Genomic DNA, 57,671 nt, shown 5'->3' with positions numbered 1-57,671 from the left:
ATTTAGTATTGGTTGTAGGCGATGTAACCTCAACCATGGCTTGTACCATTGTGGGAAAAAAAGCAGGCATAGATGTGGCGCATGTTGAAGCGGGAATTCGCTCTGGCGACATGCGTATGCCCGAAGAAATTAATCGTATTGTAACCGATAGTTTAACCGATTATTTTTTTACAACATCAACCATTGCGAACAAAAACTTACAGGATTTAGGTGTAAAACCTGAGCAAATTTATTTTGTGGGGAATGTGATGATTGACACCTTAAGAAAAAATGAACCAAGACTAAAACAACCAAAAATTTGGAAAACTTTAAATCTAAAACAAAAGCACTATTTAGTAATAACTTTGCATAGACCAAGTAATGTAGATGAAGAACAGCAACTCAAATCGCTAATTACTAAAATTGTTACTTTGGGTAAAGATTTACCCATTATTTTCCCAGTGCATCCACGCACAAAAAAACTGCTTGAAGGGCTGGATTTAAGTTTTGAAAATTTACATTATACCAATCCGCTAGGGTATTTAGAGTTTAATTATTTAGTAAAACATGCGCTTGGTGTTTTAACAGATTCTGGTGGCATCACTGAAGAAACCACGGTTATGAACGTGCCTTGTATTACACTTCGCGAAAACACCGAACGCCCTGAAACCTGCGATATTGGGACAAATATTTTAGTAGGAAGCGATAGCAAAAAAATTGAATCTGCCTTTAAAAATTTATTGGCAAACAACTGGAAACAAGGTCATATTCCAGAATTATGGGACGGACATGCCGCAGAACGAATTGCTAATCACCTAGTTGAAATTTACGAGTTATAGTGAACGATATTTTAATAATAACCAACTACTTTCCTCCTGAAACAGGAGCTGCATCGAACCGTATTTTTCATTTAGCTGAAGGTTTACAAAAACACAACTTTAAGGTTTCGGTTATCACACCTTTACCTAACTATCCAAAAGGTAAAATTTTTGATGGTTACCGTGGTACTTTCAAAAAAACATCAATCGAAAACAATATCACTATTCACCGTTTATGGATTTACGCGAGCAACTCTAAAAATAGACTGAAACGCCTTATCGCTATGTTATCCTATAGCTTTAGTTTGATTTGGTTTTTCATGTGGAACAAACTTCCTGAGAAAGTTATCGTGCAATCGCCACCGCTTTTAGTAGCTTTTACTTGTATGTTTTTTATAAGAAATAAGAAACGTAAACTTATTTTAAATGTAAGCGACTTATGGCCTATTGCGGGTTTAGAGCTTGGTGCATTTAAAAAGAATTTTAGCTACAAACTTTTAGAACGCATAGAGCGATTTAATTACAAAAAAGCCGATTTAGTATTAGGACAAAGTGAAGAAATTTTAACGCATATAACATCCCTTTTCCCTAAAAAAGAAACTTTTTTATATCGAAATTTTCCCGATTTCGAGCCGCCAAAACTCATTGAAAAACCTAATGAAACCGGTAAAATTAAAATGGTATATGCTGGTTTATTAGGCATTGCGCAAGGCATTTACAAGCTTTGTACAGAGCTAGATTATAACAAGGTTCAATTTCATATTTATGGGGCTGGCGCCGAAAAAGATAAAATTGAAAACCTAATTAATACAAATTCCGACTTTGACATTGTTTATCATGGTGAAATTGCTCGTTCAGAACTTCATAAAGCACTCTTACAATACGATTTAACGATAATTCCACTACTTAATAGAATTTATGGTTCTGTACCTTCAAAAATATTTGAATACGGTAAATTAGGGTTTCCAATGTTATATTTTGGCGGTGGTGAAGGCGAAAACATTATTGAAACTTATAATTTAGGATGGGTTGCACCTCCTACCAATTATGAAGCTTTGAACCTTCAGCTTTCAAAGCTAAATAACGCAGATTTAAGTTTTGAATTTAAAACGCAGATACAAAAAACTGCCTTACTAAATTTTAATTTTGAAAGGCAGTTGAAAGATTTAATAGAATATCTTTAATATGCTTTTTCTTCTCCTTTTATAATATTAAAAAGTGTTTGAAAAATAATATTTATATCTAATACCAACGACCAGTTTTCAATATAAAAATTATCATATTTAATTCGATTTATAATATCGGTGTCAAGTTCAACTTCCCCTCTATAACCGCTCACTTGAGCCAAACCTGTAATTCCAGGTTTTATATGATGCCTGTAAATAAAATTGTACTTATCTACTTTTTTAGAATATTCATCGGTATAAGTTAACATATGTGGTCTTGGGCCAACAACACTCATATCTCCACGTAATACATTAATAAATTGCGGTAATTCATCAAGGTTTGTTCGTCTTAAAAACTTTCCGACTTTTGTTAATCTGTCATCATTTTGTTTTACATAGGTTCCTTTAACTTCCTGTGTTGTTTTTAACGATCTAAACTTATAACAATAAAATTCTTTATAATTAATACCATTACGCTTATGCCTGTAAAACAATGGTCCTTTTGAGTCTATTTTTATAATAATAAATAAAATTATTGACACCCAAGAAAACAAAAAAACTAACACAAAAATAGAGAAAACAACATCGAAAGTTCGTTTTAAAAATTTATTAAATCCATTATTAAGTGGGCCTTCCTGAATTGAGAATACAGGGAGAAAAGCATAATAATCTGCTCTGAGGCGCTTTTTAAATAATTTGGAGGTTTTAGGAATAAACTTTATATTACTTTTATTAATATTTGCGAGTTTAACTAATTCGTTTACCTCTTTTTCTGCTAATTCATCAATGGCGCAAAAAATTTCATCGACAACTATATTATTAATTAAATACTCTAGTCCTTCTTTAATTGTGCCTGTTCTATTTAAATAATTTTTATCACTAAAAAAGGCATTAATATTATATCCTAATTCCTTTTGTTTTGTGAAAATTGAAATTAATTCATCGATATTTTCACCTTCACCAAAAACAACAATATTTCTAATATTTCCTTTAAAGTATACGCGAAAAGCTTTTAAAATTAAATACGATACTATTTTTAACGTACCAATTGCTAAAAAAACAACACTTACATACTTTATTACAATAAAAGCTTGAATGTTAACACTTCTAAAAAAACCAATAAATGCAAAAACACCAATTAAAAAAACAACATATTGCTTAATAAGTAATATTGTTATTTTTAAAAAAGACGAATACCTATAAACCTCGTAAAATCTAATTAATGATGCAGAAAACAACCAAAATAAAGAAGAGTAAACGATAAAAAAATACTGCTGATTATTTATTCTATCGAATGCAAAAAAATATAAATCTTGCTCATTAAATTGTAAAAAATAATGAGCAAGAATATTTATGAATAATAAATCTAATGCAATTAGTATAGGTCGTAATAACCACGAAAATCTTCCGCGTTTATATTCCATACACTAATTATTTAATAAAACCTGTAAAGTCTTTATGTTCACTCTTATAAAGTTCTTCTTCGGTTAAGCTTTTAAAATAATCGAAGGTAATTTTCATACCTTCCGCACGATCTACTTTTGGTTCCCAACCTAAAATTTTCTTTGCTAACGTAATATCTGGTTGTCTTTGCATAGGGTCGTTTACAGGCAAATCTTTGTATATTATTTTTTGAGTTGTTCCTGTAAGTTTTATAATTTCTTCTGCAAAATCTTTAATCGTAATTTCATGCGGATTTCCAATATTTATAGGATGTGCATAATCGCTTAAAAGTAAACGATAAACACCCTCAACTTGGTCTTCTACATAACAGAATGAACGTGTTTGAGAACCATCGCCAAAAACCGTTAAATCTTCACCGCGTAAAGCTTGCCCCATAAAAGCAGGTATTACGCGTCCGTCATTTAGTCGCATTCTTGGACCATAAGTATTAAATATACGCACAATTCTAGTTTCTACACCATGAAACGTATGATAAGCCATGGTTATAGATTCTTGGAAACGCTTAGCTTCATCGTAAACTCCACGAGGTCCAATGGTATTTACATTTCCATAATAATCTTCGGTTTGTGGGTGCACTAAAGGATCACCATAAATTTCAGAAGTTGATGCTATTAAAATTCTCGCTTTTTTGGCTTTTGCTAAACCCAATAAATTATGGGTTCCTAAAGAGCCTACTTTTAAGGTTTGAATAGGAATTTTTAAATAATCGATAGGACTTGCTGGCGATGCAAAATGAAGAATGTAATCTAAATCACCTTCAAAATCGATATATTTGGTAACGTCATGATCAATAAACTCGAAATCAGGGTTATTAGCTAAATGGCTTATGTTTTTAGAATCGCCAGTAATAAAATTATCCATTCCAAAAACCTTATATCCTTCTTTAAGAAAGCGATCGCATAAATGAGAGCCTAAAAAACCTGCCGCTCCAGTAATTAATATTTTTTTCATGAGTGTTATTGTTGTGTTTAAACCTATGTATTTGTTTAATAGCGATTAAATCTAAAACTTAAATCCCAAACTAGTACTTTAATTTTTAAACAAATTTTTATTTTTTAGATATAAAGTCAATTATTACAGATTTTATGTAATCTTTATCTTTGTTTGATAAATTTGAACCTGATGGTAAACACAAACCTGATTTAAATAATTGCTCGCTAATCGCGTTTCCATAATAAGGATAATTACTAAAAACCGGTTGTAAATGTAACGGTTTCCATAAAAATCGGGTTTCTATATGGTGTTTTTCTAATTCCTTTTTAAACGCCTCGTTGGTAAAGCCCGTTTTTTCTGAATCGATTAAAATACAGGTTAACCAATGGTTGGAATAAAAACTATTATTTGGTTCCTTAAAAACAGTTATACCTTCTATATTTTTAAAAGTTTCAGTGTAAAACTTATGCATTTCTCGTCGGGACAAAATACGCTCATCTAACACTTCCATTTGGGCTCTACCAATACCTGCAACAATATTACTCATACTATAATTGTACCCTAATTCTTCGTGATGGTAATATGGTTTATTCGCTTTAGCTTGAGTTGCTAATACATTAGCACGGTGTTGTTGCTCTTCCATCTTGCAAATTAAAGCACCTCCACCCGATGTTGTAATAATTTTATTTCCATTGAATGAAATAACACCAAATTCGTCAAATGTACCACAGTGTTTATTGTTAAAAGTGCTTCCAAACGCCCCTGCAGCATCTTCAATAATAGGAATGCTATATTTTTCTGAAATTTTAACTATTTCATCCATTTTAGCCGGCATGCCATAACTATGTACTACAATTATTGCTTTGGGTTTGTGTCCTAATTTAAGTCTATTATCTATGGCCCTTTCAAGATGAGCGGGACATATATTCCATGTTTCTGGTTCACTATCAATAAATATTGGAATCGCTTTTTGATAACATATTGGGTTCGCTGAGGCAGAAAAAGTAAAACTTTGGCATAATACCTCATCGTTTTCATTTATACCTAACTGAATTAATGCTAAGTGTATTGCCGCTGTACCAGAATTTGTTAAAACAATTTTATTGGGTTTAGAAAAGTACGTTTCTAATTGTTGTTTAAATATATTTAAATTGTTGCCGTAATTTGAAATCTCGTTATTTTTAATAGCCTCCTTAACGTAAGTTAATTCGTTAATTGCTTTTTGAGCTTCTGATAGCTTAATTATTTTCAATTCCAGCAATTTTAATAGGCTTTGTCTTCTCCTTTAAATACGTTAACCACAGTTTGAATTATGATGTTTATATCTAAAAGTATTGACCAGTTTTCAACATAAAAAATATCGTACTTAGTTCGGTTAATGATATCTTCTTTAGTTTCAATTTCACCTCGATATCCTCTTACTTGAGCTAAACCAGTTACGCCTGGTTTTACATAATGCCTTACCATATATTTTGGTACCTTGGTTCCGTACATTTCGTTTTGGCGCCATAAATGGGGACGCGGACCAACAACAGACATGGATCCAAACAATACATTGAAAAATTGCGGTAATTCGTCGATACTGGTTCTTCTAATAAATTTTCCCACTTTTGTAACTCTTGCATCGTTTCTGGTTGCAGAAACTTCAGAAGTTGTATTTACCGCCATAGACCTAAACTTATAACAACCAAAACCTTCTTCTTTTATACCTGGACGATCTTGCCTAAAGAATATAGGACCTTTACTTTCTAAAACTATTATTATACCTAGAATAGGAATTAACCAAGACAATACAAAAATTATAATTAAGGATGAAAAAATGATATCGAATAAGCGTTTTACTAAACTATTAATTGAATCTTCTAAAGGAATTTTTCTTAAAGATAAAATGGGGGTTATATCTAAATAATTAAGATATAAATTCTTTGTAAATAACTCTTTATTATCAGGAATAAACTTTAAAGATTTCATGTTTACGTCACAAAAATCAATAAACTCTTTTATTTGTTTGTTAGAGAGTTCTTTTACAGAACAGTAAATTTCTTCAATTTCATTTTTTATAATAAATTCTAAGCTTTCTGAAATACTTCCTCTTTTTACGATATTTTTATCATCGGAAAAAAAACCAAAAAATTTATATCCAAATTCTGGATTATTATTAAAAAAATATTCAAGTTTTATGGTGGCGTTGTTTATACCTATAATAATTACTTTTTTGTAATTACTTCCTGTTACTATTCTATACTTTCTTAAAAGATAAAAAAGAACCACTCTAAATATACCCATTAACGCATACAACATTAAAAAAAAGCGTATCCCTGAGAGCGCCTTGATATCTGAATTTTTTAAGAACAAAATAGCAAATACCACAATTATAAATAAAAACACGTGTTTACTTAACAAAGATATTACCTCGGTAATTTTTGTAAATCTATAAACTTTGTAAAACGAAGTAAAAAAAGAAAGAACATACCATATTACAACAAATAGCACTATATTATTTACTTTTTGAGTTAATAAATAATACGACATTGTAGCTATTATTAGTAAATCTACAATATAAATAAATGGTTTTATAATTATTGAATATCCTCCTTTTCCCATTTAAAAAATCTTATTGTTTGTCCTTCCATTTTTTATAGAGCTTTTCAACTGTTTCTTTAAATTCGTTTTCAAAACGCTCTACACTAAATTTTTCAACATTTTCTCTTATAATTCTTTTATCGAATAACCCCTCGTTATTTTCAAAAAATTCAATAGCTTCTTGAATAGAACTAACTGATTGTTCTTTAAAAAAAACACCTGTATGTTTATTACTAATATTATCATTAGAAAAAACACCATTTACTGTTTCTAAAGCGCCTCCCTTGCCATATGCTATTACTGGAATTCCACTAGCTTGAGCTTCTACAGGAGAAATACCAAAATCCTCCTCGGCCGCAAAAATAAATGCCTTAGCTTTTCTTAACAATTCAATTTTTTTAGAATTACTAACATGACCTAACATTTCAACATTTGATGTTTTTATTTTTTTTATTTTTTTAAAATCTGGTCCATCTCCTATTACAATCAATTTTTTGTTAGAATTAGAAAAAGCCTTAACTATTAAATCAATTTTTTTATAAGGAACCATTCTAGAAAACGTTATAAAATAGTTTTCTTTTTCTTCAGCTAAGATAAAAGATTTTGTATTAACAGGTGGATATATAACAAGCGCTTCTTTATTGTAAATTTTTTTAATCCGGGCAGCTACGTATTTAGAATTCGCAATATAAAAATCTGGTCTATTAAGCGTTGAAAAATCCCATTGTCTGATTTTATATAAAAAATATCTTGCCAATATGCCTTTAAAGCCCTTGTTTAGCCCACTCTCTTCTAAATATTCAAAATATAAATCCCAAGCATACCTTATTGGTGAGTGTACATAAGATATATGTAATTGATTGGGTTTAGTTAAAACACCTTTTGCTATTGAAGATGACGACGAAATTATTAATTCGTACTTACGTAAATCAAATTGCTCTATAGCCAGAGGAAACAAAGGCAATAGCGATCTATATTTTTTTTTACCAAAAGGCAACTTTTGTATAAATGAAGTTTTGGTTTGTTTTCCTTTTAAAACTATCTGTCGTTGCTCATCTGTTAAGTTGTCTACAAGCGTAAAATGATCAAAATCATCCCATACATTTGTTAGGCTTTCAATACACCTTTCTGCACCGCCATATTGTGTATACCAATCGTGAATTAAAGCTTTTTTCATAATTTCACCTAAAATTTTACTTATCCTTTATTTCGTAACTAGAAAAACCAAATTTAACTAGCTTGCTGTCTTCTAAACTCCTCGTTAAAACAACGTTTGGCCCAACAACAGAATTGTTACCAATATGTATGTCGCCAAAAAGTTTAGCCCCACTCCCTAAAATAACATTATTCCCTATTTGCGGGTAACCATCATTAACTCCAGATCCTTTCTCTCCTAGAGTTACTTGATGATATATTATTGTTCCTTTTTTTACTTCTACACCCTTACCTATTACTAAACCAACACCATGAATTATAATTACACCTCCTTCAATTTTACACTTAAAGTCTATATCTATAGCATAAATCACATGTATTATTCTAGTTAAAATCATTGATATTATTGGAATTTTTATTTTCCAAAAAAAATGACTTAACCTATATACAAATAAGGCGTGCCAACCCCTATTAGACAAAATAGCTACAATAAATGGGATATTGTAAACTGTCTTTAATGCAATTAAATCTTCTTTACTTTTTCTAAACATTTTTATTTAATTCTTCCTTTAAAACTTCTAAAATAATATTTGAAGAATTTTTCCAATTATATTTCATTAAAATTTTAGATTTAATATCTATTAATTCCTTTTCACTTTTTGGATTTTCTAATTGATAATCTATACTATCTACTATCGACGAAATAGATTCTGGATTAAAGTATGAAGCATTATCTTTAAATAACTCCCTAAAAACAGGAATATCAGAAATAGCACATTGTGTTTTTAAACTCATTGCTTCAATTATTGGAATTCCGAAACCTTCATACAGGCTTGGATAAACAAATAACTCGGCATTTTCATAATAATTTAATAAATCATCATCACTTACACCCTTCAACAAAACAATTCTGTTATTTAATTCTTCATTTAATATTTGATCATTTTTTGAGAAATGAGATACAACATTACCAACAACATATAATTTTATATTAGTGTTCTTTATTTTTTTAAAAGCTTTTATTAAATTTTTGAAATTTTTCCTTGGGTGATGTGAAGAAACAGTCAATATGTATTTCTCTTTATTTTTATTTATTGATGTGTTGTCCTTAAAAAATGATTTTCCAATTGCATTATGAGTTACTTTTATTTTTTCTGAAATCACATTAAAGTCTGAAATAATTTCAGATTTTGAAACTTCGCTAACAGTAAAAATGCAAATAGAATTTTTAATTATTTTGGGTATTAAAAACCCATAAACAATTCTAAAAGACTTGGAAAACCACTTTGGATATTTTAGATAACTTAAATCATGGATAGTAACAAATTGTTTTTTGTAAAATATAGGAGCCGTATTACAAAATGAAAGTAGAACACTTTGTTTTCTTAAAACGTAAATAAACAAGACTATTTGCTCCCAAAAGTGCCCTTTAAAAAAACCATTACCTATAACGCTCACATTAAATTCTTTAGCCAAATCTTTATGAATTATATTTTTTGGGGCCACAAATACAATATTTAAATCAGACTTTAACAGCTCTCTAGAAATTTCAATTGCATAACGCTGTACACCAGTAATTGGCTGAGTTAAAAACCTACTATTAATAACAATATTATTTTTACTATTCATAGGTTTCTTTTAAAATTAACACTCGATACCCCATTAAACAATTAAATAAATTAAACAAAATAATACCTGTATTTCTTGCTAAAATATTTTCAGTTAAAAATGCAATGTAAAAAAATATTAAAAAATTTAAATAAAATCTATTATTAGCTTTTAAAGCTATTTTCAAATATTGAAAATATACAAAAAGCATAATAAACAAGCCTACAAATCCAAATGAAAGTAAATAATCAAGGTATTGATTATGTGTATTATAAGATTTTTTCTGAAATGCTACAGTATCGAATTGTTTGTAACATTCATTTAATTTTACTTGTGTATCTCCTGGTGAAAACCCAAAAAGCCCAGCATCATCAATTAATGAAAATGAACAACTATAAATAGCATTACGAATATTAACTGAATTATAATGTATTCCTGTAGGATAAAAATGTTTGTTTTTAAAAAACGATTCGATTCGAACTTTTAATGGTGAAAAATAACCTAAAAGGGAAATTCCGACAAGGAAAACAACTGTAACTAAACTAGATCTTTTGACATTTTTATTCTTTTGAAAAATAACACAAATTGACACCAAAATAAGTGCTAATATTACGCCTTTTGAGCTTGCCAATAATAACCCTAGTACAAAAAAAACGTAAAGCAATATATTTAATATAATACTCTTAAATCTATTGTAATAAAGAAGCAATAAACCAACCCCAACTAATAAGGAATAATAAATTGTATGTTCCCCAATTATAGGTACAAGATCTAAAGACTCTCTAAGTTTAACGACTGATTGGTAATTGTTATTATTAGTATTATTTACAACAATATTTGAAACATTAACAAGAACGTAAATAATTGAAAATACAACCATTGCAAAACACGACAGAATATACACCTGTATAAATCGAATAAATTGACTATTCCTATAAAAAGGCTTAAGAAAAAAAAATACTACAGGAAAAATTATTATCGCTAAATTTTTTTCGAGAATTTTTAAAGAAATTTGATAATTATTAGTGTATAATAAAGCTAAAATATTTAAGAAAAAAGGTGCAGCAAAAAGAAGAATATATTTATAGTTGATCGACTCCAATTTTTCTTTTCTATGAAAAAAATTAAATAACGCAGTAACTAAAAAAATTATTATAGAAATACTCACCATTTTTAAAGAAAACAGAGGTAACATAGCTACTAGGTAAAGTAAACTATTAATGTGTTGTAACTTAATTTGAGTTTTATTTAACATCATATTAACTCATTATTCTTAGTGGCTTGCATAGCGATAGGAATGGCAAAAAACACCCAAACAAACAACATTATAAAAGAAGGGAATGCATTAAACGAAATAAAAATGCCTATTAAACTTCCTGTTATCAAATCAGATTTATTTTTGAATGCAACCTGTAAAATTTTAAGTAAAATACAAACAAATATTATAAACCCAACTATGCCATATTCGGCCAAAACTTCAATGTAAACATTATTTGGTATGGCACGTTTATTTTTTCTTTGGTAAAACTCTAATGACCATTCATTATTATTTAAAAAATATTCTTCAAAATCGTTATATTCATCATAGTGCAATCCATAATTATAGGGTCCAACTCCAAAAAAAGGATTATTAATACCTTGAAAATAACCAATTCTAGCTGTAAGTGTTCTATCGTTTTTAGAAAAACTTTCGGATGTTAAAACATTTGATGGAGAACTTAACTTCGAGTCTATGTATTTTTCATAGTACGATGAATTAATAAATACTAGAAAACAAATGAAAACTATGGGTATAAGAAGTAATATTTTATAAAAAACAGACTTTCTAAAAAACTTCCTTCGTTGCGTAAAAATTAAAAAAACAAAAGCACTAAATATACTTATAGTAGAAAAAGTTGTTATAATTGTGAGTAATAGAAAAATGCCTGTTTTGTTCTTTTTTAAATAAAAAGAAATAGCCCCAGAAAGCAATAAAAATAACCCAAAATAATTCCCTTCTCTAAATGTTCCACATCGTATTATTCCATTTAAATTTTGAGGTGATTCTTGCATTCCATAAAGCTTAAAATAAGGTAAGTTTAAACTGGAAGATATAAATAAATACCATGCATAAATACTTGCTAAAATCGCACCATAAACCCAATATTTTAGCAAATATGACCTGTTTTTAAAAAAATGAACACTTATAAAAAAAGCTAAAAAATTTAAAACAATGTAAAACACCCTTAATAAACTGTCTCCAAGAGCATTAATTCTAAAAGGAAACTCCTTTAAAGGATAATCATACTTCCAGGCTATATTAATTACAAAAGAAAGAATAGCCCAAATCAAAAATAAAACAATTAATAAACTTATTCTATTAACATTTTTAAAGGCAGATAATTTTACTTTTTTACCTAAAAAAATAAAAATCAAACCAAATAAAAATAATTCTGACATCTTTAAAGGAAAACCAACATTCAACGTAAGTGCCTGAGTAAATGGAAGGAAAAAAATAAACAAGGAGAAAATTACTATAACCTTAATTTTCATTTTTAATTGATTTTATTTGACACTATCCGGTAAAACGTGTAAGTTATAAATCGTGGGTTTAGCTTTTTTAAAGTTGAAACTTTTTTCAAATATAGTTAAAAACTAGTTTAAAATAATACCCCAATTCCTAATAGGCATCGACCATTTTTTGGTAGCCTCTCTAAGGGCTAAAAAAGTGGTCTTCATAACAGATTCATATATTGGAAATTAGAGCTTGTTTTTAGTGTGTTTTCTAATTTTCCATTAAGGTTATTAATAAGATTCTTAGTGTAAATGATTTTTCTAATTTCAACAGGAAATTCATAAAAAGCGATAAGCTCCTCCAGTTGTCTCTCCTGCTTTTAATAGCCTAAGAGTACTTTGTTTCCATTTCTGAGCAAAGTCTTCTAGAGCGGCTTATGCTGCGCTTTTGGTGGGTACATCAAAATCGCAGACTCACGGATTTGTTCTTTGATATCAGCGTTACTCTTGCCCTTGGCATAAAGGCTGATAATGACGTTATACCAACAACCATGTTTTTTGGAACCAATATAGGGCTAAAAGAAACTTCTCGGTCTCTGGGACCTTTAATATTAGTCTCTCACAATGCTGTTTTTATCTTTTATACCCATAGCCGTTACAGGTATTGCTTTTATCGAATTATTGGTGCTTCTCATAGTCTAAATGAGCGTCAAGTTTCCCTTGCAGTCTTCTCAATACCTCGCTTTTAAATGGGTTTTAAAAAGGAGGTCCGTTCGTTCCCTGTTTTGAACTGTTTTAAAAAATCGTCGTTTAGAAAATCTTCTTTCTTCAGAAGTGTACGAATTTTAAAATTAAACAAAAAATACCGAGGGTTACACCCCTTGGTATTTATACTTTACACTCTTTGTGAGATACTGCCTTCTACAAATATTTTATTATAAATAGCACTGTTTTTTATTATAGTTTTTTATTTTAGCTGACCTATTTTAATTTAATGATTAGCATGACAAAAAATTCAGATTATATTGAGCATATTGATTTTTTAAGAGCAATCTCAGTAATTTTTGTGATATTATTTCACCTAGGGAATCCTTTAATACCTGGAGGCTTTCTAGGAGTCGATGTGTTTTTTGTAATTAGTGGTTTTTTAATAACCCGAAATATAAATAAAGAACTTTTACATACAGGTAAATTCAATTTAAAAAACTTCTACATAAGAAGGATAAGAAGATTAATTCCTTCATTGTTTTTAATGTTTTTGTTTACATTCATTCTTGGGTTTTTAATTTTTCCCCCTTCATTGTTTACCGGACTTATAGAGTCAATGTTTTTTTCATCTTTTGCGGCTTCTAATTTCTATTTTTTAAGCCAAACTAATTATTTTGATGTTAGTGCAAATCTAAAACCATTATTACATACTTGGTCTTTAGCAATAGAAGAACAATTCTATTTGTTTTATCCACTAACGTTTTTGTTATTATTTAAAATATTAAAGAAAGCTAAATACATTATTTTCGCTTTAGTTACAATATTTTTATTGAGCTTAATTTTTAATTTTATTTCTTCTGAAGGCTATATTTCCGAAAAATTTATAGGTTATTTTATAAGTGACCCCAATTTTTCTGATAGCTTAATATCTCTACAATTTTTTTTCTTACCTTTTAGAGTTTTTGAGTTTGTAATAGGTGGTTTATTAGTTTTCATATCCTTTAAAGGAAAAATTTTAAAAAATTATTTAAACTTATTAGGGTTAGTTATTATAATAATATCTGTATTTTGTTTTAGTTCTGAGACAGAGTATATGAGTACTCTTAATTTATTTCCTTGTATAGGCGCTGCACTTTTTATATGCAATGAGCCAAATGAGTTTATTTCTAAAATTTATAATTTAAATATATTTAAAATTACAGGAAAAATAAGTTATACACTCTATTTGTTTCATTGGCCAATAATAGTCTTCTATTCCTTTATTTATGGTTTTGAATTCACGGTAATAGAAAATATTCTATTATTGTTAGCTATGTTTCTAATTTCTTACATTGTTTATAATTATTTTGAGACTCCATTAAGAGCATATAAAAATAAACCTTTACTAATTTCTAATCATGGATTAATAAGTTTAATACTCTTATGTATCATAATCATTTCTAATATTAAAACTAGTGTAATTAATAGTGATGGATGGGTTTGGAGAGTTGATAATAAAAAAATCGAAAATTTAAAATTGTTTGAAGACCCTAAAAAATATCAAATAAAAAATTGGGGAGCAGCGGGTTATGAAAAATATGGTTTTTTAGGGAAATTAGAAAAAAGAAATTCTATAGATATGATATGGATGGGAGATAGTCACGCTGGTCATTATAGCTTTGGATTAGATTCTATTATGGTTAAAAAACATAAAAAGAAGACCTTTATGAGTTATAAAATATCTACTCTACACTTACCAGATATAATTCATAAACGGATCGATTCTACTAAAACTAAAAGTCACTTAAATAGCCTAATTAGATTAATAAATAGTAATCCTAAAACGCCTGTGTTTATAAGTCATTTTTGGAATGGTGAAATGGCGAGTACAAAGGTGAAAAATAGTAAAACAAATAGCTATGAAAATTTTAAAATTGATTCAACTGGATATAAAGAACTTTGTGAAAAAATAGTGCAATTTAGTAAAATATTAAGTAAAAGAGATATTATAATTATTGGAGAAAATCCCTTTAAAAGTAAACATGATTTAAGTTATGTTGACAACTTATTAGTGCCGAAATATTTTTCTAATATGAATCCACAATCGTATTTTACTCCTTCAGCACACTCATTTGCTATAAATTCATATTTTAGAGATTATTTTAATAAATTTACTAATATTCATTTTATTAATCCTTCGGATGTTTTTTGTGAAGATAATATGTGTATTGAACAAGAAAATGGGGAAATTTATTTTTCAGACAAAGACCATTTGTCGAAATTAGGATCATTAAAAGTAATTAAGTCAATTGAAAAAAAATTATTGAAATTTATTAATAAATCTGCTACTAATTCTACAGGTAATAATATTAATATAGTTGATATTGATACTAATAATTCCTCAGAATCAAATTTTATAGAACCTAATCAAATTATTAATCACAATTCTAAAAAATTAAAATTCAAAAATTGGTATGGCCCAGAGGCAAAGCACAGATGGAGTTGCGATAATTATTCAGAACTAATTTTTAATATAAAAGATAAGAAAAAGTTTAAAGGAACAATTGAAATAAATCATGATGTTTTAGGTAAACAAGTAGTCAAAATTTTATTAAACGATTCTATAATTTATAATAACAATATATCAGGAAGAAATAAAAAACTTACTCTATATTTTACACCTAAAAGTTTGAATAATATGACTAAGAATACTTTAAGATTTGAATATTCTAATCCTATGCAGCCTCGAAATAGTAAAGATAGGAGGGTTTTAGCATTAGCTTTTAAAAATATTATTATAAATTAATGTGATTTTGATATAATTAGAAAGCTAAATATAGCTGATTTAGAATTGGTGAATAAAAAATAATTAATATTATTGATCCTAAATCAATTTCTAATAGGCATCGCCCTTTTTTTGGTAGCCTCTCTAAGGTCTAAAAAAGTGGACTTCATAACAGATTCATATGTTGGAAATTAGATCTTGTTTTTAGTGTGTTTTCTAATTTTACATTAAAGGTTTTCAATAAGATTCAGGGGAAGCTTACAAGCGTCAAGTTTCCCTTCGAGAATCTTCTTTCTTAAAAGCGTGTAAAGTATATACTACCTTTTAATTTTAAAACTTTTTAAAGTACTTATTAATTTTAGTTGAAAAATTTACTCCTAAAATTCGTTTTGCAAAAGCTACGTATTTTATTCTTAAAAAATGATTATAATAAAGCATATTAGCATAAAATATAGAAAATCCTCCTGTTTCAATTCTAGCTCTTTTTAACTCTAATAAAGTTTTCTTTACAAATTTAGGGTTATTACTAATACCTCCTATTTCCATTTCGGTTGTAAAATAATCAAAAGAATACACTTTTAATTGCGTTTTGGGTCTTAGCAAGAGCTCATAATCTCCAACAATTTTATACTCTTCATTAAAATGGCCTACACTTTTAAAGAGCTTTGAATTATGAAAAGAACCTACGTGTGGTAAACTTTTTATCATGCCATTTCTTTTACAATATGCAATAACATAAGCAGATATAGGTATATTATTGTCTACTATTTTCACTTTAGAGCAATAATAATCATAATTTAAATTAGTACTAATTTTTTGATGGTACAAGCTAAGCGCATCTGGTAAGAACCTATCATCTGACCCTATAAAAGCGATGTAACTTCCAGAGGTCATTTTTAACCCCTTATTCCAGGCATTATAAACTCCAGTATCTGGCTCGCTTATCCATTTAAAATTTATGTTTTTTTCCTTAAACTTTGACTCATAATTTTTTATAATATCAATTGTAGAGTCTTGAGAATTACCATCTATCACAATGTATTCAAAAACATCAGTATAGGTTTGATTTAACAATGAGTCAAAAGTTCCTTTTACGGTTTTTTGCGAGTTGTAAGTAGCTGTAATAACAGAAAAAAACATATTCTAATTTTAATTAAGGAATTTTTTATTAGTCCATTTTAAAGTTTTAGCAAAAAATAAGTTCAATTTAAACCTTCTTACTAAATAACTAAAAATCAAATCTTTAAAATCCAAAACTATTCCTTTTAAATTCACCTTAATGGACTTTATCTCGGTTAAAAGTTGTGCTTTATTATAACCTTGAATATTTAAAGTTTCAGAAGATATACTATTTATTGTTTTTAGAAGGTGTCTTTTTCGAACAGGGTTATTAAAAGTTTTTTTCCATTTATCAATACTTTTTGAGGAGATTTGGTTATACTCTTTAACACCTGTAGGGTCTCCAAATCGACCTTTTGTATTTTGCGAACTAAAATTGCTTAAAACGTCGAAATCTGGGGTTAACTCTAAATATTCAAAAATTTTACTTAATTCAACTTCCGAATTTTCAGTTAAACTTTCATAATTTACAAAAATAGCATTTTGCTTATGCCTGTTATAACCTTCACTTAATAATTCCATCCCATCAATAACATCCTCTTGAGTATTAAAATATTGAAGTTTATTATCGGCGAAAGTATTTATAATTGAAGCGTAAACTTGAACTGGGTTTCTAAAAAGAAATATAAATTTTGCATCTGGAAACAATTCAACTATCTCATTTATAACAAGATAATAACGAGGAGTTTTATCTAAAAAATAAACTTCATTCTTTCTACATTGCTTTTCATATAACTCTAAAACAAAATTTCTTAAAGCCCCCTTATAATCCTTCTCTGAATTAGGTAAATTATTAATAAAATCTGAAACTCCAGTATACGAATTAATACTTGAATATTCTGATATCACACCGTGTTGTTTTGTTGAATAAATATATGGCAAGAGAATCCAAGGTTCTGACACACTGCTAATTGACTTATGTGCCATTAAAAGTCTTTGTAGCAAGGTTGATCCGCTTCTAGGTAAAGAAAAAATAAATATTGGCGATTTCATTATTATAATTTACTAATTAATTTAAACCATATACTTTTTTGTGTTATACACCCAATTCCAGGAATAATTATTCTAGGAAATTTACTTTTATTTACTTTTTTTGCCCATTTATACATGTTTTTTCTTCTATCATGTAAAATTTTAACGGTACCTTCAACATATGTATAAAACAACGAACGGCAATTATACTCTGGCGTAAGTGTAGCTAATTTTAATTTTGAGTAATAAATCGCTTCTCGAAAAACAATTTGATCTGGCAACTTTAATTTTCCGTTTTCTGAATAACTATTATAAAGCTCTTGGCAATGTTTCATCATCGCTTTAAAATGAGCGCCATTTTTATACAAAATAACACCTGTGTTAAACTCTGGATAAGCACGTGTAATTTTTTGCTGATTTAAATGGCTTAAAATCGGTTTATAATCTTGGGCTAATCTCATTGGGGCATGAGCAAGAGCTATATCGAAATGGTTTAATAAAAAAAACAACTCATCAATATTATCACATACAAAGGTATCTGTATCAAGAAAAAGAGTGCGTTCATAAGGCGACTTTTCTAAGTAATAAACTTTATCTCTATACCCTGGGTTTTCAATTAATATTTGTTTGTCAAAATATTCTGTTCCAACCTTTTTATTTGAAAATAACGTAACAGATAAGTTAGAGTTATGCTGTTTTAAACTTTTTGCAGATGCTATGGCTTCATTAATAAATTTATCACCATTTGCTATATAAATCACACCTTGTGTTATCATAATTTACGACTTAAATTGGCAAAGTATATACTCCTGTTTTATGTTTTGCAAAGATAAGCTTTGCTATATTACCAATTGCTAAAGTTATTGTTGTTGCTATTGCTGCACCAGTAACATCAAAAGAAATGATAAAAAAATAGTTTAAAATAGTATTTAAAAAAATAACACCCATTGAAATATATGCTTGTATTTTCTCGAAGCCACACATTACTAAAGTTAAACCTGCAGCTCCCGTTCCTATATTAAATAATTGACCAATACTCAAAATTATTAGCGGCCAATAGGCGTATCTAAACTCTTCTCCCCATAATACTAATAAATACTCTCCAAAAAAAACAAATATTATTAAAGGAATTAAAGCCACAAACCACAAGCCTAACGTAACATTTTGTACCATTTTGTTCAACTCTTTAAGTTTATTATTTGCATACATTTCTGCTATTTTTGGAGAAAGTGCTGCATTGGTAATATTTAGAAAAAAAACAGATAAAAATGCCAATCTAAAAGCGATAGCATAAAGACCTACATTTTTTGCTGTAGACAACCACCCTAGCATTATACTATCTATATTCGAAGCAATAATTCCAGTAGCTGCCAATAATAAAAATGGCAAACTTTTTTTAACTAGTTTAAAATCAAAATTTAAATTATATGATTTGTTTAAAAATATATTTTTCCAATAAATACTAGCACAAATTAAAACGATTATTCTACTAATCGCATAAATAATAGCTGTAGCTACAATATCAATATTTATTTTAAAAACATAAAATGCTAATAGAAGTACTCCAATTAATACGAGGCTTAATGTTTGGTCAATTAAGCTTCCTTGCCATATTCTTTTTAAGCCAATAATTCCTGATGACAAAATTTGAGAAACAACCTGAAACACCATTACTATTGAACCAATAACCAAAGGGGTTCTTAATTCTGAAATGCTAAATGCAGTAGAAATAAAAGATGCTGAAAACACCAAAATTAGGGCTACAACAAAAGTTATGGTTCCACTAATAATTATAGATGTATAAATAAAATAACCTATGCGTTCCCAGTTATCTTTAAGATATGAAATGGCAACTTCTTTAATAATAAGTTGACGAACACCTAACAAACAAAAAACAATAACAATTGCAGTTATTTTGTTCATCAACTCTATTACTCCTAAGCCATCAGCTCCTAAAACATTTGCTAAATATAAACTTATAAGAAAACCAAATACAACACCTCCAACTTTAACCATAGTTGTAGGTATAAACTTTTTAAAAACATCTATAGTATTTTCATCTAAATGCTTTAGTTTATTTTTTAGCTGCTTTATCATTTAACTAAAATCAAACCACCATGCCAGCAGCCACCGTTTCATTAGTGGCATCATCAACCAAAATAATGCTTCCAGTTGTTCTGTTTTCTCGATAAGAATCTATCATTAATGGCTTAGTCGTACGTATTTTAACCTTTGCGATCTCGTTCATTTTTAATTCACCATCATCCTCTTTACGCTGCAAAGTATTAATATCAATTTTATAAACGATATCCTTTATCATAGCTTTTTGCTGATTTGATGTATGGAAAACACTATACTTAGCTCTAGGCTTTGAAGCTGTATTGTTTAACCAACAAAGCATAACTTCAACATCTTGAGAAGGCTCTGGCTTATTATTAGATCGTACTAACATATCACCACGACTAATATCTATATCATCTTCTAGAGTTATAGATACCGACATTGGCGCAAAAGCTTCATCAAGTTCCTTTGTATCAAAATCTATTGTTTTTATTTTACTTGTAAATCCAGAAGGCATTACAGTAACCTCATCGCCTCTTCTAAACACACCACTTGCAATTCTACCAGCATATCCTCTATAATCTATAAAACCTTCTCTTTGCGGCCTTAAAACGGTTTGAACAGGGAAACGCGCATCTACTTTATTTACATCACTACTAATATGCATGGTTTCTAAAGTGTGCAATAATGGCGCACCTTGATACCAACTCATGTTTTCGCTGCGGTTTACAACATTATCTCCTAATAGCGCGCTCATTGGTATAAAACGCACATCTTTTACCAATAATTTAGATGAAAACTCCTCAAACTGACTTAACACATTGTTATAAGCTTCTTCACTAAAATCGACTAAATCCATTTTGTTTACACAAACAATAATGTGAGGGATTTGTAATAATGAAGCAATAAAAGCATGACGTCTGGTTTGCTCGATTACACCATGGCGTGCATCCACCAAAATTAATGCAGCGTTTGCTGTTGAAGCTCCTGTTACCATGTTTCTGGTATATTGAATATGCCCAGGAGTATCGGCTATGATAAACTTTCGTTTTGGTGTTGTAAAGTAACGGTAGGCTACGTCAATGGTGATTCCTTGTTCGCGTTCATCGCGTAAACCATCAGTAAACAACGCTAAATCTACACCTTCGTGTCCTTTTTGTTTACTTGTATTTTCAATTGATTCTAATTGATCTTCAAAAATAGATTTAGAATCATATAACAAACGACCAATTAAGGTACTTTTTCCATCATCTACACTTCCTGCGGTTGTAAAACGTAATAATTGATTATTATCTAACATGTTTATTCGCTTATTTTTTAAAATGACCTTTCGACTGCGCTCAAGGTGACACTTTCAATTTTTATTTATAATTTTTTAAAAATACCCTTGACGTTTGCGGTCTTCCATAGCCGATTCTGAGCGTTTATCGTCACTACGGTTTCCGCGTTCGGTTTGACGCATAGTTGAAACCTCATCTGCAATTTTTTCTAACGTATCGGCATCAGATTCTATACCACCAGTAATCGTAATATCACCTAAAGTCCTAAATCTTATTTTTTTGGTTACGACCTCTTCATGATCTTCTAAAACTAAAAACTCAGAGTTTGGTATCCATGAATTTTGTCTCCAAACCACTTCACGTTCGTGAGCAAAATATAACGATGGAATGGCAAGGTTTTCACGCTTTATGTAGTTCCAAACATCCATTTCGGTCCAGTTACTAATTGGAAAAGCTCTAAAGTGCTCACCTTCGAAATATTTACCGTTAAAGATGTTCCATAATTCTGGACGTTGGTTTTTTGGATCCCATTGCCCAAAATCGTCACGGTGCGAAAAGAAACGTTCTTTGGCTCTTGCCTTTTCTTCATCGCGACGGCCACCGCCTATTGCACAATCTACTTTATTGGCTTCAATAGCATCAAGAAGTGTCGTGATTTGTAAAGCGTTACGGGTTGCGTTTTTTCCTTTTTCTTCAGCTACACGCCCTTCATCAATTGATTCTTGTACCGAACCTACAATTAAGTTCGCACCTAATTCTTTTATTAAATCATCTCTAAACTGAATCGTTTCAGGAAAGTTATGTCCCGTGTCGACATGCATTAAAGAAAATGGTATTTTAGAAGGATAAAACGCCTTTTTTGCTAAATGCGTTACTACAATTGAATCCTTTCCTCCTGAAAATAATATTACTGGGTTTTGAAACTGTGCCCAAACTTCTCTTAAAACGAAAATCGCTTCAGATTCTAATTCGTCTAAATAGTTTAAATAATATTTACTCATTACTCTTTAATTTCTAATTTATTTTTAATGGCTTGAAAAATAATTTCAACCGATTCTTCTATTGTATTTAAATGCGACACCTCAACTGTTGGATTTTGCGGCGCTTCGTAAGGGGCAGAAATACCCGTCATATTCTTAATTTCTCCCGCTCTCGCCTTCTTATATAAGCCTTTTACGTCTCTTCGTTCGCATTCTTCTAAACTTGTGTTTACAAAAACCTCAACAAAGTTATCAGATTTTACGGTATCTTCTATGTTTTTTCTGTCTTTTTCGTACGGTGCTACAAATGCAGCTAAGGTTACAACTCCTGCATCGATAAATAACTTAGCTGTTTCACCTATACGTCTTATGTTTTCGGTACGATCTTCGGGTGTAAAACTTAAATCTTTATTTAATCCAAAACGCATATTATCACCATCGAGCGTGTAAGTGTGTACACTTAGTTTATTTAGTTTTTCTTCAAGAGCATTTGCAATTGTAGACTTTCCCGAACCTGATAATCCAGTAAAAAATATTAAAAAAGAATTATGCTTTTTTAACAGTTGGCGCTCTAATTTCCCGATTTTATACTCGTGTTTTTTGATGTTTTTTTCCATCGTTTTAATCGTCTTCGTTTATCTAATCCAAAATCAATTTTGTACCATGCACGCTCGTGTAAATAATATAAGCCCATTTTAGTTAAAACTTCGGCAAGCCCAATACTTAAGCCTGTTAAAGGGTTTCCTGATATTATCCAAGCTAAAATCATGGTATCGATTGTACCAATTAATCGCCACGTAACCGTTTTAATAAGATGGCGTTTTTTGCTTTCTTCAATTTTAATTTTAAACCAAACTTGTTCGTGGCAGTAATACAAAATCATTTTAGTTACCACCTCAAAAGCTCCTATTTTTAAACCCGTAAGTGGATTACCAGAAATAATCCAAGAAAGTACAATGGTATCAATAGTGCCTACTAAACGCCATGTAATTGCCTTTGCTATATGTCTTTTATAAACACTTTTAGCCATTATTTGTAACTAAAAAATAGTTATTTAATAAATTTTCTCTGTTGTAAGTCATTGGCTGTTTAGTTGTTTGGTCTATCACTGTTAATCCAACAGCTTCGCAAATCGCTTGTCCTGCGGCAGTGTCCCACTCCATGGTTGGCGCAAATCTTGGATACACATGTGCTTTTCCTTCTGCTACCAAACAGAATTTTAAAGAGCTGCCCTTTGATACAATTTCAACAGATTGTCCTTCAGTTTTTAAGCTTTCAACAAAATCTAGAGTATCATCGTTCATATGGGAGCGACTACCAACTACTTTAATATTTGAAGCATTTTGTTCGGCTTTATTTATTTCATCTTCAGCTTTAAAAAGCAAGGGTTCTACAGGTAAATCTTGAGTCGAAATTATAGTTTTGTATGCTTTAGTTTGGTCTTCATTAGTGTAATAAAGCTCTTTAGTAACGGGTACATAAATAACACCTAGTTTTGTTTTTCCATTTTCAACCAAAGCTATATTTACGGTAAACTCACCATTCTTTTTTATGAATTCTTTAGTGCCATCAATAGGATCGACAATCCAACATTGCGACCAAGTTTTTCTGGTTTCAAAATCAATTGTTTTATTTTCTTCGCTAATTATTGGAATGTTAGTTTCCTTAAGCTTTTTAACTATTATTTCGTTTGAAACTAAATCGGCTTCCGTTAAAGGTGACTTATCATCTTTGAATTCTATATTAAAATCTTTATTATAAATTTTTAAGATTTCTTCACCTGCTTTTAGGGAAGATTCAATAGCAAGGAGTAGGTTTTTTAACATGTTAGAAAAATGTTCTTTTATTTAGTAATTTTTATTCCTACTAATTTCATAGGAATTAATCTCTGCAAAAATAACATAATTAGTAACTTTAACAACGTTTTATAATTTTATTTGTTTGCTAAATACCATTTTAAAGATTGTTTCAACCCTGTTTGTAAATTAAACTGGGGTTTGTAGTTTATGTCTTTTTCTGCCTTATTTATGTTTGCAAGTGAGTTTTTTACATCGCCCACTCTGGTTGGTCCATATTCTGGGTTAATAGTAGAATTGGTTAATTCTTTAATCGTTTCCCATAGGTTGTTTATGCTTATTCTTTCGCCATATGCTACATTGTAAACCTCATGCGTTTCTTCTTCTGAAAATAATGCTTTTATATTAGCTTGAACAACATTTTCAATATACGTAAAATCTCTGGTTTGCTCGCCATCTCCATTTATTTTTACAGCCGTGTTGTTTAAAGCGCCTTTAAAAAACAAGGGAATAACTGCCGCATATGCCCCATTTGGTTGTTGTTTTGGACCAAAAACATTAAAATACCTTAAGCCTGCAATTTGCAAATCGTAAGTTTTGTTAAACACATCAGCATAAAGTTCGTTAACATACTTAGTGACCGCGTAAGGCGACAACGGATTCCCAATTTTATCTTCTACTTTTGGCAAACCTGGATGATCGCCATACGTACTAGAAGACGCAGCATATACCATTTTTAATAAAGACGATGATGAAATAGCCGCCATTAACATATTTAAAAAACCAGTAACATTTACTTCGTTAGTTTTTATAGGATTTTTTATGGAACGCGGTACCGAACCTAATGCTGCCTGATGCAGAATAAAATCGACTCCATTTACAGCGTTTTGACAGGTTTCTAAATCACGTATATCGCCTTCAATAAAACTACAGTTATCTTGTTTTATGAAGTTTTCGATATTTGATAGTAACCCTGTTTCAAGATTATCGAGAATTACTACCTTTTTTGCATTATATTTTAACAAATACTCTACGAGGTTAGAACCAATAAATCCGGCACCACCAGTTACTAAAAACGTATATTGACTTAATTCTTGTTCGTGATATTTGTTTTCGTACATTCTTAAAGCCGCTTAAAGTCGTTTGTCAATTACATTAACATCTAAAGTACCTTTAACATCGTAAAACACCGAGTTTTTACTTCTAATTTCTGAAAAATTCAAGGTTTCAAAATCACTATGAGATACACAATGTACAATAATATTGTATGTTTTATTGATGCTTTTAATTAATTCGATGCCGTATTCGGCCTTAACTTCTTCGAATGATGCTCTTGGGTCGTAAACATCTACATTCATATTAAAATCGTTTAAAGCACGATATACATCAATTGCTTTTGTGTTTCTTATATCGGGGCAATTCTCTTTAAATGTGATACCCAACATAAGCACTTTAGCTGTATTAATTTCAATATTATTTTTTACGGCAAGCTTTAATACTTCGGTAGCAACAAACTCGCCCATACTATCGTTTAATCGGCGTCCAGCCAAAATTATTTCGGGATGATAACCTACCTCTAGAGCTTTTTGCGCCAAATAAAACGGGTCGACACCAATGCAATGGCCACCAACTAAACCTGGTTTATAATGTAAAAAATTCCATTTTGTAGCCGCAGCTTCTAATACATCATGTGTATCAATATTTAAAAGGTTAAATATTTTAGCCAGTTCGTTTACAAAGGCAATGTTTATATCACGTTGCGCATTTTCAATAACCTTGGCTGCTTCAGCAACCTTTATGCTCGGGGCTAAATGTGTTCCAGCTTCTATAATAGACTTATAAAGTGCATCAACTGTTTTACCAATTTCGGGCGTAGATCCAGAAGTTACCTTAGTAATTTTGGTAACAGTTCGTGTTTTATCTCCCGGATTTATACGTTCGGGCGAATAGCCACAGAAAAAACCTTTGTTAAAGGTTAATTTACTTTCTTCTTCTAAAACTGGCACACAAACTTCTTCGGTTGCACCAGGATATACCGTAGATTCGTAAATTACAATATCGTTCTGTCTTAAAACGCTTCCTACCACTTTAGAAGACTTTAATAACGGTGTAAAATCGGGCTTATTATTTTTATCAACAGGTGTTGGTACGGTTACAATGTAAATATTGCAATCTTTTATATGATCTGGATTTGTAGTTAATATTAACCCGTTTTCATTATCACTTAAAACCTCTTTTAAATTACTTTCTTCAACTTCCAAGGTGCTATCGTTAGCATTTTTTAGTGCGTTTATTCGGTTTTCACTAATATCGAAACCAACAACCTTATATTTTTTAGCAAATTCTACGGCTAGTGGTAATCCTACATATCCTAAACCTATTATTGCTATGCTATAACTCATAATTTACACATTTTGTAAGCAGTTTTCTAAACTCGATCTCCAATGCGGAATAGAAATGCTAAAGATATGTTTTACTTTTTGCTTATCAAAAACACTGTAACTTGGTCGTGTTGCAGGTGTTGGGTATTGCTCAGAGCGAATGGGTAATACTTTTGTTTTTAAATTTTTTAAGTTGAAAATTTCCGTTGCGAAATCGTACCAGCTCGCAACACCTTCGTTACTGTAATGATATACTCCAAAAGCATCATTATCTTTTTGAATTATAGCAATAATTAAAGCCGCCAAGTCTTTTGCATAGGTAGGTGTACCTACCTGATCGAAAACCACACCTAGTTCTGGCCTTGTTTCGGATAAGCGCAACATGGTTTTTAAAAAATTATTGCCAAACTCGGAATACAACCAAGAGGTTCGCACAATATAATAGGCTTCGTATGTGTTTTGTATAGCTTGTTCGCCTAATAATTTGGTGTTGCCGTAAACGCCTAAAGGATTGGTTTTATCTGTTTCCCTATAAGGTGTTGACTGAGTGCCATCGAAAACAAAATCGGTTGAAACATGAATTAACTTTACACTATGTTTGTTACATGCATGTGCCAAATTATAAACGGCTTGATAATTTATTGCTTCGGCTGAAGCTTTATTGGTTTCACTAGCATCAACATTTGTAAAAGCAGCGCAGTTTATACAAAATGAATAATTTTCGGCTTGAAAAACAGCATCAACTTGAATTGCATTGGTAATATCGAAATCATCTTTAGAATAAAACGAAAATTGATACCCTTCAAAACTATTGGCTAATACCTTTAAACATTGTGCTAACTGTCCATTACCTCCAGTAACCAAAATTTTTCTCATAATTTTGCCATTTGAAGCGTTGGAAGTTGTAAATCTTTCTCTGAAATTATAAAATCGTCTGCATTTAGCTTCCAATCGATATTTAGATTTTTATCGTTGTATATAATTCCTCCTTCGGATGCTTTATTATAAAAATTATCACATTTATATGAAAACAATGCTGTTTCGCTTAACACAATAAATCCATGTGCAAAACCACGCGGAACAAAGAGTTGCTTTTTATTTTCTTCTGATAATTCAACCGAAACATGCTCGCCGTAGGTTGGAGAATCTGTTCTTAAATCGACTACTATGTCTAAAACCATTCCTTTTACAGCTCTAACTAATTTAGCTTGAGCAAAGTCTCCTTTTTGGTAATGTAACCCTCGCAAAACACCTTTTGTAGATAAGGATTCGTTATCTTGAACAAAGTTTACCGATACGCCTGTTTTCTTTTCAAAAGTATTTTGATTAAAACTTTCTAAAAAATAACCTCTACTATCATTAAAAACCTTTGGTTCTATAATAAAACAACCTTTTAATTTGGTTTCCGTTACAATCATTTTTTGTTTTTGAGTAATCCGAGTAAATTTTTACCATAACCACTTTTAAGTAGTGGTTGTGCCAATGCTTTAAATTCTGATTCGTTTATAAAGCCCATTTCGAACGCAGCAGCTTCTGGAGATCCAATTTTTAAACCTTGACGCTCCTCGATAACCTCAACAAATTGCGAGGCTTGCATAAGTGATTGAAATGTACCAGTATCTAACCAAGCTGTGCCTCTATCGAGCACACTTACATTTAGATTTCCTTGTTTTAAATAGGTTTTATTAATATCGGTTATTTCAAGTTCTCCTCGCTTACTAGGTGTTATATTTCTTGCTATGTCTACTACCGAATTATCGTAAAAATATATACCCGGAACCGCGTAATTAGATTTTGGTTTTTCTGGTTTTTCTTCAATAGATACGGCTTGTCCTTCAGCATTAAACTCTACAACACCATAACGCTCTGGGTCGTGAACTCGATAGGCGTAAATAATCCCACCTTCGGGATCGTTATTGGCTTGTAACAATTTACTTAACCCTGTTCCGTAAAAAATATTATCACCTAAAATAAGGGCAACTTTATCGTTTCCTATAAAATCTGCTCCAATAATAAAAGCTTCGGCAAGTCCATTTGGAGCCTCCTGAACAGCATATTCAAAACGGCAGCCGTATTTTTTACCATCACCTAATAAATCTTTAAAAAGTGGTAAATCTTTAGGCGTTGAAATAATTAAAATTTCATTTATGCCCGAATATATCAAGGTTGAAAGCGGATAATAAATCATAGGTTTATCGTAAACTGGCATGAGTTGCTTACTAACACTAAGTGTTAATGGATGCAATCTCGTGCCCGATCCGCCTGCTAAAATTATCCCTTTCATAAATGATTAACTATACTGTTTTTCGTAATAATTTTGATATGCACCAGAAGTCACATTTTTTAACCATTCGGTATTCGATAAATACCAGTCGATGGTTATTTTTAAACCTTCTTCAAATGTTACCGAAGGACTCCAACCTAATTCTTTATTAATTTTTGAAGCATCAATAGCATAACGCAAATCGTGACCTGGGCGATCTTTTACAAACGTAATTAATTGCTCCGATGTACCTTCAAGCTGCCCTAATTTAGCATCCATTTGCTTACATAATTCTTTAACCAAATCGATATTTTTCCATTCGTTAAACCCGCCAATATTATACGTTTCAGCATTTTTCCCTTTGCGAAAAACCAAATCTATGGCTAAGGCATGATCAACAACATACAACCAATCTCTAGTATAATTACCATCACCATAAACTGGCAACGACTTTTTACTAATTATGTTGTTAATAAACAAGGGAATTAACTTTTCTGGAAACTGATTTTGCCCATAATTATTGGAACAATTCGTAATTACATAAGGTAATCCGTAAGTTTCGCCATAAGCACGAACAAAATGATCGGAACTTGCTTTTGAAGCTGAATAAGGGGAATTTGGATCGTAAGATGTGGTTTCGGTAAATAAGCCAGTTTCTCCTAACGTTCCATAAACCTCATCTGTACTTATATGATAAAAGCGCTTGCCTTTAAAATTTTCATTCCAAAGATTTTTAAAAGCATTTAACAAATTTAGCGTACCAATAACATTTGTTTTCACAAAGGCTAAAGGATCTGTAATTGAACGATCTACATGCGACTCTGCCGCAAGATGAATTACAGCATCGAACTTATACGTTTTAAAAAGTCCATTAATAGTTTCCTCGTCTGTTATATCGGCTTTTAGGAACGAATAATTTGGTTCGTCTTCAACATCCTTTAAATTTTCTAAATTTCCAGCGTATGTAAGTGCATCAAGATTGTAAATTTGGTAATTAGGGTACTTCTTTACAAATAACCTAACTACATGTGAACCTATAAATCCTGCACCGCCAGTTATTAGAATTTTCATTTAACAACGAATTAAATTGATAAATTTTTACTTTCAGAATCTAGATATTTCTTTAATCCGAAAAGAAGGAAAAATAAAAATGTTGCTACAAAAAACATTATTGGTAGTGTAAATTTCTTTTTCTGATGCCAAACACTAATATCATAACCAGACTTTGGAAAACCAGCTAAGACATTCACCACAGACTGTTGTTCTACTTTACTAACATTTATTTGTCGGCGTTCTTGCTCTAAATCTAACTTCTTTTCAAGAATACTTGCTTCATTAACAACTAAATTATTATTATTATTATCAGGTGCACCCATATAAAGGTTAGTACTTGAATCAGCCATGGCTTCCTTATTCGATTGGTTAATCCTAATTTTTAAATATTCATTAACCAATGAATCTGTTTTACTAATTTGTTCTTTTAAAGTTTTATCCTTTTTACCTAAATTGTCTCGGTTAACAGATAAAAGTTGCTTTAAATATTCATTTCCCGAAAGTTCTTTAGTAAAACTAGCTTCAATTTTTTGATATAGATATTTATCTACACTTGCAACCCCAATACGATGAATTACAAAATTATAAGGCGTTAGCGATTGCTTATATAATTCGTAATTCATTTCAACTTTTGAAATTGAATCCAGATGCTTATAAAAGTCCGAATACATTTTCGCCATTACGTTTTCGTCTAAATCCGGTTCTATATAAAACCCTTTTATTTTAGCAGCGTCACTAACCGAAATATTTAAAATTTTAGCTAATTCAAGAGAATCCTTATCTTCCTCTGCTAACTGATTAAATTGTTTTATATTTTCATAAACTTGTCTTGCTGACTTAAAATTAGTTTCAACATACATATTGGCACCATATACTTTTTCAGAATTAAAATCAATAAAACCTCCAATTATAAGTCCCAAAATTAAAGATCCAATATACCAAAATATACGTTTATAAATGTGTAATAATAAAAGTAAAATTATTTTGTATACACCCTTAAAAATTGAGACTATAAAACCAATAAACCGATTAAAAACATTACCAATCACTGTAAACAACTGCCCTAAATCGACTTCTTCAGATTTTTGCGATGATGGTTGTAAATCTTTGCTCATTTTAAATATTATTTAGTATTTGTTTTAAAATTGTTCTTGTTATTAAATATGTTGGTCTTACTCCAGAGGTTCCTAAACCTCCCGAAGCAAGAGTTGCTCCTGTTTCTAATGGGTTGTCACTAGCATAATAGGCATAACGTACTTTTACGTCTGGTCCAATACTGCCGCGTACTTTAGCCGCTGCTTGAATAGCCTTTTGGTAATGCGCACCTTCCATTTCTAACCCAATAACTTGCCAAGTTGAATTGTAAAAAAACTTTAAAATATCTTTGTTCTGTAACGAGGTTCCTAAAACGGTTATCATTGAACCTTCGTATACATCGACACCCTGCCCTTCTAAATCTTCTTTTTTAAGTTCGTTTTCAAAAGGGTAATTATCGGCTGTTCCTTCAAAAATATGTGCTGAAGGAATCATAATATCGCCTTTACCGCCTTCTAAAATACCTGCTTTCCCCATTATGGAAACAGATTCCACATTTAAATGCACTTTTTTGCCTTTGGTTTGATAGGGTTTTAACAGCTCGTCAATAGTTTCGTAAGCCTGTTCACCAAACGCATAATCCATTACTAAAATAACAGGTTGAGTTTGATTTAAAACTGTTTCTGAAACCTCTAAGTCTATTTTTGAGGCATCAAGTTTTGCGGTATCGAAAATTTGAACATCAATATTTGCGCCCGATTTGTCATCAATATAAATCATGCCTTTTTGCAAGGCTTCTTTGGTTATTTTATTTCGTAACGTAGCATTTTCACTTTTGCTTAACGCTTCATAAACTTGAAAAGCATCCTTTTTATTGAATTCTGTTTTTAAAGCACTAAAAGCAAACAACGTATTCATTACACTATGCATATTTGCACTAATGATATGAATAGGGCGATTTAACAATCCATTTTTATAAAGCGTTTCCTTTACGGTATCGGCCCAAATTTCACCATGAATGTGATGCCCAATACGTTCTCTTAAAACTGGTGTAAAAGTAACAGTACGCTTATTGTTATTTACCTGTTCTTCAATAGCCAATTTACCCAACCAATATACAATATGCAGTAATCGTTCGGGTTGCTTTGGTGTTGCAAAACTATGGTAAACAGCAGTAATTTCTTTAAACGTTCTTCCTAAAATATTTGCCGCATGAGTTATGGCTATTTCGCGTTCTTCTTGGGTTAATTTCTTTTTATTTAAAACAACTTTTTCAAGTTTTTCCCAATCGCGCGTAGTATTACCTTCTTCGTTAATTATAACACGATTACTTATTTTATGAGACTCAATAAATAAGAAAGTTAGATGCGTTAAAATATCATAAATTTCTGATCGCCCTCGTGTAATTTCAATATTCATTTGTTCATTATCTATACGATAACAATTACGACGACGTTTTTCAGGAATTATAGGTTTAAAATGTGAGTTCGAGTAACCTTCATCACTGGTTAAATTAATAAAAGTACATTCTTCTATTCCCGCAGGAAGTCTATCAATAACGTAAAGTAAACCCTCAAGTTCGGCTTTTTCATCGGCTACCGACCCATAAATTTCAGGACGCAATAACAATAACGCTTGCCTTAAAGTTTCACCCGAAATACCCATAGGTTTATAAAACCCACGATTAAATAAATGTCGCATGGTAATGTACATGCGCTCTATAGCGTTTGAGCTTTCTTGAGCTCTGGTTCTTCCTTGATGCTTTTTACTATTCATAAGTAGATTTCGATCGGATACAAATATAGTACTATTTAACTTAACTGGTTTGAGGAAATTGGTCTACAATTTTTCGGTCGTTTGCAAGTCGTGGTAATTTGTTTTGTCCGCCCAATTTACCAATAGATTTCATATAGGCCTGAAAACCACCTTTTTTAACAGGTGTTATTTTTAAAGTTTGAAGCACGTTTCCTTGAATTAAATCGAAATAATACGTGTTTTGTTTTTGAAGGGATTCATCTATTTTTTTTGCTAATTCTGAAAGATTATCGGGTTCGTTTTCAAACTCAACAAACCATTCATGGTATGGCAAGCCTTCGTTAGGATTAATTTGAGGTGCCACCGTAAACTCTGAAACTTGAATATTTGTACCAGAAATAGCATCTTGCATAGCCTGTTCTACTTCTTTACCAATAACATGCTCGCCAAAGGCCGAAATAAAATGTTTTATGCGACCAGAAACAATAACACGATAAGGTTTTGTTGATGTAAACTGCACCGTATCGCCAATATTGTAAGCCCATAACCCCGCATTTGTAGATATTAACATAACATAATTAACACCAATAACAACATCTTTAATCGTAATACGTTCAGAGTTTTCTGTAAAAAATTCATCGGCTTTAATAAACTCGTAAAATATGCCCGAATTTAATTGCAGCAACATGCCTTTTTCGTTTTGCTTATCTTGAAAAGCAAAAAAACCTTCACTAGCAGGGTAGAGCTCTATGCTATCAACCTTTCTGCCAATAAGCTTCTCGAATTTAGCACGGTAAGGCTCATAATTTACGCCTCCAAAAATGAAGAGGTTAAAGTTTTTAAACACCTCTCCTACTGGTTTTCCTGTTTTAGTAATTAGTTTCTCGAAATACATTTGCACCCACGACGGAATTCCAGAAATAACTGTCATGTTTTCTGGTAAGGTTTCTTCAACAATAGCATCAACTTTTGTTTCCCAATCGTCAATACAATTGGTTTCCCACGACGGTAATCTGTTTTTTTGCAGATATTTAGGCACATAATGCGCTACAATACCAGATAATCGCCCTAATTGAATTCCGTTTTGCTCCTTTAAAATGGGACTTCCTTGTAAAAAAATCATTTTACCATTTACAAACTTCGCATTACCCGTTTCTTTAATATACATCAAAATAGCATTTCTAGCCGCTTCAACATGTGTTGGCATACTAGCTTTGGTAATTGGAATATATTTTGAGCCCGAAGTAGTTCCTGAAGTTTTAGCAAAATAAATGGGTTTGCCTTCCCATAAAATATCGGGTTCGCCTGCAACCATACGCTCTACATAAGATTTTAACCCTTCGTAATCGCGAACAGGAACACGCTTAACAAAATCGGCATGATTATTAATGCTTACAAAATCGTGATCTTGACCAAAAACTGTTTTTGTAGCCGTGGCAATTAAATCTTGAAACACTTTTTCTTGTGTTTCAATAGGGTTATTAGCCCATTTTTGTATGCTTTTATATACACGTTTGGCAAATGGTTTTGCTAACGCCGATTTTAATGATATCATTTATTTAAAATCTATAAAGTTTGTTGGGTTAATTGGGTAGCCATCGTTCCATAATTCGAAATGCAAATGCGGACCAGTACTTAATTCGCCAGTATTTCCTGCTGTTGCAATTACTTCTCCCGCTTTTACAAGCTCGCCTTGCGACTTGGTTAACGAGCCATTATGCTTATAAATTGATATTAAACCATGGCTATGCTCTAAAATAATAACATGACCTGTGTTGGCTGTCCATTCGGCAAAAATAACAATACCATCGGCGGTGGCTTTTACAGGTGTGTCTTTTGCAACCACAATATCTACGGCATAATGCTTTTCTTTAGCATTGTAAGCAGAACTAATGGTGCCATTTACCGGTGGAAATAACACAAAGTTTGTTGCCGATATAGCCGATTCGAATAAGTTATATTTATCTTCTTTATCTACTTTTTCACGTAATAAGGAATCTTCGGAGTTTGGATTTAAATTAACTTCGGATGCTTCAATTTTTATGGCATTTACAATAGAATCTTTATTAAAATCTTCGGCACTTATATCGCCTTTTAATACTTTTTTTATGGAAGTATAATATGTCTCGTTCATAGCAATAACTTGCTGTAACGAGTCGGTTTTATAATTAAGCTCGGTCGCCCTCTTTTTTAAAGCTGTTGAAGAATACCCAGGAATATACTCGCGCAAAGGTGTAAACGCAATAATTAAATAGGTTAAAGCTATTAAAAACACCGATACCAAAGAGCCTAAAACAAACACATTTAAACGCGTAAGCTTAAACGATAAACGCTCTTCGAAAGTAACCTCGTTAAGTATAAGCAAGCGGTACTTATCGAGTAATTTCTTTTTAATTTTTTTTGGTTTCTTTTTTTTAGTAGCCATAGTTGAACAAAAATAATAGAAATTATTAAAAGCCATACGCTTTTAAGTAAAGTATAACGTGATAAAAAGGTTTTAAATATAAGGCTATGCTAAAATTATGTTTAAACCAACTTTAGTTAAAGTTTAATTAGTAACTTTGTGCTTTAAAATTTAATATTATGAGCTTATATATGTTACCATTAGCAATTGGCCCATGGCAAATAGCCCTAATTGTGGTAGTTGTTTTACTATTATTTGGAGGTAAAAAAATACCTGAATTGATGAGAGGCCTTGGTAGCGGCATTAAAGAATTTAAAGATGCTAGCAAAGAGGAAGAAACCGATGCATCGAAAAAAGAATAATTTTACTTTTTCTTTATAATAAAAAAACCAGCAGATTTGCTGGTTTTTTTGTTTGTATTAAACTGAAACAACTGATCATTCAATTTTAACCGATTTGATAATAGCTTCGAGTTCTAACATATAATTTCTTTTTTCAACTGAAGGAGCAAAAGCAAAACCTTCAATAATTACCCAGCGGTTGTTTGTTTTATCTTCAATAGCATAATCTATAAATGGGCCACCCATAAAATCGTTGGTTAGTTCCCAAATGCCTTTTGTTTCTAAAGCTGGTTTATTATCTACAATGGTTTCTTTTAAATAAGGTGCATAAGCCGACTCTGTTACCATAAACGACGATATGGTTTGCCCATTAGCATCTAAATTACCATCTAGCCTACCACGAAAGTATTTTTCTCCAATAGAATCTCTTAATTTTATTATTTGTAACACCGTACTATCATTTCTTTTAATGCCATCATGTGGTAAGTCGTACATCATTAAATGCATGTGCCCAATGGTAATACTTTTTCTAAACCAGAAAAAATTATCACTTTCTTTCGCAACCGAATAAATGGATGGAAATTGAATGGTTAATCCCAATTTTTCTTTAATTTGAGTATAACTATGGGGTGATTTTTCCATTTGTGCTAACCTCGCAGCCAGCTCTACATTTCTAAAAACATCAACAATTTTTACTTCATTTTCTATAATCAAATCAATAATTTCTTGCTTTGTTTTTCCCGATATTACAATTACTTTTTGCGGTTTAGCATAGGCATCGTCTAACACTTTTAGGTCAGCTTCTTTGCCTGTTTCAATTTTTAAAACGGTTCTGTTTTTAGTGACAAAACCCGAAAAAACAGCTGGCGGAATTTGACTAATAGTAAACGTTGGTTCGTCTTGAGGTAAGCCATAAATAGGTTTTGCTAACACGCTTCTTACAGCTTCACCAACGCTACCATCCCACAAATCGTTTTCCATAACCACCGATACATTGTTTATGGCACCCGTGGCATCGGCTATGTAAATATCTTTATCTGATTTCTTTTTATTTCCGCAAGACACTAAAAAAAACAGTGTAAATGCCGATAAAATAACGTAACGTATCATTTTGTTTTTGGTTTTTAAAAGAAGTTAGCTTTTCCCAATTTTAAGCTTCATTCCTGGTTTTAATTTATTACCACTAATACCGTTCCATTCTTTAATATTTTGAACAGAAACTCCAGAAAATTTTTGTGAAATACTCCAAAGCGAATCTCCAGACTGTACTGTATAAATGGTAACCTCGCCAGAAATAGGTTTAGGTTTTATAGTTTGCGTTGTTGTTGAAGCGGTTTTTTGCGGCGTTGAAACATGCGGTTTTCTTGGAAAAATGGTTAATCTTTGCCCAATACTTAAATCGTTATTTCGTAAACCATTCCAACGTTTTATATCGCTAACACGAACCCCGTACATTCTTGATATTTTTCCTAAATAATCGCCCGATTTTACACGATACCGTATTTTCTCATCGGCATTAAAAAATTGTGGCAGTGGCTTTTCACGTTTGTCAAATTCGGCTTTAGCAAAAGCATAAATAGAATCTTCGTTAGTTACAAAAGCACCCATAACTTCGCGAGGTAATCTTAACGTGTATTTTTCTTCTTTTATAAACGGAATAATATCTAATTTATACGACGGATTTAAAAATTGAAGCGCCTCAATTGGCGTACCCGTTACTTCTGAAACTTGATCGAGCGTTATCATCTGCTTAACTCTTACAGTATCGGTTTCAAAATAGGCGGTTTCTGGTTTTATTTTTTTAAAACCGTGTTGTTCGGCATATTCAAAAATATACATGTTAGCTAAAAATGCTGGTAAATAACCTGCTGTTTCTCTTGGTAAATTATGTCTGATATTCCAATAATTTTGATAACCTCCAGAACGACGAATCGCTTTTGAAACGTTTCCTGGACCAGAATTATAGGCTGCTAAAGCCAAATCCCAATCGCCAAATATTTCATAGAGTTTAGCTAAATATTTTGCTGCGGCTTCGGTAGATTTTATAGGATCGCTACGCTCATCAACATAACTACTTACATCGAGTCCGTACATTTTACCTGTGCTAAACATAAATTGCCATAAACCAGTTGCTCCTACTCTAGATCGTGCTCTAGGTTTTAACGCCGATTCTACAATGGCTAGATATTTAACTTCCAAAGGAATATCATACAAATCGAGCTCGCGTTCAAACATTGGGAAATAATACGCGCTTAAGCTAATTAATTTTTGAATGGAATTTCTACGATGTTTCAAGTACGATTTTATAACACTTTCTAACGACGGATTATACTCCACATTAAACGGTGTTCTGGCATCGAGTTCTTTTAATCGTGCTTTTAAGGTATCGGTTGGTAATTCTGGAAAATCAACATCTTTAAAATCGAGTTCGGTAACCGATTTGTAAATGGTATCGAACAAGGCGTTGCTATACAATTCTTCGAGCCATTTTTCATCTATTTGCGCAGCAAATTCGTTATCTACAAATTCTTTTACTTGGGTAGAATCTGGTTGTACTTCTATTGTTTTGATGGTATTTTTAGTACCATCAATAATAGAATCGGTGGTTTGAGAAAATCCTAAACCACACACAAACAAAGCGATATAAAAACGAATAGCCATAAAATCGGTTAACATGTTAATCAACGACATTATGGCTAAATTCGTATTTTTTAAGGGAATTAAAAAACTTAAATTTAATTTTTTATGTTTGATTAGTAATCGCCTGAATTAAAGCGATTATAAAATCACACAAACAACCCTTAATTTATTTTGAAGCGTATTTTATTCTAAAATTGCAGCAATACCTGGTAATGTTTTACCTTCTAAACTTTCAAGCATAGCGCCTCCACCAGTACTTACATAACTTACTTTATCATCGAAACCAAACTGTTTAACAGCAGCAACAGAATCGCCACCACCAACTAATGAAAACGCGCCATTTTTAGTAGCTTCGGCAATAGAGTTTCCTAATTCGATAGTACCTCCAGCAAAACTTTCCATTTCAAAAACGCCTAACGGACCATTCCATAAAATGGTTTTACATTGCATAACAACATCGTGGAAAATTTCTCTCGATTTTGGCCCCGCATCAACACCTTCCCAACCATCTGGAATAGCATTAATATCTACAGTTTGTGTATTGGCATCGTTACTAAAATCATCGGCAGCAATAGTATCAACAGGGATGTGTACTTTTACGTTTTTAGCTTCAGCTTGTTTTAAAATCTCTAAAGCCAACTCCATTTTATCATCTTCACAAATAGAATTTCCTATTTTTCCGCCTTGCGCTTTAACAAAAGTAAAGGCCATACCTCCACCAATAATTAAATGATCTACAGCATCTAAAATATTCTCGATAATAGTAATTTTTGAAGATACTTTTGCTCCTCCTAAAATACCTAAAACTGGTTTTTCCCCTGTTTCTAATACTTTTTTAATACTTTCAATTTCTTGAGCTAATAAACTACCAAAGCATTTTTTATCTTCGAAAAACTGAGCTACAATAGTTGTTGAAGCATGTGCACGGTGTGCGGTACCAAAAGCATCATTTACGTAAATATCACCTAATTTAGATAGTTGTTCTGCAAAGGCAACATCGCCCGCAGTTTCTTCAGCATGAAAACGTAAATTTTCTAACAATAAAATTTGTCCTGGTTGTAATTTTGCCGCAGCTTCTTCGGCAGTTTCGCCAACACAAGCCTTAACAAAAGTAACTTCTACTCCTAAAATATCTTTAACGGTTTCAACGATATGACCTAACGAAAACTCATCTTGCACACCTTTTGGACGCCCTAAATGCGACATTAAAATACAGCTACCACCATCTTCTAAAATTTTAATAATAGTTGGTTTTGCTGAAACAATTCTTGTGGTATCTGTTACCTCAAATTTATCGTTTAAAGGCACGTTAAAATCTACACGAATAAGTGCTTTTTTATTTTCGAAATTAAAATCGTTAATCGTTTTCATTGTTTTGTATTTACTATTTAGTCCTACAAATGTAACTAATAAATAGCCTAATTAAAATGCGATTTTACACGAAAACGATATAGCTGATAAAGATTTTTTTTATTCTTAAACTTTTAGTCCGTTTTTTATACGTTACTTAATTAAAATTAAAACAAAAAAATATGTAGGTTTGCCTATGCTATTTAATGAAATTATAGGACAAGAACATATAAAAAAGCACTTAACCCAAAGTGCCGATAATGGTCGCATACCACACGCACAGCTATTTGTTGGCAACGAAGGTTGTGGCACTTTACCCATGGCCTTAGCTTATGCGCAATACATTTTGTGTAAAAATACTAATGCCGAAAACACTGGTGGTAACGATGCTTGTAACCTAAAATTTAAGAATTTTTCGCATCCCGATTTGCACTTTGCATTTCCTGTAACTACCAGCGATAAAGTAAAAAAACACCCTGTTTCTAGTCATTATTTAGAAGAATGGCGCCAACTTTTAAACGAACAACCTTACGGAAATTTATTCGACTGGTACAAACTACTTGGAGTAGATAACAAGCAAGGTCAAATAGGTGTAGATGAAGCTCAAGATATCGTAAAATCACTATCACTAAAAGCTTATGAAGGTGGCTATAAAATTCTTTTGGTTTGGATGGCCGAAAAAATGAATACTGCCGCGGCAAACAAACTTTTAAAACTGATTGAAGAACCGCCTGCAAAAACGATTTTTTTATTAATTGCTGAAGACGAAGAGCAAATTATTAACACCATTCGCTCACGCTGCCAAGTGTTACACTTTCCGCCGCTGGCCGAAAACGACGTAAAAGAAGCTTTAATTAAACAATTTAATATCGCTGAAGCTGATGCTACCAAAATTGCGCACCAAGCTAATGGCAATTACAATAAAGCTTGCGATTTGGTTTATAGTGATAGTGAAGATTTACAATTTGAAAAATGGTTTGTGTTTTGGGTACGCACCGCGTTTAAAGCAAAAGGCAATAAAGCTGCCATTCACGATTTAATTTCATGGAGCGAAGAGGTTGCTAAAACAGGTAGAGAAACCCAAAAACAGTTTTTAAATTTTTGTTTAGACTTTTTTAGACAAGCCTTACTACTAAATTATAACGCCAACGATTTGGTGTTTTTTGAACCTAAAAGCGAAGCTTTTAACTTGGCTAAATTTGCGCCTTTTATACATGGCAATAACATTATGGATATTAGCAACGAATTACAAGATGCTATTTATCATATTGAACGCAACGGTAACTCTAAAATCATTCTAACCGATTTGAGTATTAAACTCACGCGTTTATTGCATAAAAAGGAGAATTAAGGGTTGGTTGGCATAAATTTATGAGTCATTTATTTGTAATTTAACTGATTTAAAATAAACAAATTAAATCTTTAAATAGCGCTCTGAAAGCTATTAATTCTTTTAAAAAAAAAGACCTGTCAGGTTTTTGAAACCTGACAGGTCTGATTCTATTAAAACCTTTTTTTACTCGAAAGTATAAGTAGCCACATCAACCTCGGTGACTCTAAAATACCCAAAAGCATAATTATCGGGGTTTGTTGGGTTTATACAATTGCCTTTTATGAGCGCAGCTGTAGATGAAAACGGATTGCCTCCACTGTAATACTGTTCTATTAACAATCTCATGTAATTATAGTATGATTCCGAAATACCATAAAGCTCAATATCTACCGTGTCTCCGGCTTGAAATGGCGCTTGGTTATTGTCTTCGTCATCTTCTTTTTCAAAGAAATAATACACTTCATTTCCGTTTACAAATTCATCCGAAACATCGGCAAAAAAGGAAAACAAATCACCTGTTTCATAAAAATTTAATAAGTAATAATTTTCTTCATCAACAGGATCATCAAAATACACATTAACTTCAAGTAATTCGTCATCAAATCCGCCTTCAATACTTTGGTTTATCTCCTTAATTTCCGGAACTGCCATTAAAGTTTCGGTAGCTTCATACGTCTCTCCATTATAACTCACTTGTAAGCTATATGTATTACCAATTATAGGCTCGAAACTGTTTGTAGTATAGCTGCCATCATTTTCATCTGTAAAGTTAAAAATATCGCCCGTATTCATGTTTGTAACCACTACATTTGCTCCCGTTACTACGGTAATATCCTGTGTATTAAAATAAGGTGACGATAGGCTTAATTTTATGGTTTGATTGTTTCCGGTTGTTCCTTTTTCCCAATCTAAAGAAGCTTCAATTACTAAGCGCGTTTCAGCGGTATCAACATCAACATCAATAACATCTTCGCAGGCCGAAAAAATAATGCTGGTTAAAACAAATAGGGTTTTTATATAGTTTTTCATCGTTTTAAAATTTAAAATTATAAGATACCGACGGAATTGCTCCAAAAATTGAAATTCGCGTGGCTTCGTTTAAACCTGTTTGGTTGTTTTGGCTAAAACCAACCGAGGCTGCATTTCTGCGATTATAAGCGTTGTAAATACTAAATACCCACTCGCCTTTCCAGCGTTTATCTGGGTTTCTATTTGGAGTTAAGGTTGCCGATAAATCTAATCTGTGATACGTTGGTAAGCGGTTCTCGTTTCGATTGGCATAGGTTGCTACCGACAAGCCTTCGTAGTTGTATTGTCCGTTTGGATAGGTAACTGGTCGCCCTGTTTGAAACACAAAATTAGAACTAAAACGCCATTTATCATTTAATTTATAAGAACCTGTTAGTGAAATATCGTGTGTTCTATCATAAGCCGTTTTGTACCAATCGCCATTGTTAATTCCAGGTCCGCCGGCATTTCCGCCTAAGGCGCGCTGCTCCGATTTCGATAAAGTATAGGCTAACCACCCCGTGAAATCGCCTTTATTTTTACGAAGCAGTAATTCCATACCATAAGCTCGGGCTTCGCCATTTAAAATTTCGGTTTCAATGTTGTTGTTACCAATTAAATCTGATCCGTCAATGTAATCAATACGATTATCAACATGTTTATAATAACTTTCTAACTCTAAAGTATAAGCGTTATCATTAAAATTCCTGTAATAACCCACCGCATATTGGTTGGAAATTTGCGGCTTAATGTACTGTCCGCTTGGTGTCCAAACATCCAAAGGCGTCACCGAAGCAGTATTGGATAATAAGTGTAAATATTGTGTCGATTTTGTATAACTCGATTTAACTGAAGAAGCATCATTTAACTGATACGACACCCCAAAACGAGGCTCGAAATACCCAAATGTTTTAATACTTTCGTTTTTACTATAACTCGTTTCACTTTCGGCTTCACCACGCTCATAAATTCCTAAATCGCTATTGTAAACTACCGGTTGATTATTAACATAATTCGTAATGCTTTGGCCGCCTAAACGCGAAAATGTACTGTATCGTAGCCCATAATTAAGTGCCAATTTATCGGTAATTTGATGTTCGGCACTAGCATAAACAGCACCTTCGAAAGCGCGTTTTTCATCTAATTTTAAAGGATTAATTGATGATGTTTCGGTTGAAGGTTTTACTTCACCAGGATTTACATTATAGATTAATCCGCTTACACCAAAATCGAGGGTTAAATTATTGTTGACATAATAGCCTAAATCGTATTTAAGATTATAATTGGTAATATCAGCATCCCAATCGAGCTCAATAAAGTCAAGCACAATGTTATAATCGTATTTACTGTAAATGAAGGATAAATTTGAAAATAATTTGTCGTTTATAACATGGTTCCAACGTAAATTTCCAGTGGCATTACCGTAATTATTAGTAATTAAACCCGATAAATCGAAAGCGTCTCGTCCAAAATAACCCGACAAATACAATTTATTGTTTTTATTAATCTCGAAATTAGTTTTTAAGTTAAGATCGTAAAACGATATTTTATCATCTTTTACATCCTCAATAAGCGGCATAAATAGATGCACATATGAGGTTCGTCCCGCAATTAAAAACGAGCCTTTATCCTTAAAAAATGGCGATTCTGCGGTTAATCTGCTTGAAATAAGTCCAACACCGCCATTTAAAGCAAATTTCTTGCTATTTCCGTCCTTTTGACGCACATCGAGTACAGATGATACTCTTCCGCCAAATTTAGCTGGAATATCGCCTTTATAAAGCTTTATATTTTTAATAGCATCGGCATTAAATACAGAGAAAAAACCAAATAAATGCGAGGTGTTATAAATAATAGCTTCATCGAGTAAAACTAGGTTTTGATCGGCGGCTCCACCACGCACATGAAATCCTGCTGAACCCTCGCCATTATTGGTAACTCCGGGTAACATTTGAATGGATTTTATAACATCTACTTCGCCTAAAACCGCAGGCATTTCTTTAATAGTTTGCGCATTAAGTTTAGACACGCTCATTTGTGGTTTTTTAATGCTAACAGTTTCCGATTCTTCGGCCACTATAATAACCTCATCGAGAGATGTAGCCGATTCTTGCAACTCGAAATCGAGTTTTTGATCGCCGTTTAATGTAATTTCTTGTGAATACGTGTTATAACCCACATACGAAATAATTAACGTGTAACTGCCTTTTGGTGCGGTTAACGAGAAAAAACCATACTCGTTGGTTGAGGCCCCAAAATTGGTGTTTTTTAAATACACGGTTGCTCCTAAAAGCGTTTCTCCGTTGGTGGTATCGGTTATGGTACCACTAATACTGAATTTTTCTTGAGACAAGCATAACAAGCTCGTAAACAAGAAGATGACTAAACATAATTGCTTCATTAGTAACTGTTCTGTTTTTTATGATTTGATAAATTTAAGATTTGTTTGTAATAAAAAATCGATTTTTACTTTATGGCTTTGTTAACGCAAAATAATTTTAAATATTGACGAACCTTGTAATGAAGACGATCGTTTGGAGTGAATTGTTACATATATGGAGTGAAAAAATAAACTACATAGAAACAACCACATCAAAAGTACTTATAAATGAATTTGAAACAGGTATTTTTTGCATTTCAAAATCGGCTTTAAATACTAAAAAAGCTTTACCATTTTTACGTAATAAATGCTCAATATGCATCATATTTACAGCAAACGATCGGTGACATTGCTTTATAGGATATTGTTGCATTTGCTGTATAATATTCTTCAATCGGTTACGCACAATATGCTTTTTTATCACATTATTTTTAATAAAGTAAATTAAAACATATTGGTTACTCGACTCTAAATACATTAAATTATTTACAGGAATTGAGATATCTATTTGATTATTTTCATCACGTAATTCTACGCAATCTTCACTCGAATTTTGAGCGTATTTATGCTTAAAAAAATGCAGTTGTTCGTCTAATGTTTTTACTTCAGATTTTAACCGTTTTATAGCAATAAAAATTACCGTTCCAAAAAAAGGAAATATTAAAATAAGTAATAATTTAGGATACATTTTTATTTGAAACCACAGGTTTAATTCTTCTTCAAAATCGTTTCCTAAATCTGGAATAATAAACGCCATTCCAAAATTAACAATCTGTAAAAGCAGCGCTTCAAAAAGTAACCAACCCAAATATTTTTTACTACTAACGTTAGTAATATGAAACCATTTTCTGAGAACAAATTGTGAAAGTGATAAGGCCACAAATGTGGTTAATGCGATAGAAAAAAAGAACAAAAACTTATTTAAAGTACTATTTTCAGGGTTCGACATTTCTTCAGAAATACCATAAGGCTGAAAAATTATTAAGAATAAATGCGAAAAAACGATGGCAGAAATAATGTAAATCCTCTTCGATTTATCGTCGTTAAAATAATCGAAAGGTTGTTTTAAATAGTCTCGTACTTTCATGTAACAGTAATTAAATAAAAAAAGCCAGAGCATAAATAAAATACTCTGGCTTTTAAAACGTACTAAACGTTATATTATTTCTTTGAATAGACGTCGTTAAGAGCTGCTAAAATAGTTTCGGTTAAATCGTTTTCTTCAGCACCATACATTACTGTTGCCGCAGCATCACTTGTTCCTAAAATATAGGTGTAGCCATTCGTTTTACCATAATCTTTTACAAAATCTTTCACTTTCCCAATTACAGAATCTATTTCAGCTTGAAATTCTTGTGTTAACTGTTGTTGCTCAATTTGCATTTGTTGTTGCAATTGTTGTTGCTTTTGTTGCAAACCTGCCATTAATTCTTGCGCTTTACGTTGCGACGATTTTTGAGCCGTTGCTTGAGTAGATTGCACTTCGGCTTGAAATGCTTGCCCAATACTATCGGCTTTTTTTCTAAAAGCTTCATCTTTTAATTGAAACTTCGCCTCTACATCTTTTTTCTCTTGATATTCGTTAATAACTTCTCCATTATCAACAAAAGCAATTTTCTTTTCTTGTTGACATGCTGTTAATGCCAAAACTGCCAAAGCAGTAAAAAATAATTTTTTCATGGTTTTATGAAAATTAGTTAGATCTTTTTTTTAAATCAAACAAATGTAATAAAGTAAGTTTTAGAATAACCGAAATTTATTCTGTTTTTAACAAATAAAGAAAACTTATAACAAAAACAGGCCAAAATAAAAATTACCTATAAAAAACGACTCGTTTTAAAGCGTTTTAAGCACATTTCACAAAAAAGACATATTAGCGCCTATCACCCTTAAAAATGCTTTAAAATAAATTCTTAAAATAAATATTTTGGTTTTTAAGACTGAAAAATGAGCTCAAAACTTAAACTTTTGAATATTTTTAATAAAAAAGACATTTATGAAGCTCTTTTTAAAAACAAGAAGAAAAAAACGGAAATTACTATTCGTTCTTTTTAATAATATAAATTAGAGACGATGTTTCTTTTGAAGCTATTGCTTTTACATTTGAAACTAAACCAATAAAAAATCCTTTTAAAAAATTCATTTTGCCAGTTTTATATTTTTCAGATAACAAACTCACATAAAACGCATCGAACCACATTGGTTTTGTTTTAATAAGATTAAAACCAAAACGCTCAACTAAATTTTTAATAGATGTTTTATTAAAATGCCAAAGATGCCTAGGCACATCGTAAGCTGCCCAAAAGTTTTTATAATGTTTCGCATCATAACTTTTATAATTAGGAACAGCAATTATTAAAACACCATTAGGCCTTAATAGTTTTTTAAACACTTTTATATGATCTTCAAGATTTGGCAAATGCTCTAAAACATGCCAAAGTGTAATAACATTAAACGAAGCTTCTTTAAACTCTAAAAGCTTTTCAATATTAAAAACAGCGTTATTTGTTTTTTTATTAGCTATTTCTCGAGCCTGTTCGTTTGGCTCTACCCCACTCACCTGCCATCCATTTTTTTTCGCTGTACTTAAAAAATCACCCGTACCACAACCAACATCTAAAACATGTTTGCTTGACGACACATAACTATTTATTAAAGCTACTTTTTTATTTAAAGCATAAACACGAACTAAATGATACACTTTTTCAAATAAGTTTCTCTTGGCGTCGGTATGCGAAATATAATCTTCGCTTTTATAATATTCTGGTAATTTTTCATTTGAAGGCTGCGGATGCGTTTCTAAAAAACCATAGGTTTCGTTTTCTAACAACTGAAAATCTTCGCCAGAAACCGAATAATCCTTTACTTTTAAAATGATGCTTTTAGTTTGTTTTATCGTCACGAATTCACAAATGTTTTAAAAAAACACTTTTATTGAGTGTTTTAACTACTGTTCCACGTGGAACTACTTTAATTTATTATACAATTTGACTCCTAACAAGTCGGATAATTGAACTCCGAGAGTCAAAACATCTTCTTTATTTTCGCTTCTGAAAACAGTTTGATTTCTATTAGAACTAAAAAACTTAATAGTGTACTCCTTCCACTTAGATTGACCAAACTCTAAAAACCCAAAAGCATTTGTCTGCTTATAAGACTGAGGAAATAATGAAATATAGTCTGGATTCAAAAAAGTTTTCTTTAAATAAATCAACTTAAAACCAAAAACAGTAATCACCATTTTATGTTTAAAATCACTTCTAAAAAGATAAGAATAACCCACAAACATCAGACAAATAGAAACTAATGCCAAAGGAAAAAAAATTAAATTAATATAAGATATAGCACAACAAAAAACAACAAGAGGAATGCCAAATTGTGCCTTAATTTGAAAAGAAACCTTCTGTTTTAACTCAACAACCTTCATCATCTACCCATATAAACCAATAACACCGAAATATCATTTGGCGAAACACCACTAATTCTTGATGCTTGCGAAACAGTTGTTGGTTGTATTTTTTTCAGCTTTTCGCGCGCTTCAAAACTCATGGATTTTATTTTAGAATAATCAAAATCAGCTGGAATTTTCACATATTCCAATCGACTTAACTTATCAGCATTATTTTTTTCTTTAGCAATATAACCAGAATACTTAACCTGAATTTCGGTTTGCTCTATCACCTCTCGATCTAAATTATGCTCTTGAATATAAGCTTCAACACTTTCAACTTTTCTAACATCATCCATTTCAATATTAGGACGCGCAAAAATTTTAAACAATTTACCAGATTGATTAACCGGCGAAGATTTTTTAGACTCTAAAATAGGATTGATTTCTTCTGGCTTAACACTTGTGTTTTCGAAAAAAGACACAAATTCTTTAGCCGACTCATGCTTTTGCTCCATACGTTTTAATCGTTTTTCTGAAGCTAAACCTAATTCAAAACCTTTCGGCGTTAAACGCAAATCTGCATTATCTTGACGCAATAAGGTTCTATATTCTGCACGCGAAGTAAACATTCTATACGGCTCTTCTGTCCCTTTTGTAATTAAATCATCGATTAAAACACCTATATAAGCCTCATCACGTTTTAATATGAACGGTTCATTTTCTTGAACTTTTAAACTCGCATTTATACCAGCCATTAAGCCTTGTGAAGCCGCTTCTTCGTAACCCGTAGTTCCATTAATTTGACCCGCAAAATACAAACCACTAACCAACTTAGTTTCCAAGGTGTGTTTTAATTGTGTTGGCGGAAAATAATCATATTCTATAGCATAACCTGGACGGAAAAACTTCACGTTTTCAAAACCAGCAACCGAACGCAACGCTTTAAATTGAACATCCTCTGGCAGCGACGTAGAAAATCCGTTTATATAATACTCAACCGTATTCCAACCTTCTGGCTCTACAAATAATTGATGACGATCTTTATCTGCAAAACGATTTATTTTATCTTCAATAGACGGACAATAACGAGGTCCTAAACTTTTAATTCTACCATTAAACATTGGCGACCTATCAAACCCTTCACGAAGCAAATCGTGAACCAAAGGACTCGTATAAGACATATGACAAGAACGCTGATCCTTTAATGGTTTTGTAACATCTAAATATGAGAATTTCTCAGGATTTTCATCCCCAGGCTGCTCAACCATTTTAGAAAAATCTAAACTTCTACCATCCACTCTTGGCGGCGTTCCTGTTTTCATTCTACCAGAATCGAAACCTAAATCAACCAACTGCTCGGTAATTCCAGTAGCTGCTTTTTCACCTGCTCTACCCCCACCAAAATTTTTATCTCCAATATGAATTAAGCCATTTAAAAAAGTACCATTAGTTAACACTACAGATTTACCTCGAACCTCAACACCTAAAGATGTTTTTACACCTACAACTTTATCACCTTCAACAAGCAAACCAGACACCATTTCTTGATAAAAATCTAAGTTCTTTGTCTGCTCTAAAAGCATGCGCCAATCTTCAGCAAAGCGCATTCTATCACTCTGTACTCTCGGACTCCACATAGCTGGCCCTTTAGACTTATTAAGCATTTTAAACTGAATTGCCGAGGTATCAGACACAATACCACTATAACCTCCAAGCGCATCAATTTCGCGCACTATTTGCCCTTTAGCAATACCACCCATAGCTGGATTACAAGACATTTGTGCAATGTTTTGAAGATTCATAGTAACCAACAAGGTCTTACTTCCCATATTGGCAGCAGCTGCTGCTGCTTCGCTACCAGCATGTCCTGCACCAACTACTATAACATCATATACTTCGTTAAACATATCGTGGAAATTTGTAGCGTTCCACGTGGAACACTAATTAAATTTTGTAAAATTCTTAAATAAACTTCTGATTATAAAGCGCTAAGTAGAAATCTTCTTTGTCTCGCATTAGTTTAGCATCAGCATCTGTTTTGTCTTTATAACCACAGTAATGCAATACACCATGAATAATAACGCGCTTTAATTCCGCATTAAACGAAACATCAAAATCTTTAGCGTTATCCGCTACTCTTTCAACAGAAATAAAAATATCACCTGCAACGCGTTTACCAACACAATAATCGAAACTAATAATATCGGTTAAAGTGTCATGATTGAGAAATTCAACATTCAATTTATGTAAATAGTCATCATTACAAAACACATAATTTACTTCTTCTAAAATATGGTTTTCTTGCTCAATCGTTTCCTTAATCCAAGCAGAAATTGCATCCTCAGAAGACAGCTTAAAATCGGTTTCGTAATTAAATTCAATCATTAGCCTTATTAAAATATTGTTGTACTTTAACTTTATAAACAGGCTGCAAAGGTAATGCTTGTTTGTTTAATATTTCAGTGGTATTAAAATATTGTTTCGCTGTTGGAATTTGATTATTCGTGCTATTATTAAACTGATTAGAATTTGATTGTGACTCACGCTTATTATCCTGTTGTTGTTGCAATGTGGCATTCTCTAATTTTAATAATTGATGCTTTAATTGCATCATTTTTTGAAGCGTTTGTTTTGTAAAACCTTTGTTTAATAATTCTAATTCTACATTCTCCATTTGGCGCACTAAGCTTCGAGCATTGCCTTTTAATCCTTCTTTAGCAATTCGCTCTTCAAGGGCATTTCTAAGCTTTTGTTGTTCTTGGTAAATTTGAAACAACAACCCATTTAAATCTTCATTTGTACCTTCTCCATCTCCTGCTTCTTTTTGTCCTTCTTTACCGCTTTTGCCCTTACCTTTTTGGTCACTATCTCCTTCTTGGTTACCAGATTTTCCATTTGAATCTTCACCAGATTTACTTCCTTCTCCTTGCTTTTCACCATCACCTTGTTCCCCTTCACTAGGTTTACCCTCTCCTTTTTGCATACCTTCCTGCATCATTTTATTAAGCTGCTCCTGACTCATAATAATATCGGGCAACTGCATGTCACCAGAACTTCCTTGACCTTGAGACATACTTAAACTCTCCTGCATGTTATCTAGCACATCACTTAAAACATCGGCTAAATTATTGCTTGCAGTAATTGTGAATTGCTGATTTGAAATACCTTGATACACTCGATTATCGGCAAAGTTTTCCAAACTCTTTTCCATGTTATAATACACCTCCGAAATCTCATTATTAACCTGTTCGGAAAGTTTAGGGTTACGAAGCGATAAGGCAAACAAACTATCGTCTACATGCTCGAAATGCTCTAACAAATTATTTTGCTTTTTTAAGTTTGAAGCAAAACTATTATCGTTAGTTTCTGAAGTTTTAAACTGATTCATTAAGTCTTCTTGATCGAAAGAAAACAACACCAAGTTGTCTAAAATTTGACGCAGCGTTTCAGCATCTTCTTGCATCTGATCACCACCAGAAGCTTGCATAGCTTGTTGCATGCTTTGGCTCATTTCCATCATTTTTTTAGCCGCCTTCTTCTGACTTTTTTGAGCGTTTTTTAAGTTTTGCTCTAAACTATTCTCTTGCTTATTCTTCTCTTCAGAAGCATTCTCTTGGTCCTTCTTTTGCAACTCCTCAGAGGCTGTATTTTGTTCTTTATCTATTTCATTTTCTTCTAGCTTATCTCTAGGGATTCCGATTGGCTTTTTTAAAGACTTGCTCTCTTCTTCTAATTTAGAAATTTGCTTCTTGTATTCTTCAAACCTTTCGTTTAATGCATCCTGCTTTTCAACTGTGTTATCTTCTTTAGTGTCATTTGAAAGTTTTTCTTGCTCAATAGCCAGCTTCATTAAATCCTCTTTTAATTGCTCTAACTTCTTCTCAATATAATAGCGTTTAGTCAACTCTAACAACTGCTCTAAACTGCGCTTTTTATTCTTGTTTTGTTTGGCTAATTCTTCAAGCTTTTCTGTTAATTGTTCTTTGCTAATTTTATCTTGCATACGCTCCAACTCTTTTAGTAAACGTTCGTCTTTTTCAAGGCGTTTTTCGTTTTCATCTAAGCGTTGTTTTAAAGCTTCTTTAAACGGATCTTCTTTCTCTTCTTTTTGAAACTCATCAATATTATTATGCAGTTTATTATTAAAATGTTTCATCATCTCATCCTGTTCTTTTTGACGTTGGATAAATGATTTTAACTTCTTTTTATCATTAAAATTTAAATCGCTTTTTTCCTTTTGAAGCTGTGTAAGTTCTTCAAGTTTCTTCTCCTGCGAATTAAACTTCTCAAACGACTTTTGTAAATCGTTTATCGTTTTCCCTTGTTCTTCTAAATTGCGCTGCTCTTCCTCTTCTTGAGTTCGCTTTCTAAAAGAAAAAACAGAACTCTTAGCGCTTTTAAAACTATGAACAGCATCATTATCGAACACCTCGAAATAAATACTATAGGCTATACCAGGTTTAATATTTAATTGGTTTGGAAAGGCCGATATAAATTCGGCAAAATTAGTTTTAGAAATTCCTAAATCTACTACCTGCTTATCTTGAATATCATTAGATGGATAATACACCATTTGAGCTTTTTGTAAACCGTAATCGTCATTTAACTTTCCATAAAAATAAAGCGATTGGTTATCTAAACTATCTTGCTTTACATCCACCTTAATTTCAGGATAGGCATCTTTTATAACATTAATACTGAAGTTTAAATTCTCATAATTCTGCAACTTACTATTACTAGTACTTAATGTGTAATTGAAGTTACTAAAAACACGTTTGGACGCTTTAAAAGTTGTTTCGTTTTCACTAGAAAATTGAATGGTATCTTTTGAAAACAAAGTAATCGCATTGGTTGATTGAGCATCCAACACCCAAGTTATTTTGGTGCCTTCTGGAACCAAAGCACTACCAGAACTTTTTAAAACTTCGTCGGCCTTTTTAGTGTAACTCGGATAATTTAAATGCATTTGAAAATCGACAATACTTGGTGTTTTTACAACATCAATTTCGTAAGGTTTCGAGGTAACTTGGTTAGCTGTTAATTTAAAAGCGATTGCTGTTTTTGGCTTGTTAAAAACATATTCAAACTCTCCATTACCTTTCTGTTTTAAAAAATAGGTTTCGTTGTTGTAATTAATTTCAACCGTTTCAGGAATTACCTCACCAGCAGTACGAACTTGTAAGGTAAAATCTTTATTCTCTACGGCCGTTAAATTTTCGTTTACCACAAAAAACTCAAAAGGTGCCGGCGGTGTGTAAGCGGTTTTATAATGCACTACCCTATTGTAGCTATCGTTAAACCAATTAAAATTTCCAGACAACAGTGACAACAAAATAATTACAACCGGAATGGCAGCATATTTTAAATACTTAATATTCTTTTTAAAATTTACTGCCAGTTTAAACGGAATGGGTTTTAATTCTACAGATTTCTGTTCGATGCTTGCCAATAGCAATTCCGATTTTTCAGCATTATTTTCCAACTGAAAAACATTCAATAATTTATCGTTTACTTCAGGAAAATGCTGACCAATAATTTTTGATGCATCTAAATGGTTTATGCCTTTTTTAAGCTTAAATAATTTAGCCAAGGGCAACGCAATAAATTTTAATAGTAAGCCAAATTCTACAGCAATAAAAAGCCAGAATAAAACAGTACGTGCTGTTGTTCCTAACCAAAGTACATGTTCTATAAAAAGCGTGAACAAAAAATACAGCAATCCAATGGCAAAAAATAGAATAATGCCTTTAAGTAATTCGTTGGTATAATACCTTTTAATAAAAGCTTCAACCTTGTTTTGTATGTCTGTAAAATTTGTCATGATTTGGGTAAAACGCTATAAACTACTAAACTACAATTTTATTTTTTACACGCATCATAATTACACGTTAATTGTATCTTTGCAGAATATTTGTAAGCGTTAAAAAATCAACTTTAAACATGACAAAAAATGTTCGCGTGCGTTTTGCACCAAGCCCAACTGGACCATTACATATTGGCGGTGTTCGTACTGCTTTATTTAATTATTTATTTGCCAAAAAACACAACGGAACCTTTGTGTTACGCATAGAAGATACCGACCAAAACCGTTACGTAGAAGGTGCCGAACAATATATTATCGACGCCTTAAATTGGTGTGGTTTTCCTTTTGATGAAGGGCCGAATAAAGCCGAAAAATTTGGACCATACAGACAAAGTGAACGCAAACATTTGTACAAACAATATGCCGATGAACTTATAGCCTCGGGTAACGCCTATTACGCTTTCGATACCGCTGAAGCGTTAGATGCTCACAGAAAAGACCACGAAGCCAAAGGCAAAACATTTATTTACAATTGGCATAACCGCTTAAAGCTTAATAATTCGTTATCGCTTAGCGCGGAAGATGTGCAACAAAAACTTGACGCTGGCGAAGATTATGTTATTCGCTTTAAAAGTCCGCAAGACGAAGCACTTCATTTAAAAGATATAATTCGTGGCGATATAAAAATTGACACTAACGTTTTAGACGATAAAGTATTGTTTAAAAGCGATGGTATGCCAACTTACCATTTAGCAAATATTGTAGATGACCATTTAATGGAAATATCGCACGTTATTCGTGGTGAAGAATGGCTGCCAAGTTTAGCCTTACACGTTCTACTCTATCGTGCTTTTAATTGGGAAGCTCCAGAATTTGCACATTTACCATTAATTTTAAAACCAACAGGAAAAGGAAAATTAAGCAAACGCGATGGCGATAAATTAGGATTTCCTGTATTTCCTTTAGAATGGAAATCCCCAGAAGGCGATATTTCTAGAGGTTACAAAGAAGATGGTTATTTCCCTGAAGCTGTTGTAAACTTTTTAGCATTTTTAGGATGGAACCCAGGAACAGAACAAGAAATTTTTAGTTTAGAAGAATTAATTCAAGCTTTCGATTTAAGTAAAGTAAACAAATCTGGTGCGCGTTTCGATCCAGATAAAACCAAATGGTTTAATCATCATTACATGCAAGAACAACTCGACTTGCATTTAGCAGAACAATTTAAACCTATTCTTGATGAAAAATTAAATAGTAACGAGAGCGACATCGATGTAAATTATATTGCTTTAGTAATTGGCTTAATAAAAGAGCGCGCCACATTTATAAGCGATTTCTGGGACTTAACACACTTTTTCTTTGCAACACCAACAAGTTACGACGAAAAGGCCACAAAAAAGGCCTTTAAAGACGATACGGCCGAGGTTTTAACCAAAGTAAAAAGCATAATAACACACATTGATGATTTTACTGTAAATGCATTACAAACTGATATAAAAGGATGGATAACCGAAAATAATATTGGCTTTGGTAAAGTTATGATGCCTTTACGAATTGCACTTGTTGGTGCCTTACAAGGACCAGATGTTTTCGAAATTATGTTTTTAATAGGAAAGAATGAAACGATTAAACGTATTGATAAAGTAATTTCGATGCTATAATATATGATATCGGTTTTGGGAATTTTTTGGAATTTGTATATAACCTATTTTCAGATTTATTTCTGAACAGATTTCAATTTTATGAGATCCTGAAACGAGTTCAGGATGACAAATAAAGAGATTCCTAAAACCGATTTTTAATTTTTTAAAACTCTACAATAGCACCAAGCATTAATAAACTTTGGTTTCCTTTAAAATTGGCTTCGCCTCCAGAAGTATCTAAGTTTTTCTTCTGCAATTTATTAAGCATATTGGTAAACCCATACATGTATTGCGCACGCAATTTAAAATGCTTAATCCCTAACGATGCACCAATTGCTCCATTTAAATTAAACTGAGAAATATCAGTAATATCACTCGCCTGTAAATTATCGTAATTATTTACATAAAAGCTTTCTTGATCTTTATCCTTAAACTCAAACTTACTATTGTATTGCACTATTGGACCAACATCTATTGTAAAATATTTAGGAATAACCTTAATGTTTAACAACATAGCCAATTGTACAGTAAACAACTTGTATTCAATAAAAGTTTCATCAGTTGTTATAGCCAATGTTTCACGCCCTGAAATTTTCACAGGGTTTTCAGAAAACTGCATCCCAAAACCTACATTATACCATTTTAAAGGTAAATCTACAGTTGCTAAAAAACCTCCTAAAAACCCATTTCCTTCTTCTACTTCAAAATTATCGGTTAAAATATTAAACTGCGTTATGCCTCCGGTTAAACCAAAGCCGTTATTAATTCTATAATTTTGAGCTTCACTTTTTGTAACAAAACTTATACAACAAGCGACAAACAATAAAAGACGATTATATTTCATAAGTTGAGAACATCTGTCGTCAAATATAACATTAATTTCGTATCTTAATTTTTTAACCATCATTTAAACTAATTTATTATGGACTATATTTTTATTCCCATTCTTTTTCTCGGAATCGTAATTCTAATTTCTTCAATTTTTATTGTTAAACAACAAACTGCCGCCATAATTGAACGCTTTGGTAAATTTCACAGCATTCGCCAATCGGGTTTAAAATTTAAAATTCCTTTAGTTGATAAAATTGCTGGTAAATTAAGCTTAAAAATTCAGCAGTTAGATGTAATTGTTGAAACCAAAACTTTAGATGATGTTTTTGTGCGCTTAAAAGTATCTGTACAATACCGTGTACTTAACCAAAAAGTTTATGATGCATTTTACAAACTCGACTATCCGCATGAGCAAATAACTAGTTATGTATTTGATGTAGTTCGTGCAGAAGTACCAAAAATGAAACTTGATGACGTTTTTGTTAAGAAAGATGATATTGCTTTAGCTGTAAAGGCAGAACTTAACGATGCCATGCTAGAATACGGTTTCGATATTATTAAAACGCTTGTAACCGACATTGATCCAGATGCCCAAGTAAAAGCTGCTATGAACAGAATTAACGCCGCAGAACGCGAAAAAACGGCTGCACAATACGAAGGTGACGCGCAGCGTATTTTAATTGTTGAAAAAGCCAAAGCTGAAGCCGAAAGCAAACGTTTACAAGGTCAAGGTATTGCAGACCAACGTCGTGAAATTGCGCGTGGTTTAGAAGAATCTGTAGAAGTTTTAAATCGTGTTGGTATTAACTCTCAAGAAGCCTCTGCCCTAATTGTAGTAACACAACATTACGACACACTACAATCTATTGGTGAAGAAACAAATAGTAATCTTATTTTATTACCTAATTCGCCACAAGCAGGTAGCGACATGTTAAATAATATGGTAGCAAGTTTTACAGCTAGTAACCAAATTGGTGAAGCTATGAAAAACGCTAAGAAAAAGAAAGATGATGAAAATGATGCCTAAATAGTTTAGCTTGTACTAATACTAAAGCGGTTTTAAAAATTTAAAACCGCTTTTCTCTTAAGAAACAATTTACTCAAAAAACTAATTAACTAAAATTATTTTTGAAGATAAATATTGTAGTTTTTGAGTGCCCCTTTTCCTGAAGTGATAGGGTAATTTGGGGTGTATCGAAAAATATCTATAAATCCAAAATTCTATCAATTTCCATACATTACAATAACAGTAACACTCAAACTAACAAATATATTTTTAGAACATTAAGAGTCTTTATTTTCTTGCTCTTTGTGCATCCAAGCTTTATAATTCTTGTAAGCAGGTCCTTTTAATTTCGATCGTTTTGTGCCAATAGTAATTACTTTATAAGCTTCTGTATTGTCTTTTTCCCAAACTTTTTGGTTTTTATATTCTGGCCCTGTTAGGTTTTCCTTTTCTACAACCGTATAAACCACAGTAGGTTCAACATCGTGTTGCCAAGGTTTGTAGTTTTTGTATGCTGGCCCTTTAAATTCATTTCTCTTTTGTGCAAAAGCACTAGCAGTAAACACTAATGCAATGGCTATTATAGCTACTTTTTTCATGTCATATTCCTTTTTTAATTTACATGTAAAATTAAGTCCAGAATAGACAGTGTACATATCTATGAAACTACCGAAACGGCATCCGTATTTATACTGATTTTTTTTAATTTTTCGGTAGAAGTCGATGTCATTTTGAGTTCTGTCAAAACCTAATTTTAGTAACTCTTAGACCTTTCGACTGCGCTCAAAGTAGACTTAAAATAGTATTCAATTAATAATTAGTTTCTAGAAATTTAGCCACATTTTATCTTTCTAAAACAGAACCAATAGTTATTATATTAAATTAATTTCAGTGGCCTTCTTAATAAGTTCGGCAGTGTTTTTTGCTTCCAGCTTTTTAATAATATTGGCACGATGTGTCTCAATAGTTCGGCTACTTACAAACAATTGTTTAGCGATTTCTTTGGTGGTTAAACCTTTAGCAATTAAACCTAATACTTCTTTCTCTTTATTAGATAATAAATTTTCACTAACCGATTGTTCCGACATATAGTTTATCATTTTTTCGGCTATCTGCGGATGAAAATATTTTTTACCATCATTCACTATTCTAATGGTTTTTATCAGCTCTTCTTG

General features: G+C 31.8%; 50 protein-coding genes and 2 pseudogenes (2 of these 52 running past the window's edge). 7 read left to right on the top strand and 45 right to left on the bottom strand.

The window, feature by feature from the left end; genetic code table 11:
• Nucleotides 1-818, top strand: the 3' portion of a protein-coding gene (wecB, locus tag PK35_RS05155) for a non-hydrolyzing UDP-N-acetylglucosamine 2-epimerase (protein WP_044625608.1). 277 nt of this gene lie to the left of the window's left edge; 818 of the gene's 1,095 nt are visible here — the last part of the coding sequence; its start codon lies off the left edge, out of view; it ends in the stop codon at nt 816-818.
• Nucleotides 818-1,981: a glycosyltransferase family 4 protein gene (locus PK35_RS05150; protein ID WP_044625607.1), complete on the top strand. Its 1,164-nt coding sequence runs from the start codon at nt 818-820 to the stop codon at nt 1,979-1,981. The genes wecB and PK35_RS05150 overlap by 1 nt, the downstream gene beginning before the upstream one ends.
• Here the strand turns inward: PK35_RS05150 and PK35_RS05145 are convergent.
• From PK35_RS05145 to PK35_RS18045, 10 genes and pseudogenes are all read right to left on the bottom strand, one after another.
• Nucleotides 1,978-3,387, bottom strand: a complete 1,410-nt coding sequence (locus tag PK35_RS05145) for an exopolysaccharide biosynthesis polyprenyl glycosylphosphotransferase (RefSeq protein WP_044625606.1) — start codon at nt 3,385-3,387, stop codon at nt 1,978-1,980. The two genes, PK35_RS05150 and PK35_RS05145, sit on opposite strands and share 4 nt — an antisense overlap.
• 7 nt (nt 3,388-3,394) lie before the next feature.
• Nucleotides 3,395-4,378: a UDP-glucuronic acid decarboxylase family protein gene (locus tag PK35_RS05140; protein WP_044625605.1), complete on the bottom strand. Its 984-nt coding sequence runs from the start codon at nt 4,376-4,378 to the stop codon at nt 3,395-3,397.
• 97 nt (nt 4,379-4,475) lie between these two features.
• Nucleotides 4,476-5,612 (bottom strand): aminotransferase class I/II-fold pyridoxal phosphate-dependent enzyme, encoded by a 1,137-nt coding sequence (locus PK35_RS05135; protein ID WP_117624652.1) that lies wholly within the window; start codon nt 5,610-5,612, stop codon nt 4,476-4,478.
• 11 nt (nt 5,613-5,623) lie between these two features.
• The gene (locus tag PK35_RS05130) at nt 5,624-6,892 is read right to left on the bottom strand and encodes an undecaprenyl-phosphate glucose phosphotransferase (RefSeq protein ID WP_316930166.1); all 1,269 of its coding nucleotides are present in this window, start codon (nt 6,890-6,892) and stop codon (nt 5,624-5,626) included.
• A gap of 82 nt (nt 6,893-6,974) precedes the next feature.
• On the bottom strand, nt 6,975-8,120 hold the full coding sequence (locus tag PK35_RS05125) for a glycosyltransferase (protein WP_044625603.1): 1,146 nt from the start codon (nt 8,118-8,120) through the stop codon (nt 6,975-6,977).
• A 16-nt stretch (nt 8,121-8,136) separates the two neighbouring features.
• Complete coding sequence (locus PK35_RS05120; protein WP_157841058.1) at nt 8,137-8,496, bottom strand: serine O-acetyltransferase; 360 nt, start codon at nt 8,494-8,496, stop codon at nt 8,137-8,139.
• A gap of 145 nt (nt 8,497-8,641) precedes the next feature.
• Nucleotides 8,642-9,727 carry a glycosyltransferase family 4 protein gene (locus PK35_RS05115; protein ID WP_044625601.1) on the bottom strand — a complete coding sequence of 362 codons (1,086 nt, stop codon included), beginning with the start codon at nt 9,725-9,727 and terminating at the stop codon, nt 8,642-8,644.
• A complete protein-coding gene (locus tag PK35_RS05110; protein WP_082048524.1) occupies nt 9,720-10,964 on the bottom strand; it encodes an O-antigen ligase family protein in 1,245 nt (414 codons plus the stop codon). Before PK35_RS05110 ends, PK35_RS05115 begins: the two co-directional genes overlap by 8 nt.
• Entirely contained in the window at nt 10,961-12,238 is a 1,278-nt protein-coding gene (locus PK35_RS05105) for an O-antigen ligase family protein (RefSeq protein WP_044625599.1), read from the bottom strand. Before PK35_RS05105 ends, PK35_RS05110 begins: the two co-directional genes overlap by 4 nt.
• A 102-nt stretch (nt 12,239-12,340) precedes the next feature.
• A pseudogene (locus PK35_RS18045) lies at nt 12,341-13,031 on the bottom strand (transposase).
• Between the two features lie 171 nt (nt 13,032-13,202).
• Between PK35_RS18045 and PK35_RS05100 the strand changes: the two are divergent.
• Nucleotides 13,203-15,692 (top strand): acyltransferase family protein, encoded by a 2,490-nt coding sequence (locus tag PK35_RS05100; RefSeq protein ID WP_157841057.1) that lies wholly within the window; start codon nt 13,203-13,205, stop codon nt 15,690-15,692.
• An 83-nt stretch (nt 15,693-15,775) separates the two neighbouring features.
• Here the strand turns inward: PK35_RS05100 and PK35_RS18035 are convergent.
• From PK35_RS18035 to PK35_RS05005, 20 genes and pseudogenes are all read right to left on the bottom strand, one after another.
• A pseudogene (locus tag PK35_RS18035) lies at nt 15,776-15,919 on the bottom strand (IS256 family transposase); the annotation flags it as partial.
• Between the two features lie 82 nt (nt 15,920-16,001).
• Nucleotides 16,002-16,811 (bottom strand): glycosyltransferase family 2 protein, encoded by an 810-nt coding sequence (locus PK35_RS05095; RefSeq protein WP_044625597.1) that lies wholly within the window; start codon nt 16,809-16,811, stop codon nt 16,002-16,004.
• A gap of 9 nt (nt 16,812-16,820) precedes the next feature.
• The gene (locus tag PK35_RS05090; protein ID WP_044625596.1) at nt 16,821-17,783 is read right to left on the bottom strand and encodes a sulfotransferase family protein; all 963 of its coding nucleotides are present in this window, start codon (nt 17,781-17,783) and stop codon (nt 16,821-16,823) included.
• Nucleotides 17,784-17,785: 2 nt separating this feature from the next.
• Nucleotides 17,786-18,538, bottom strand: a complete 753-nt coding sequence (locus PK35_RS05085; protein ID WP_044625595.1) for a glycosyltransferase — start codon at nt 18,536-18,538, stop codon at nt 17,786-17,788.
• A 10-nt stretch (nt 18,539-18,548) separates the two neighbouring features.
• On the bottom strand, nt 18,549-19,859 hold the full coding sequence (locus PK35_RS05080; protein ID WP_044625594.1) for a flippase: 1,311 nt from the start codon (nt 19,857-19,859) through the stop codon (nt 18,549-18,551).
• A 10-nt stretch (nt 19,860-19,869) separates the two neighbouring features.
• On the bottom strand, nt 19,870-21,123 hold the full coding sequence (locus PK35_RS05075) for a sulfate adenylyltransferase subunit 1 (RefSeq protein ID WP_044625593.1): 1,254 nt from the start codon (nt 21,121-21,123) through the stop codon (nt 19,870-19,872).
• Nucleotides 21,124-21,198: 75 nt separating this feature from the next.
• On the bottom strand, nt 21,199-22,104 hold the full coding sequence (gene cysD / locus PK35_RS05070; protein ID WP_044625592.1) for a sulfate adenylyltransferase subunit CysD: 906 nt from the start codon (nt 22,102-22,104) through the stop codon (nt 21,199-21,201).
• Nucleotides 22,104-22,700, bottom strand: coding sequence for an adenylyl-sulfate kinase (gene cysC, locus PK35_RS05065; protein ID WP_044625591.1), 597 nt, complete (start codon nt 22,698-22,700; stop codon nt 22,104-22,106). The genes cysD and cysC overlap by 1 nt, the downstream gene beginning before the upstream one ends.
• On the bottom strand, nt 22,655-23,113 hold the full coding sequence (locus PK35_RS05060; protein ID WP_044625590.1) for a DUF2061 domain-containing protein: 459 nt from the start codon (nt 23,111-23,113) through the stop codon (nt 22,655-22,657). The genes cysC and PK35_RS05060 overlap by 46 nt, the downstream gene beginning before the upstream one ends.
• Entirely contained in the window at nt 23,106-23,909 is an 804-nt protein-coding gene (gene cysQ / locus PK35_RS05055) for a 3'(2'),5'-bisphosphate nucleotidase CysQ (protein WP_044625589.1), read from the bottom strand. Before cysQ ends, PK35_RS05060 begins: the two co-directional genes overlap by 8 nt.
• Before the next feature lie 107 nt (nt 23,910-24,016).
• Nucleotides 24,017-25,000 (bottom strand): SDR family oxidoreductase, encoded by a 984-nt coding sequence (locus PK35_RS05050; RefSeq protein ID WP_044625588.1) that lies wholly within the window; start codon nt 24,998-25,000, stop codon nt 24,017-24,019.
• Nucleotides 25,001-25,012: 12 nt separating this feature from the next.
• Nucleotides 25,013-26,281: a nucleotide sugar dehydrogenase gene (locus tag PK35_RS05045; protein ID WP_044625587.1), complete on the bottom strand. Its 1,269-nt coding sequence runs from the start codon at nt 26,279-26,281 to the stop codon at nt 25,013-25,015.
• Between the two features lie 3 nt (nt 26,282-26,284).
• Entirely contained in the window at nt 26,285-27,136 is an 852-nt protein-coding gene (gene rfbD, locus PK35_RS05040) for a dTDP-4-dehydrorhamnose reductase (RefSeq protein ID WP_044625586.1), read from the bottom strand.
• Nucleotides 27,133-27,678 (bottom strand): dTDP-4-dehydrorhamnose 3,5-epimerase, encoded by a 546-nt coding sequence (rfbC, locus tag PK35_RS05035; RefSeq protein WP_044625585.1) that lies wholly within the window; start codon nt 27,676-27,678, stop codon nt 27,133-27,135. Before rfbC ends, rfbD begins: the two co-directional genes overlap by 4 nt.
• The gene (gene rfbA, locus PK35_RS05030; protein WP_044625584.1) at nt 27,675-28,544 is read right to left on the bottom strand and encodes a glucose-1-phosphate thymidylyltransferase RfbA; all 870 of its coding nucleotides are present in this window, start codon (nt 28,542-28,544) and stop codon (nt 27,675-27,677) included. The genes rfbC and rfbA overlap by 4 nt, the downstream gene beginning before the upstream one ends.
• A gap of 6 nt (nt 28,545-28,550) precedes the next feature.
• A complete protein-coding gene (gene rfbB / locus PK35_RS05025) occupies nt 28,551-29,594 on the bottom strand; it encodes a dTDP-glucose 4,6-dehydratase (RefSeq protein ID WP_044625583.1) in 1,044 nt (347 codons plus the stop codon).
• An 11-nt stretch (nt 29,595-29,605) separates the two neighbouring features.
• On the bottom strand, nt 29,606-30,691 hold the full coding sequence (locus tag PK35_RS05020; RefSeq protein ID WP_044625582.1) for a hypothetical protein: 1,086 nt from the start codon (nt 30,689-30,691) through the stop codon (nt 29,606-29,608).
• Between the two features lies 1 nt (nt 30,692).
• Nucleotides 30,693-32,387: a DUF6909 family protein gene (locus tag PK35_RS05015; RefSeq protein WP_044625581.1), complete on the bottom strand. Its 1,695-nt coding sequence runs from the start codon at nt 32,385-32,387 to the stop codon at nt 30,693-30,695.
• A gap of 40 nt (nt 32,388-32,427) precedes the next feature.
• Nucleotides 32,428-33,921 carry a GH3 auxin-responsive promoter family protein gene (locus PK35_RS05010; protein WP_044625580.1) on the bottom strand — a complete coding sequence of 498 codons (1,494 nt, stop codon included), beginning with the start codon at nt 33,919-33,921 and terminating at the stop codon, nt 32,428-32,430.
• Nucleotides 33,922-34,791 carry a M23 family metallopeptidase gene (locus tag PK35_RS05005; protein WP_044625579.1) on the bottom strand — a complete coding sequence of 290 codons (870 nt, stop codon included), beginning with the start codon at nt 34,789-34,791 and terminating at the stop codon, nt 33,922-33,924.
• Between the two features lie 158 nt (nt 34,792-34,949).
• Here PK35_RS05005 and tatA point away from each other — a divergent pair, with 158 nt between their 5' ends.
• A complete protein-coding gene (tatA, locus tag PK35_RS05000) occupies nt 34,950-35,132 on the top strand; it encodes a twin-arginine translocase TatA/TatE family subunit (protein ID WP_044625578.1) in 183 nt (60 codons plus the stop codon).
• Nucleotides 35,133-35,207: 75 nt separating this feature from the next.
• Here the strand turns inward: tatA and PK35_RS04995 are convergent, their stop codons facing one another.
• The 3 genes from PK35_RS04995 to PK35_RS04985 form a co-directional block, all read right to left on the bottom strand.
• Nucleotides 35,208-36,221 carry a DUF4837 family protein gene (locus tag PK35_RS04995; RefSeq protein WP_044625577.1) on the bottom strand — a complete coding sequence of 338 codons (1,014 nt, stop codon included), beginning with the start codon at nt 36,219-36,221 and terminating at the stop codon, nt 35,208-35,210.
• A 24-nt stretch (nt 36,222-36,245) separates the two neighbouring features.
• A complete protein-coding gene (locus PK35_RS04990; protein WP_082048530.1) occupies nt 36,246-37,787 on the bottom strand; it encodes a lytic transglycosylase domain-containing protein in 1,542 nt (513 codons plus the stop codon).
• 147 nt (nt 37,788-37,934) lie between these two features.
• Nucleotides 37,935-39,122 carry a phosphoglycerate kinase gene (locus PK35_RS04985; RefSeq protein ID WP_044625576.1) on the bottom strand — a complete coding sequence of 396 codons (1,188 nt, stop codon included), beginning with the start codon at nt 39,120-39,122 and terminating at the stop codon, nt 37,935-37,937.
• A 175-nt stretch (nt 39,123-39,297) separates the two neighbouring features.
• Here PK35_RS04985 and PK35_RS04980 point away from each other — a divergent pair, with 175 nt between their 5' ends.
• Complete coding sequence (locus tag PK35_RS04980) at nt 39,298-40,452, top strand: DNA polymerase III subunit (protein ID WP_044625575.1); 1,155 nt, start codon at nt 39,298-39,300, stop codon at nt 40,450-40,452.
• 165 nt (nt 40,453-40,617) lie between these two features.
• Here PK35_RS04980 and PK35_RS04975 read toward each other — a convergent pair whose 3' ends face one another.
• From PK35_RS04975 to PK35_RS04935, 9 genes are all read right to left on the bottom strand, one after another.
• A complete protein-coding gene (locus tag PK35_RS04975) occupies nt 40,618-41,463 on the bottom strand; it encodes a DUF4249 domain-containing protein (RefSeq protein WP_044625574.1) in 846 nt (281 codons plus the stop codon).
• A gap of 4 nt (nt 41,464-41,467) precedes the next feature.
• Nucleotides 41,468-43,843: a TonB-dependent receptor gene (locus PK35_RS04970; protein ID WP_044625573.1), complete on the bottom strand. Its 2,376-nt coding sequence runs from the start codon at nt 43,841-43,843 to the stop codon at nt 41,468-41,470.
• 172 nt (nt 43,844-44,015) lie between these two features.
• Nucleotides 44,016-44,909 (bottom strand): LytTR family DNA-binding domain-containing protein, encoded by an 894-nt coding sequence (locus tag PK35_RS04965; RefSeq protein ID WP_044625572.1) that lies wholly within the window; start codon nt 44,907-44,909, stop codon nt 44,016-44,018.
• Nucleotides 44,910-44,983: 74 nt separating this feature from the next.
• Complete coding sequence (locus PK35_RS04960; RefSeq protein WP_044625571.1) at nt 44,984-45,502, bottom strand: OmpH/Skp family outer membrane protein; 519 nt, start codon at nt 45,500-45,502, stop codon at nt 44,984-44,986.
• A 358-nt stretch (nt 45,503-45,860) separates the two neighbouring features.
• Nucleotides 45,861-46,718: a class I SAM-dependent methyltransferase gene (locus PK35_RS04955; protein ID WP_044625678.1), complete on the bottom strand. Its 858-nt coding sequence runs from the start codon at nt 46,716-46,718 to the stop codon at nt 45,861-45,863.
• Between the two features lie 69 nt (nt 46,719-46,787).
• Entirely contained in the window at nt 46,788-47,252 is a 465-nt protein-coding gene (locus PK35_RS04950; protein ID WP_044625570.1) for a hypothetical protein, read from the bottom strand.
• Nucleotides 47,249-49,120: a tRNA uridine-5-carboxymethylaminomethyl(34) synthesis enzyme MnmG gene (gene mnmG / locus PK35_RS04945; protein WP_044625569.1), complete on the bottom strand. Its 1,872-nt coding sequence runs from the start codon at nt 49,118-49,120 to the stop codon at nt 47,249-47,251. Before mnmG ends, PK35_RS04950 begins: the two co-directional genes overlap by 4 nt.
• A 55-nt stretch (nt 49,121-49,175) precedes the next feature.
• Nucleotides 49,176-49,598, bottom strand: coding sequence for an rRNA maturation RNase YbeY (ybeY, locus tag PK35_RS04940; RefSeq protein WP_044625568.1), 423 nt, complete (start codon nt 49,596-49,598; stop codon nt 49,176-49,178).
• Nucleotides 49,591-53,034, bottom strand: coding sequence for a DUF4175 family protein (locus PK35_RS04935; RefSeq protein WP_044625567.1), 3,444 nt, complete (start codon nt 53,032-53,034; stop codon nt 49,591-49,593). Before PK35_RS04935 ends, ybeY begins: the two co-directional genes overlap by 8 nt.
• 119 nt (nt 53,035-53,153) lie before the next feature.
• Between PK35_RS04935 and gltX the strand changes: the two genes are divergently transcribed.
• Nucleotides 53,154-54,677, top strand: a complete 1,524-nt coding sequence (gltX, locus tag PK35_RS04930; RefSeq protein WP_044625566.1) for a glutamate--tRNA ligase — start codon at nt 53,154-53,156, stop codon at nt 54,675-54,677.
• 145 nt (nt 54,678-54,822) lie between these two features.
• On the opposite strand, the gene PK35_RS04925 is transcribed toward gltX, so the two are convergent.
• Nucleotides 54,823-55,503, bottom strand: coding sequence for a porin family protein (locus PK35_RS04925; RefSeq protein ID WP_044625677.1), 681 nt, complete (start codon nt 55,501-55,503; stop codon nt 54,823-54,825).
• 78 nt (nt 55,504-55,581) lie between these two features.
• On the opposite strand from PK35_RS04925, the gene PK35_RS04920 reads away from it, so the two are divergent.
• Nucleotides 55,582-56,517 (top strand): SPFH domain-containing protein, encoded by a 936-nt coding sequence (locus PK35_RS04920; protein ID WP_044625565.1) that lies wholly within the window; start codon nt 55,582-55,584, stop codon nt 56,515-56,517.
• 257 nt (nt 56,518-56,774) lie between these two features.
• Here the strand turns inward: PK35_RS04920 and PK35_RS04915 are convergent, their stop codons facing one another.
• Together PK35_RS04915 and PK35_RS04910 are read right to left on the bottom strand one after the other, a co-directional pair.
• A complete protein-coding gene (locus PK35_RS04915; RefSeq protein ID WP_044625564.1) occupies nt 56,775-57,095 on the bottom strand; it encodes a hypothetical protein in 321 nt (106 codons plus the stop codon).
• Between the two features lie 273 nt (nt 57,096-57,368).
• Nucleotides 57,369-57,671, bottom strand: the end of a protein-coding gene (locus PK35_RS04910; RefSeq protein ID WP_044625563.1) for a response regulator. It continues 330 nt past the right edge of the window; the window shows 303 of its 633 coding nt (coding positions 331-633); the start codon falls outside the window, past its right edge — the gene reads right to left on this strand; its stop codon occupies nt 57,369-57,371.

The organism is Neotamlana nanhaiensis (assembly GCF_000943555.1).
Classification (GTDB): domain Bacteria; phylum Bacteroidota; class Bacteroidia; order Flavobacteriales; family Flavobacteriaceae; genus Neotamlana; species Neotamlana nanhaiensis.
Note: the sequence above shows the minus strand (reverse complement) of the source record. Positions and strands in the feature narration are given on the sequence as shown.

Excerpts from the sequence above, each read along its gene's own strand:
- PK35_RS05020 (WP_044625582.1), bottom strand. The coding sequence starts at position 30,691 with ATGAGCAAAGATTTACAACCATCATCGCAAAAATCTGAAGAAGTCGAT.
- PK35_RS05140 (WP_044625605.1), bottom strand. The coding sequence starts at position 4,378 with ATGAAAAAAATATTAATTACTGGAGCGGCAGGTTTTTTAGGCTCTCAT.
- PK35_RS05115 (WP_044625601.1), bottom strand. The coding sequence starts at position 9,727 with ATGAATAGTAAAAATAATATTGTTATTAATAGTAGGTTTTTAACTCAG.
- PK35_RS05005 (WP_044625579.1), bottom strand. The coding sequence starts at position 34,791 with ATGGCTACTAAAAAAAAGAAACCAAAAAAAATTAAAAAGAAATTACTC.
- PK35_RS05110 (WP_082048524.1), bottom strand. The coding sequence starts at position 10,964 with ATGATGTTAAATAAAACTCAAATTAAGTTACAACACATTAATAGTTTA.
- cysQ (WP_044625589.1), bottom strand. The coding sequence starts at position 23,909 with ATGTTAAAAAACCTACTCCTTGCTATTGAATCTTCCCTAAAAGCAGGT.
- rfbC (WP_044625585.1), bottom strand. The coding sequence starts at position 27,678 with ATGATTGTAACGGAAACCAAATTAAAAGGTTGTTTTATTATAGAACCA.
- PK35_RS05010 (WP_044625580.1), bottom strand. The coding sequence starts at position 33,921 with ATGATATCATTAAAATCGGCGTTAGCAAAACCATTTGCCAAACGTGTA.
- PK35_RS05050 (WP_044625588.1), bottom strand. The coding sequence starts at position 25,000 with ATGTACGAAAACAAATATCACGAACAAGAATTAAGTCAATATACGTTT.
- PK35_RS04975 (WP_044625574.1), bottom strand. The coding sequence starts at position 41,463 with ATGAAAAACTATATAAAAACCCTATTTGTTTTAACCAGCATTATTTTT.
- PK35_RS05125 (WP_044625603.1), bottom strand. The coding sequence starts at position 8,120 with ATGAAAAAAGCTTTAATTCACGATTGGTATACACAATATGGCGGTGCA.
- mnmG (WP_044625569.1), bottom strand. The coding sequence starts at position 49,120 with ATGTTTAACGAAGTATATGATGTTATAGTAGTTGGTGCAGGACATGCT.
- PK35_RS05045 (WP_044625587.1), bottom strand. The coding sequence starts at position 26,281 with ATGAGTTATAGCATAGCAATAATAGGTTTAGGATATGTAGGATTACCA.
- PK35_RS04960 (WP_044625571.1), bottom strand. The coding sequence starts at position 45,502 with ATGAAAAAATTATTTTTTACTGCTTTGGCAGTTTTGGCATTAACAGCA.
- PK35_RS05090 (WP_044625596.1), bottom strand. The coding sequence starts at position 17,783 with ATGAAATCGCCAATATTTATTTTTTCTTTACCTAGAAGCGGATCAACC.
- PK35_RS04935 (WP_044625567.1), bottom strand. The coding sequence starts at position 53,034 with ATGACAAATTTTACAGACATACAAAACAAGGTTGAAGCTTTTATTAAA.
- PK35_RS05060 (WP_044625590.1), bottom strand. The coding sequence starts at position 23,113 with ATGGCTAAAAGTGTTTATAAAAGACATATAGCAAAGGCAATTACATGG.
- cysD (WP_044625592.1), bottom strand. The coding sequence starts at position 22,104 with ATGAGTAAATATTATTTAAACTATTTAGACGAATTAGAATCTGAAGCG.
- cysC (WP_044625591.1), bottom strand. The coding sequence starts at position 22,700 with ATGGAAAAAAACATCAAAAAACACGAGTATAAAATCGGGAAATTAGAG.
- PK35_RS04995 (WP_044625577.1), bottom strand. The coding sequence starts at position 36,221 with ATGATACGTTACGTTATTTTATCGGCATTTACACTGTTTTTTTTAGTG.
- PK35_RS05100 (WP_157841057.1), top strand. The coding sequence starts at position 13,203 with ATGACAAAAAATTCAGATTATATTGAGCATATTGATTTTTTAAGAGCA.
- PK35_RS05145 (WP_044625606.1), bottom strand. The coding sequence starts at position 3,387 with ATGGAATATAAACGCGGAAGATTTTCGTGGTTATTACGACCTATACTA.
- PK35_RS04915 (WP_044625564.1), bottom strand. The coding sequence starts at position 57,095 with ATGAAAAAAGTAGCTATAATAGCCATTGCATTAGTGTTTACTGCTAGT.
- PK35_RS04985 (WP_044625576.1), bottom strand. The coding sequence starts at position 39,122 with ATGAAAACGATTAACGATTTTAATTTCGAAAATAAAAAAGCACTTATT.
- ybeY (WP_044625568.1), bottom strand. The coding sequence starts at position 49,598 with ATGATTGAATTTAATTACGAAACCGATTTTAAGCTGTCTTCTGAGGAT.
- rfbD (WP_044625586.1), bottom strand. The coding sequence starts at position 27,136 with ATGAGAAAAATTTTGGTTACTGGAGGTAATGGACAGTTAGCACAATGT.
- tatA (WP_044625578.1), top strand. The coding sequence starts at position 34,950 with ATGAGCTTATATATGTTACCATTAGCAATTGGCCCATGGCAAATAGCC.
- PK35_RS04920 (WP_044625565.1), top strand. The coding sequence starts at position 55,582 with ATGGACTATATTTTTATTCCCATTCTTTTTCTCGGAATCGTAATTCTA.
- PK35_RS04950 (WP_044625570.1), bottom strand. The coding sequence starts at position 47,252 with ATGATGAAGGTTGTTGAGTTAAAACAGAAGGTTTCTTTTCAAATTAAG.
- PK35_RS04990 (WP_082048530.1), bottom strand. The coding sequence starts at position 37,787 with ATGTTAACCGATTTTATGGCTATTCGTTTTTATATCGCTTTGTTTGTG.
- PK35_RS04980 (WP_044625575.1), top strand. The coding sequence starts at position 39,298 with ATGCTATTTAATGAAATTATAGGACAAGAACATATAAAAAAGCACTTA.
- PK35_RS05105 (WP_044625599.1), bottom strand. The coding sequence starts at position 12,238 with ATGAAAATTAAGGTTATAGTAATTTTCTCCTTGTTTATTTTTTTCCTT.
- PK35_RS05075 (WP_044625593.1), bottom strand. The coding sequence starts at position 21,123 with ATGTTAGATAATAATCAATTATTACGTTTTACAACCGCAGGAAGTGTA.
- PK35_RS05015 (WP_044625581.1), bottom strand. The coding sequence starts at position 32,387 with ATGAATAGTAAAAAGCATCAAGGAAGAACCAGAGCTCAAGAAAGCTCA.
- rfbA (WP_044625584.1), bottom strand. The coding sequence starts at position 28,544 with ATGAAAGGGATAATTTTAGCAGGCGGATCGGGCACGAGATTGCATCCA.
- PK35_RS05085 (WP_044625595.1), bottom strand. The coding sequence starts at position 18,538 with ATGATAACACAAGGTGTGATTTATATAGCAAATGGTGATAAATTTATT.
- gltX (WP_044625566.1), top strand. The coding sequence starts at position 53,154 with ATGACAAAAAATGTTCGCGTGCGTTTTGCACCAAGCCCAACTGGACCA.
- rfbB (WP_044625583.1), bottom strand. The coding sequence starts at position 29,594 with ATGAAAATTCTAATAACTGGCGGTGCAGGATTTATAGGTTCACATGTA.
- PK35_RS05130 (WP_316930166.1), bottom strand. The coding sequence starts at position 6,892 with ATGTCGTATTATTTATTAACTCAAAAAGTAAATAATATAGTGCTATTT.
- PK35_RS04965 (WP_044625572.1), bottom strand. The coding sequence starts at position 44,909 with ATGAAAGTACGAGACTATTTAAAACAACCTTTCGATTATTTTAACGAC.
- PK35_RS04970 (WP_044625573.1), bottom strand. The coding sequence starts at position 43,843 with ATGAAGCAATTATGTTTAGTCATCTTCTTGTTTACGAGCTTGTTATGC.
- PK35_RS05080 (WP_044625594.1), bottom strand. The coding sequence starts at position 19,859 with ATGATAAAGCAGCTAAAAAATAAACTAAAGCATTTAGATGAAAATACT.
- PK35_RS05120 (WP_157841058.1), bottom strand. The coding sequence starts at position 8,496 with ATGATTTTAACTAGAATAATACATGTGATTTATGCTATAGATATAGAC.
- PK35_RS05095 (WP_044625597.1), bottom strand. The coding sequence starts at position 16,811 with ATGTTTTTTTCTGTTATTACAGCTACTTACAACTCGCAAAAAACCGTA.
- PK35_RS04925 (WP_044625677.1), bottom strand. The coding sequence starts at position 55,503 with ATGAAATATAATCGTCTTTTATTGTTTGTCGCTTGTTGTATAAGTTTT.